The following is a 47,389-nucleotide window of genomic DNA, read 5'->3' on the forward strand; positions in this document are numbered from 1 at the left end:
AGACAACTATATAAAATATTATAACAATAAACGCATCCAAACAAAACTAAAAACAAGTCCTGTTAAATATCGCTTGAAATTCTTACAAGCTGCATAATATTTGTGCGGTTCAGTACTGTCTACTTGACAGGGACATGTTCACCCGGCCAAATCGCGCGGTCCCGAGCCAAAATCGCGCGATCCCAGACCTAAATCACTCCATCCTGGGCCAAGATCAACCCGCAAGCGCAGTATAAGAACCTCGGTATTTAGGATGACATAACGACGCTGTTATGCAGTATAATATATAAAAAGAAGGCATAGAAATGTTCCTATACCTTCTTATCTTAATTAATCTATTAATCTACTAAGAGGGGAAATTAAAAGCCCATTTCTTGTGCATTATCAATGACATCCTGTGGTACTTTAATCGGATCTACACCATTGATGTTTTTGTATTCAGCATTTACTTTTTGAGAAATGTTCATTTCTTCACCATCAGCTTTAATTTTCATGTCCATATCCACATTGAGTTTATTTAGGTGATATGTTTTTTTGTCGATGAAAATTTCGTAATTGAGCTTACTAATATCCATATCTTTAAATGTTTCTTCGCCCAATGCCTGCATGATTTCTTGTGGCATATACTGCTTAATTAATTCATCCATATTGTCTTTAAGTTTTTCGCCATCAGCTTCTAATTTTAAAACAAATGCGTTATCGTCTTTTTCAAATGTAAAGTCCTTAGCGAATTCCTCTAATAGTTTCAGTTGTTCAGCAGGATCTTGCTGTTGGTTCAGCATTTCTTCTGATAAGACAGAATCCATTTTCATCCAAGTATCAGACATTGACTCATACATGTACATCGCATCTTCAGTAACGTAAGATTCCATTTCCATCGCTATTGGTAACAAATCACCCATATCAATTGTACCTTTTTGATACATTGTTAGAGGGTCTGTTGTCATTTTGACATCCATTTTAGATGATATGTCCATTGTCATATCTTCACTAGGGATGCCGATTGTTTGTTTTATATCCAAATCAACTTCGGCACTTTTTAACTCTTTTGAAGCTTCAAGCGCTTTGTTGTACACTTCTTCAGCGTTTTCTTGACAAGCAGAAAGTGTAAAAGCTAAAGCGATTGCAACAAATAATGTCATCCATTTTTTCATAAGATTAAACACTCCTTAAAATTTTGTATACAATTAATCTTACGTATAATACCATAAATGGTTTCAATTTAAATCACTTTTTTAGGAGTTTTTCAAAAATAGTAAATTCGAACTAATTAAACTGTCACTTATTGACTAAAACACCATATTTTCTTTTTAGCCGTTTAAAAATCATCAAGAAACTAGAAGAAAAGATAAATAGTAATACAACATTAGACAACGCGTGGGAAAAATCATGGACAAAACTGGCCGCATAAATGCCAATGATAAGTTCTAATGTTAGATTATCAATCTGAGTTGTTAAGACCCATAAATTCATCGTCCAACCAAATAGAAATCCCCATATAAAACCGAATAAAAGGCGCTGCCATCTTTGTTGTAAATAGTGCGACATTATGCCCGCTGTCATTCCCATCAAGCCCCAGGCGAACATTTGCCACGGTGTCCAAGGACCTTGACCAAGTACTAAGTTCGATACGAGTGCACTCACTGCACCAACGATAAAACCCGTCTCCGCACCAAAACCAATTCCAACCATGATGATAATAAATGATGTCGGTTGGATGCTCGGTAAGGCTGCAAAAGGTATGCGACTAACAGCTGCCACAGCAATAAACATCGCAAGCAGGACGACTTCACGAGCAGAAATTGAGCGCTTCTCAAAGCGAATAAAAAACGGTAACATGATGAGACCAATGATGAGAAAACTTATAAAAAAATACGCCCTCTCTGAGAAAACAAATAGCAAAAGGAACAGGATAATGCTAACCACAGCAATCATTATTTTTCTGGCCATGCTTGAAGTGCCTCCTCAAGTGTTAAGACGGAGGATAAAGACGTGCCTCTCGCCGCTCGACTCAAATCCGTCGTGTAAAAATAATTATCTTGTAGGACGGTGTGGGTCGGTCCTTCAGTAGTGACCTCGCCAGCAAATAATAAGCCAGAGCGCTTAGAATAATTAGCGATGAAATCAATATCATGAGAAACCATTACAATCGTTACTCCTTCCTTGTGTAATGCTGTTAGATAGCGACCGAGCTCTTTCTTAGCGAAAGGATCTAGCCCCTTTGTAGGCTCGTCAAGGAATAAAATATCAGGTTGGCGCAGTAAGAGACAAGCAAGTACAACTTTTTGCATTTCTCCATATGAACAGTCATACGGATGCTGTTGTAAAAGATGTTCGACATTGAATCGTTTAGCCATCTTTATCATGTGCTGCTCGCCATCATCGCCTTGGTTTAACATCGCTTGCATTTCTTTTTCTACGGTGTCATACATGAAGAAAGCTTGTGGTTGTTGTGGCATAAATCCAACCCGGCTCAACGCGGTTTTATGAGGCTTTTCTTGAAAAAGTTCTACACGTCCGCGTTTAGCCTTTTTAATACCAAGGCAAATCTCTAGTAACGTTGTTTTCCCTGATGCATTCCCACCAATAATGGTGTAAAAATCCCCTTTATAAATGGTTAATGATAAGCGATTTAAAATGGATGGGGCATTTTTCGAAAAATAGAAGGTCACGTCTTTTAACGTAACAATTGGTTGTTCTTGTTCTACATTCCGACTTTGCCGCTTACTGTCTCTCATAGGTAAGGTCTGCTTTAACCATACGCGACCATCATTAACGGTTAGGGGAATGTTGTCTTTTATCGGTTGTTGTGCTTTCTCTAAATATAAATGAGCTAGATCTGGTAGATAAGCGTGATATTTTATTTCTCGTGATTGAAAAAGCTGATATAACATATCCCGACTGTTTCCGGTGAAACGCACTGTTCCTTCATCAAGCATAATCACACGGTCACATATCTGAAATAAGTGGTCAACCCTGTGTTCAGCAATAATAATCGTCATCCCTAAATCGTGATGCAGTTGTTCGAGGATTTGTAAAACATGTTTCGCATGTACGGGATCTAATTGTGAAGTCGGTTCATCAAGAATGAGTACTTTTGGACGTAATAATAAAACAGATAACAGATGAACAAGTTGTTGTTCTCCACCAGATAAGGCATCAGTTTTTTTATAAAGCAGGTTTTCAATCTTGAAGAAATGCCCTAGTTCGGCAACACGCTTTCGCATTTCCACTGTTGATAAACCGTGATTTTCCAGACCGAATACGAGCTCCTGTATGACGGTGGGCATAACCATCTGTTCTTCAGGATGTTGTGAAATAAAGCCAATCTGCTTTGTTAATTGCTCGTCAGACCATAAATGAATCGGTTTATTTTGGTAAAGCATCTCACCAGATAATTCGCCAATAGGGCGTAGAACAGAAGTTAATAAACGTAAAAGCGTTGTTTTTCCACAACCACTCGGCCCTGTTAACAGAATAAACTCGCCGGCATTAATGGATAAGTGGAGTTGATTTAAAACATCTTTATTCGCATCAGGATAACGAAAAGACACATCATATAGCTGAAACATTTAAGCAGTGCTCCTTTCAATAAGCAAAGGCATTAAATAAAGGAAAATCATTATGATATACATGCCCCAATCAAACGGATAGAAATGTAACGTTCCTAGTCGTGGATAAATATAGATGTTACCATAACCTAGAATACTTCCCGTAAAGCAGAGTATAAATAACAAAAGCAAAATGATCATCACAAACCAGTCACGTTTCTCCATATAAAAAGGCGTATACATCGTTCGTTTTTGATTGCCATAACCACGTGCTTTCATGGAATCAGCAGTTTCTATCGATTCTTCTAAAGACCAAGTGATTAAGGCTTGTAGTTGCAACATAGCTGTTTTAATTGGTGATTTATTTGATCCGCGAACATGTTGAATGGCTCGAATTGTTTCTAGCCGATTCATTAATAACGGCACAAAACGTAGTGCAATCATGACTAAAAGCGCTGTTCGTGGAAGAAGATTAGCAAATAAATATAAAAAACGCTGACCATGTAGGACGTGTTGAAAAGAGATAAATAATAACATCATGCCACCGATCATTAGTGCAAGACTGATACCATAAATTAACGCTTCAAGCGTTATTTGTCGGTTCCCAAGATAAAACAAGATATGGCTACCTCGTGAGACAAAAAGCGGATTTAATAAAATCATAACCCCCATCAATAAAAGGATACTAGATAGCCGCTTTTTAATGGATTTTCCCTCATCTTGTTGCCAGACAATCCAAATTAATAATAGGAAGGTGGTTAATAGGAATACGGGATGATTTATTTGAAACAGCATCACGCCAATTAAGATATAGTACATTAATTGAACAATAGGATGGATGCTTAAAAAGCCTTGTTCACTCACGTTCAATACTCCTTTCAACCTTATTAACTCGTTTTGCCAAAAGTCTTGGTCTTCAAGCATAGTCAAGTGGTAAGTCTCACCGGGCGCCAATATCTTTGCCTAAGTCTTTCGTGTAGAGCCACTCAATATGATCCCCAGGCGACACTTTAATCGCCCCGGCACTTTGGTGGGCAAATACACCATTAACTCGGAACATCCAACCACTTCCAGGTCCGTGGTCCATTTCATAGACGTTAGCAATGCCCCTAATATAAGCGGTCGATCCCTTTCCAGATATATCACGTTGAATATTTCTGTCCTTTGTGATATGTAATAAAGCATCTAAGGCAGTATCATTTTTATAAATAGTGACATTTGTATGAGCTAACGGGATATTGTCATTTGAAATTTTGATGACCATTGTCACAGTTCCAATGCTATCATCTGATTTGGTATCATTTTTTTGTTCGTTTCGTGGCGTCTGCTTCGGTTTTTTTGTTTTCTTTTGTGCTGTTTGATTTTGTTGTACTTGTTTAGTTGGCAAATTGCCTTGTTTTGTTTCTGTTTTTTTAGTCGTTTGTTTTGATTCCTGCACTGGCAGAGCGTCTGCATCGTTTTTCTCTTTTACGACGGTTTGTTGTGACGTTTCTTCCCGCTTTGGTTTAGTTTCAATTTTATCTTCATGGTGTTTTTTAGGTTGATCGTCCGCTTTAGTAATTGTAAAACTCGGTTTTATTTGTAAAGCTGTATGATGTTCTGAATGATTGGTAGCTGAAAAATCGAGCCCACTCGGCTTTTGTAATGAATCAGCACAGCCATTCAAAATGATCATTAGTATAAAAATTAATATTAATCTTATACGCATAAGAATCCCTCATTTTCTTGATCATACCTCTAGAATAGAGTGTATGCACTTGTTCTTCAACTCCTTAAGAAAATAAAAAAATGAGTTTGCCTTGGAAATCATTCTTGGACAAACCCGTTCATATTTAAATAAGTTTAGGAAATTAATTATTGATAGGGTAAAAAAAATCGAATGAAGTTGTTTGATGTTATGATGCTAGATTTCGCGAGAGGCTTTCTTTAAATTTACTTCCTTGTTGATGAAGTAGTGTTAAATTGATAGAAATGGGACGCTGATTTGGACGGTATACTTTTAAAATATTTGTTGTTACCTTAACAGAGCCGGCGATATTCATATGTCGATTTGTATAAAATTTCATTGACGGTTGACTCATTTTTCACCCTCAAGCTTTTTCTAGTGATCACTATAAATCTTTTGGATAATTCAAAAATATCATTACCAATAGTATCCTGATTAAATGCGATTGTCAATATACTTCAATGAAAAATAATTATCAATCTGTCTTATTAATTGCAAAAAAAAGGTGGGAGATTTTTCCCACCTTAATGAAATATTATGCGGCTTGTTGTCTTCTCTGAGATGCTACTGTAACTAGTTGTGGTGCTTTTTTAATCAGTAAGACTAATATAATGGCACAAAGAACCGAAGCGCCAAGGAACGTAATCCCGTTCATCGTTAACGAGAAGATGACAGGTGTTTTTCCTGCTTCAATGGCGTACTTTTTAAAGAAGATGACACCGGCAACAAAATGCCAGAAATAACGAGCTGCACCACCGACAAATGTTGCAACGACAATCCATACAATTGCTGTCCCCATTTTTTTATCTTTTAAACTACTTTTAATTATACCTGAAAACAGCCCGGCAAATCCGATACATGTAAAGGCAATAAAGTATTCAATAAATGCTTGTGTAGGGGTTAAAATCCAGGCATCACCTGTTGCAATTTGCAAAACCCCCCATAAAAACCCGGATATCGTCGCGGCAAGAAAGCCTCTGCGAAAAGCAATAATAAAAATCGGGACCATAGCAAATGAGATGGAAATCGATGGATTTGGTTTAAATGATGGGAATAAATCGAGTACCATCGCAAATCCAGCGAAAATCGCTATCTCTAATAATGTTTCTAAATCAAATCGTTTCATAAAAAAATGCCTCCTCTAATGGTGTACCACTGAGGGAGACATCGTGAAATAGGAAAGATGGCATACTCATACATACCTTCATTCCGCATTATTTCACCACATCCCTACGTTAGTACTAACTAGACAGGTTCGAAGGGTTAGAACGCATGAACGTTCAATCTCAGCGAAAAGCTCCCCTTGTGGTCACTTCATTATTCATTTCCATCCCATCATAACAAATATATGTCCGTTTTAAAAGCAAAAAAACCATGCCACCTATAGTTTTGGCATGGTTTAAATATGATTAAAGAATATCAATTCGTCTTGATTCTGGCGTTTTCGGATCTAATTTAGGTAGTTTTATTTTTAAGACGCCTCGTTTTAATTTAGCTTTAATTTTATCTTCATCAATATTATCGACATAAAAGCGTCGAATAAACTCTCCGTAGTGACGCTCTTGACGAATAATTTTATCTTGCTTATCTTTCGTTTCTTCTTCTTCCTCACGTTTCGCATGAATTGTTAAATAATTATCGTCTACTTGAATGGTAATATCATTTTTGTCAAATCCTGGAAGTTCCGCTTCCACATAATAAGCATCTTCCGTTTCTCTGACATCAGTACGAAAAGAATTGAAATTCCCATTTAATGGTGCAATTCCTTCTCGATCAAATACTTCATTGAAGGACTTTAACATGCGTTCGAATAAATCCAGCTCGTCATCTTTTCTTTTAAATGGCTTTAAGTCAAACATATGAATTTCCTCCTTCTTTTTGTGTATCTCTCACTTATTATTATACCTTGTTTTTTCATGTTATTTGGTTCGTTATATCATTTTTCAATTAAATGTCATAGTTCACTTCATTGTAAAATTCAACATTCTTCGACAAAAAATTCAATATGGATGACAGATAACATTTTATTTTGTAAAGTATATACAGATGCTGTTTTTGCTGTTGTATAGCATGAATTGTCGCTAAGATTATTAACATTTTAACACTTCAGCAATGAATAGTTCAGAATGATCTAAGAGGTTAGGGTAACTTAATTCAAAAAGGGGGATAAGCAATATGGACTTGCAAAAATTATACAATGAAAAACTTTGCTCTATCGAGGAAGCGGTTTCATTCATTCAGCCTGGAGACGACATTATTACACCGATATTAGCCGGAGAGCCTTACAAATTAATGAAACAATTAGAATCACATGAAGGCCTCTCAGGAAACCGTTTAATTCAAATGTTTTCAACTCGTGATGTAATCGATGTTGAACCAGAAAAACTTCAAATTATTAGTACTTTTTTAGGGGCATCAGAAAGAAAAGCATTCAAAGAAGGAAAAATTGATATTTTACCAAACCACTTTTCCGATATGCCTAAATTACTAAATCAGTTTACAAATAATCAAGTCGCGATGGCAGTCGTTTCACCGATGGATGACGAAGGTTATTTTTCAATGGGAACTAACTGTGACTATGTAGCAACTGTCTTTCCTTACGCTAAAAACATTATTTTAGAAGTGAATGAACATATGCCACGTACATATGGAGAGAATCGTGTTCATATCTCTGATGTAAGCGCATTAATCGAAAATCATGAGCCAATCCCTGCATCACCTGATTTAAGAGTATCAGAAAAAGACCGAATCATTGGTGAATATGTAGCAGAGCTCATTGAAGATGGCGATACCATTCAAATCGGATTCGGTTCTATTCCAAATGCGATCATCGAACAGTTGACATCACACCGAAATTTATCTGTGCATACGGAAATGATACCGGAGAAAATTATTGATCTATATGAAGCAGGCGCCATTACTAATGAGAATAATCTATTTAAGAAAGGGAAGTTAACAGCTACATTTGCATTCGGCTCGCAGCGTTTATATGATTTTATCCATGAGAATGAAGATATTTATATGTTACCAGTCAATAAAACGAATAATGTTGTCGATTTGTCTAAAATGAAAAACTTAGTCACAGTGAATGCGGCTGTTGAAGTTGATTTCCTTGGCCAAGTGAACTCAGAGATGATTGGCGGCACATATTGGTCTTCTTCAGGTGGGCAAGCTGACTTCCAAATTGCTTCACATCTCGCTGAAAATTCAAAGGGTATTTTAACATTACATTCAAGTGTAAAAAAAGATACCATTTCAAAAATTGTTCCGACTTTACTGCCAGGAACACCTGTGACAACTTCGAAAAATGATGTCGACTATATTGTAACTGAATACGGTGTGGCTCGCTTACGTGGAAAAACAATTCGCGAACGTACGAAAGAATTAATTCGCATTGCACATCCTAAGTTTAGGGAGGAACTAGAGTTTGAAGCGAAGAAAATGGGCTACTTAGTATAAAATATTTACCCTGGACGAAAGCTGTCCGGGGTTTTTTAAAAATAATGTGAAGAGCACTTCGTTATATAGACGCTAAGCATTGTTCATGTTAAAATGATATTATCATAACAGAACAGGCACCATGACACATAGTCCAATGTAAAGAGGGTAATTCTATGAAACTATGGTTGCGTAAGATAGTCGTTGCTTTCGTAGCAGTCATGACTTTGGGGCTTTACATTCCCCCAATTGCATTAACATTAGATGCTGATGAAAGTAAAGACGCCATTTCGGAAAAATCAAATATCGATGAACAACAATCAGCGGTAGCCGTTGTTGAGCATGAGATACGAGATGAGCGGCGGAGTCAACCGACTCTGGAAGATAGACCGACGGCAAGAGAAACTTATCTTGAACACCTGACAGAAGGTGCGAAAGAACAAGCCTTCATGAAATTTGGTCCGCGCATGATTGATCGTGTAGAAGATGAGTTTACAACGGACATATTACCAGTTATTGAAGATGTCATAGAAGCGGTTATTGATAGAGCTGATGAGGATGAACTAGCTTACTATGCGATTACTGAAGAACCAGCTCATGGGTTTGGAGAGCGTATTTTTAATGTGTATGATGTGAGGAATCAATCAGATCTTGTACGCTTTCATGTTCGCCGTGAAAATCGTCCATTAGAAGGTTATTGGTTTAATTTCCATTATCATTTAAGTGACGATCAATTTGAAACACATCATGATATTGGTGAAATCTACTGGGATAAAAACATTCCACCTAAGTGGATGTCTTAAATTCAAAAATAAAACCACGATGACTCCCGGGTAAGAGCCATCTGGTTTTATTCCTTTCATATAACTGGCATGACATTCTTTTACGGGTAAATAAGAAGGATTGTCATGCGAGTTTTTTATTTTTCTTTGGGAAAAACAAGCCAAAGATAAAGAGCAATTCCACCGTATGTGATGAGAAGACTAATGATGAGTTGCATTTCTAGCTGTAACGATGTAAAACTTAATAAATAATCTGGTAAGAAGAGTAATAGTAAAACAACAACGAGCACACTTGTCTTCGCCCATAGAGTCATACCGATTATTAGAATGGCAGAAAGTGCGACTGCAAGCCACGTGCCTGTTTCGCCGAAATGAATCATCGGAGAATCAATTCGATTATTAAAGTAAATAATGCCTACGAAAATCCCCATCTCAATAAGAATAATTGGAGTGACAATGAGAATCGCTTTAGTATCACTTAACTGTCTCTTTGATATGAACTTCACAGCTGCAAATAATAGAATAATAAATAGAATACTATCAGCGATATGACCAACAATTTCAAAGACCGAATAGGCCAGTTCACCTTTTGATACATCGCTGAAAATTTTAAATGTAAAAGAGCCGATGATGATCAGTAAAATATATTTAAACCACCCAGAAACATCGATGTCCATTTCCTTTGAAATCATTTCCATATATTCGGCAGGTGAGTTTCCGACAATTTTTTCAATCGGTTTTCCATTTTTCTCAGCCTCTAGTAAGTGCATTTCTAGTTCATTCGTAATCTCTTTAATTTCCTCGAACTTCTTTCCCTTTGCAAATAAATAAGCACGTAAGTCTTCTAAAAACTTATTACTCTTCTTGGATAGTTGCGGATTTGTCATTTGTTTCAACTCCTTATTTGTTATTGTTAGTTAATCATCTGATTCGAAACGAAGCACTTGATTGACACTTTGCTGTAATTGTTTCCACCGATAGATAAACTGCTGAAGTTCTTCTTCTCCCTTTTGTGTGAGCGAATAATACTTTCGGCGAGGTCCGGCGGTTGATTTTTTAAATGTTGCTGTTACAAGTTCCTCGCGCTGCATCCGCATAAGCATTGGGTAAATCGTTCCCTCACTAAACGATTCAAACCCATAGGCTTCAAGTTTCTCAGCAAGCTCATATCCATAAACTTCTTTGTCTTTAATGATTGCCAAGACACACCCATCAATAATCCCTTTCAGCATTTGCGTCGACGACAAGTACATCACCTCCTTTTTGCTATATTGCATTGCAAGGTATATATTTAAAAAATGACCTTGTAATACAAGAAAAGGAAAATTAACGATATTCATTGCCTTGCATTACAAGTTATTATTTTAAGTATAAAATACATACTCTTGTAATGCAAGGGTTAATAAAATATTTATTGATTTAATGGAATTCCCTTACTAGTAATGCATGTCAAGAAAGCGGTTAGTCCTTTCGTATTCTAATCATTTATATATGACAAAAATGACAGATGTGTTAAATTTAACTTTTTTGTGAAATCATTCACATATGGGTTCCTTTTATATAACAGGCTTGTTATAATAATATTGCATCACAAAAACTAAGGATGGTGATCACATTGATGAAAGGTACAGCTATCTTATTAAATGATGACCAAACTGTTACATGCTTAGAAGGTGTCGAACGTTCTGTATACAAAGAAATGAAGGACCAAGCAGGTTGTGCGGATTACCATTGCACAATTGGTAACAGAGAGATTTGTTTTCAAGATGTTCAGTTTGTTTTTTGGTGTGATAGTGATGTTGATTGGGATTATGGATATTAACGATTAGAATCTTATAAATAAATTCCCCCTAATATACAAGTATCATCAGATATTCGTATCGAATGGATTTTTTCATTCGGTACTTTTTTTATTTTTTTAGGAGATTGAATAAAGGATAGTTTATACCTAAAGTATGAAGAAGATGTTAACATGATATAATATGGAATATGGTTATTATGGAACTTTTTTGAAGGGGGAAATAAAGTGTCAAAAAATGTCATTGGCTATGTTGGAACATATACAAGAAAAACGAGTAGAGGGATCTACCGTTTTGAACTTGATATAGAACAGGGGCAATTTACCAAGTTAGAATTAGCGTCGAAAATGAGTAATCCGACGTACTTAGCAATAAGTGAGGACAAAAAATATTTATACTCCGTTGCCCAAGATGAGGATATGGGTGGGGTGGCATCATTTGAGATTAATCAAGCTGATGGTGAGCTCCGCTATATGAATCGAAAATTAGAAAATGGCGCACCACCATGTCATGTCGATGTTCGGGGGGATGCACTTCTAGCTGGGAATTATCATAAAGGGACGGTTAAATGGTTTGAAGTGAGTGACCACCGAAGCATTAATAAAGAAATTGTAACAGTAACCCATGAAGGACAAGGGCCACACGAACGCCAGGAAAAACCACATGTCCACTTTACTGGACATACGCCTGATGGAAAGTATGTCGTCGTTGCAGATCTTGGTATAGATGAACTAGTGACTTATAAGAAAGTAAAAAATTCACTCGAAAAAATTGAAACATACAAGGCGAGGCCAGGGAGTGGGCCACGTCATATCGCTTTCCATCCGAATGGTAAGTTAGCTTATTTATTAACGGAGCTAAGCTCTGAAGTGATTGTGCTTGATTATGATTCGGAAACAGGTGCTTTCCAAGAAAAGCAAATCATTCGTGCGATTCCTGAAGATTTTACAGAAACAAATGATGCCAGCGCTATTCACGTCTCATCAGATGGAAAATTTGTTTACACTGGAAATCGTGGTCATAATAGTATTACGACATTTAAAGTAGATGAAGCAACTGGTCAATTGACACTTGTAGGGCATACACCAACAGGTGGAGAGTTTCCACGTGACTTTTCCTTAGACCCGAGCGAGAAATATGTCGTCGTAGCGAACCAGCATACAAACAATCTGGTCCTATTTTCACGTGACGAAACAACAGGACAATTAACAGCACTCGATTCTATCATTCATGTACCAGAAGCAGTCTGTGTTAAGTTTCTTTCATTATAGTTTGAAATAAAAATGAACGCATTGTTAAACAAGAGATGCCTTTTGATTGAGGCATCTCTTGTTTGTTGTGATTAATTATCTGCTGCAGAATATCTAAAAAACAGAATTAGAAACAAAATATACATAAAAATTCAGAAATATTAGTTCAAACGGTTGACAACAATACGCTATATATTATATATTTAATTCAACAATGTTGAATAACAGTAAACTTAATTGAAAAACATAGAACAATTACAACATCATTTTTTAAGGTAAATACATGAGAGCGCATACATTGATATAAATAGCAACTTTTTCAATATTAAAGGAGGGGTTAGCGGTGAGTCGTTGGCCAGAATATGTTCAAGTTAAAGAAGTTGGGCCAAGAGATGGTTTGCAGAATGAGAAAAAACGTGTTTTGACAAAGGATAAAATCACTTGGATTAATAAATTGTCTGAATCAGGGATTAGTGAGATTGAATACTCATCATTTGTTCATCCAAAGTGGGTACCACAACTATCGGATGCACATGAGGTTGGGAAGAAAATCAATCGTAACCCGGATGTTCGTTATTCAGCACTCGTCCCGAATATGAAAGGGTTAGAACTTGCACTTGATGCGGGAATTGACGGTGCATCAGTCTTTATGTCAGCAAGTGAATCTCATAATAAAAGCAACATCAATAAAACCATTGCAGAAACATATCCCGTTTTGAAAGAGGTCATTGAAGAAGCAAAAGCAGCGGGAAAACATGTGACAGCATATGTTTCAACGGTGTTTGACTGCCCATTTGAAGGTAAGATTTCCCCTGATCAAGTCATTGCTGTCTGTGATCGACTCCTAGAATTTGGGGCGGACGATATTTCCTTAGGTGATACGATTGGTACCGCTGTTCCATCACAAGTGGAAACATTACTAGATGAAGCGCTTCGTCGTTATCCTAAAGAGAAAATCATCATGCATTATCATGATACAAGGGGGATGGCGATAGCCAACATTATGACATCACTTGGATATGGCATTAATCGCTTTGATAGCTCAATTGGTGGCCTTGGCGGATGTCCATATGCTCCAGGAGCAGCAGGGAATGTCGCGACGAATGATATTTTATATTTACTCCATGGTATGGGAATTAAAACAGGAATTGATGAAAAGAAAATCGAAGAAGCAGCACTCTTTATTCAAAATAAATTGGGAAAGACACTGCCTAGCAAATCACTTGCCTATGCGATTGCACAGCAATAGCAAGAGAATTGCTAGGAGCGGATGAAGCCATCTTCCTTATAATAAGGGAAGATGGCTTTTAGCATTATCTTAACCTGCTTAAAAATCAACACGGTTTGTGTCTCCACCTGAATAATGATTTTACTACAATTGAGGCACGGTCCCGAGTAATTCCACATCTTCCCGCCAAACTTCCGAACTCCATATCACATTACAACAAGAGTCACGAACAAATCTTGACTGAATAGCTCCTCTCACTTATGATAAGAACATCATACACTGTACGTTAGAAAGGGGGAAATGACAATCGACCTTCAAGACATCGGTAAAAAAATTCGACAAGCTCGACATCGAAGCAAGAAGACACAACAAGAGATAGCCGACCAATGTGGCATTTCTAAAAGCATGCTATCAAAGATTGAGAACGGCCAATCAGCAGCGGCAGTAGCTACACTTTCGAAAATTAGTGAGGCACTAAATATCCCACTTTCCTGGATTCTTGACAATCGTCCAGAAACAGATTTAGTATTACAGCCTAAATCGATGCGCCAGTCCAAAGTAGGACATGAAGATATGGGTTATTCATATGAACTACTAGCGAAATCACGTTTTTCAAATATTGAACCAGCAATCGTTCATGTTACCCCAAAGGATGCGAATTTACGTCATGAACCATATACACATTCGGAAGATGAGTTTATTTACGTGCTAGAAGGTGAAATATACCTCCTTTATGATCAGGACAAACATCATCTTAAGCAAGGAGATACAGCATATTTCAAAGGTATGAAGCCACATTTATTTATACCTGTTGATAATCAAGGTGCCAAAGTATTAACGGTTTTTATTGAAGGAATAGAATAGAAAATGGGGCCGGGAGAAATGAACTGAACTGTTCCCTATCAAGTAGATAGAGGAGATAATATAAATTGATTTAAGCAGTTTTAGCTCTGTATTTAAAAGGGCAAAAGCCGTTTTTTCTTTCTTGATACCTTTCATATTGATCAATTTATTAATTGTCTTTGAGAAATCTCCGGCAATGTGCCGAGGATTTGTACGTTTTTATCGTGTCTTTTTTTATGCAATATCGCATATGGAGCGTTTAATGGTATGTAACTCAGCGTTGTTAGTTGAATTTATCTCGCATTGGGGTGTTCAATGGTATGTAAGTCATTGCTGTTAGCTAAAGTTAGCTCGCATTGGGGCGTTCAATGGTATGTAATTCATTGCTGCTAGCTAAATTTAGCTCACATTGAAGCGTTTAATGGCATACAAGTCAGCGATGCTAGTTAAAGTTATATCGTATTGGAAGTCTGCGCTTCAAGTCGTCATGATAACACCTATATTGTTAAAAAAGAGATCCACCCCTAAGGAAAAGGAGTGGATTATTATTTTTCTTTATAACAAACTATACAAATTTTCCACCAAATTATGGCCTTCGTTCCAGTGAACAAAATATGATGTACCAATCTAATATCATTATTTAATGCTAGTTATGTCCCAGTCTCATACTAATATTTAGTTGTTAAAATTTTTATATAACGCATGTATAGATTTAGCTGGAACAGGCTTACTCCAATAGAACCCCTGACCCAGATCACAACCTTGTGCAGCTAAGTAATCAAGTTGCTCTTTTTGTTCAATTCCTTCTGCTAAGACTGTGTAATGTAAGTTCTTCCCCATATTAATCATCGTATTGACAATAATTTCACCGTCAGAATCCATATCGAAAATAAATGAGCGATCCATCTTCAGTGTGTTGATGGGCAATTTTTTTAAATAACCAAGGGATGAATACCCTGTTCCGAAATCATCTATTGAAATATGAATGCCAATAGCACGTAAACTTTCAAATACATCATGTGTTTCGTCAATATTTAAAAGCGTTCCCTCGGTAATTTCAAGCTCTAGATAACGAGGATCTAACTCTGTTTCTTCTAAAATTTCTTGTAAGCAAACAGTAAAGTCATCATGATGAAACTGAATAGGTGATACATTAACACAAATTTTATCTAGGTGAACACCGTCTTCTTGCCATTGTTTCATTTGTTTGGTAGCGGTTTTTAAAATCCATTTTCCAGTTGGGATAATCAGACCTAATTCTTCTAAAATGGGGATAAATTCAGCAGGTGACACATGACCTAATTTAGGGTTATACCAACGTAATAAAGCTTCCGCACCAATCATTTTATTATCTTGTAATCGAATGATTGGTTGATAATATATGGTAAACTCATCTTTTTCTAATGCTGTTTTAATTTCCTGTTCAATTTGATAATAGCGATCAATTTCTGTGTTCTGATCAGGTGTATTAAAGCAATAGGAATTGCCACCCTTTGCTTTGGCATACCCCATTGCTGTATCTGCTTTGTTAATGAGTGATTCTATAAAAGTAATGCCGTCTGTACATGACTCTTCCATCATACCTGTACTAATTCCGACACTAATTGATAAGCTGATTTTTAAACCTCTAACATCATAAGACATACTGAGTTGTTGGATAAGCTTTTTTACAATCGCTTTAATGTCATTTTGACTCATTTCCCCGCGTAAGACGACGATAAATTCATCCCAGCCAAGTCGTGAAATAAAGTCTGTTTTGCTTAGACAATATTTCAAACGCCGTGACACTTCTTTAAGTACATAGTCACCCATATGATGACCAAATTTATCATTAACCGATTTAAAACGGTCAAAATCCAAAAACAGAACGGTAAATTGCGGGTGGTTTGTTGCTGAAACAACATCAAGCCACTGATTAAGTGCATTTCGATTCGGCAACGCGGTTAACGGGTCATAGAAAGCCAACTTTTTAATCGCTTCCTCATATTCCATTCGTGCTGTAATGTCATGGTGTAGCGCTATATACTGATATAACTCACCATCTTCATTGAAGAAAGGTACAATCGTCGTGTCTACCCAATAATAAGAACCATCTTTTGCACGATTTCTAATTTCTCCACGCCACACTTGACCGGTTTCAATCGTTTTCCAAAGATCTTTAAAAACTTCAGGACTATGATATCCAGAATTGACTATTTGATGTGTATTACCAACTAACTCATCACGACTGTATTTTGAAATACTACAAAATTTATCATTAACTGATTGAATCACACCGTGTTGATCTGTAACTGCGACAATCGTGGATTCATTTAATGCTTTTTCGAGATTATTCATCCGTCTTAATGCTTTATCCAACTGAGCCTTCTGATCCATCGTCAGCTTCCCCTTTAATTAACATTTCAACAAAATAATACCATATATGTGACTAAATTCACAAAAATGAAGCATGAATAATGTCAAAAATTAGCCCTTTTTGTCTAAAAAATTACACTCATGTAAAATGTCATTTACAATATTCATGGAAAATCCGCCCTATATATAAATAGAAGCGGAATCATAGGAACTATTTTTTTAAGATAACTTGAATGACATGCCCAGTACCAGTGTGTCCTGAACCCTCAATTCGTTCAGCTTCCCCATAATAGAAATGTAAGCATTTGTATGGCTTAATCCAATTTAAAATATCTATCGGATCATATAAATTGTCAATAACGGGTGGGCCGCCTGTTTTATAATCGAATTGCTCTTTAGAATAAACTTCAAATAAAACATGACCACCAGGTTTCACTGAACCAATGATATTTTGGATAAACTTTGCTTGTGACTCCCCGGGAACATGCCCGAATACCATCACTGCTGCATCAAATGTTTCGGTCGTCACTTTTTCGGTTATTAAGTCCTGCTGTACGGTCTCGACATGTACACGATTCTCAGCAGCTAATTCCTTTGTTTTTTTCAGTCCCGCAACAGCTTGATCATAAGATGTCACATCATGTCCAAGCGTCGCAAGATATACGGCGTTACGACCTTCACCTTCTGCAAAACATCCAACTTTTGATTTTTCAGGTATTATTGAACTTTTTTCACGGATAAATTCATTTGGTTCTTTACCGTAGAAATAGCCTTCCTTTGAAAAACGCTCATCCCATTTATTTTTAGACATCAATCTGTCCCCTTTATCGATTATTAAGTATTACAGTTATTATCTTATCATGAACGAAAAATATGTTTAACAATGTGCTTGCATAAAAAACCCCACCTGTATGAGGTGAGGTTTTTGAAGTTAGTGTACATTTTTGTTTTTTGTACTAAATGGTGCGAGCAAAATTGTTAATCCAAAGTAAAGCATCATCAGCCCCATAAAAGTATAAAATGCAAAGAAAATATCATTTTTAAACAGATAGACAGATGCTGCAACGATTAAGATAATGAGAATGACAAATAAATGCTTAAATCGTTTCACGAGAAGTCCCCCAAATCTTATAAAGTAACTCTAGTTTAAGTATACCAAATGGCCTGTAAAAGTGATGGGTGACTCGTGACAAGTTTGTGAGAGAATTAACAGAAGAAGCATTGCTAGATGATAACCAGTGGCATGTTTTAAAATTTAATGAAAACATTGAGGAACCGGAAGAGTTATTTACTACCCCGGAAATGGAACAACGGTTTGAAAGTGAACATGTCGAACTAGATATTGACGAAAATATGATTTATATTAAATTAGAATACGGTCTTCTAGCCTATGATAAGCAAGAATTAAGTCAAAAATGGGCAACAGCTATCAATGGAGAATTTGATACACCACCAATTGATGAGCCAAGTTATGATTTTGAAACGGATTATTATAATGGTGATGTATATACTCGTGTTCAAATGACAGAAGCAGGCGAGAAAAACGAAACAATATTAGCGATTATTGATGGTAAGACGGGAGAAATGAAGGAAAATTATACAATAAAAGATGGAAATACTTTTGGACCTTTATTTGATGGAGAAAGTGTTGTTGTCTTCTACAACAGTAGAGAAAGTCCACCAAAAGTGTATATCTTAAAATAATAAAAGAATACAATCCCACCCCTTAATCGTTATTAAGGTGGGATTCGTTTTTTTGATAGAATACAGGATAAATGTACTATAATGAATTAAAACAAGTTCATAAGGAGTATTGCGATGAAATGTTTAGAATCGTCTTTGAATAAACAACAATCCCCGCACCAAAGTTTACGTTCTTTATTTTTAAATGATATTCATGTCGACCATATCGCTGAGGAATTAGTCGTGTGTCATGCACATGGGCGGACGGCCGATGCCTTACATATTATGGATACCCACGATTTTGATTGCTTGGGTGTTGAAGAAAATGGGAAGGTCATCGGATATATTGAAAAGCATGATCTTGGTGATGGTATTTGTCGAGATGATATGAAATCGTTTATTACGACAGAAGTTGTATCCGACTCCACTTCATTACTTAAAACACTTTACTTATTCAAAGAGACAAAGCGTATCTTCGTTTTAGAAGAAAATCGAATAAGTAAACTCGTCACACATGCCGACCTACAAAAAGCACCCGTCCAGCTCTTTCTTTTTGGACTGGTATCGTTAACAGAAATGTACTTGTTACAGTGGATTAAGAAGTATTTACCTTATGAAGAGTGGAAGCCTTATTTAAATAAAAGTCGATTAAGAGAAGCCTATCGCATCTTCTATGAAAGGAAAAAAGTGAACGAAGAAATCCAGCTGATAGACTGCTTACAACTTTGTGATAAGCGTGATATTGTGTTGTCTGTGAAAGATATGTATACGATTCTTCCTTTCCCATCGAAAAATAAAATGAGAGATTACTTTAGGCAAATAGAAAGTTTAAGAAACGATCTCGCACACGCCCAGGACTTTATCGGGAAATTTACAAAAAAAGAGATTATCGAACTCGTGCTACAAACGGAGAAGGTGTTGAGAATTCTTGAGGAAGAGTTGTTGGTGGAAGAGTGATGTAATTGGATATGTTCAAAAAATGGAGGTAAAATTAATTGAAAAAAATTGATGTTGTCGCAGCAATTATTATAGATAATGGACAAGTACTTTGAGAGTATATGGTCTGGTTTAGAATAATAGTGGTTGAGAAGAAGATTATATATCCTCTTCTCAATTATTTATTATGCCTAGAAATGACACTAAGCTTCGCAAAACGCCAATTCTTTCCTTTCAGGGATATAGCGGTATTTTATAAGTCTAAGATTCGACCATTCCTTAGATATGGGTGGTCTAAAGCCTTTTAAATAGTTTCGCAAGGCAAGGGTATTTCTTATTTGAATTACTTTTGGAGGAAAATCATATGCAACAAGGAATGCTTTTATCATATTATAGTCCTCATAGCTATATTCCTTATTGACCCAATCAACATATTTCATTACTTGTATAATATCATCTTTAGTTGCAGGACCTTTTTTAATTTCCAACACTAAATACTTTGAAACCGTGTCATATCCAGGAATGAATCTATATCCAAATATATCCATTTTATCCATATAGATTACAGGCTTAAAAGGTGAAGCAATGACTTGGTGTGAAACATAGTCCCATCGACCAAATGTGCCTTTGTTTTGAATTATGTGTTCTAAAACACCGGTTTCTATTGCCATTTCATGCTTTAATTGTCCGTCTTTTCCTTTACAAAGATCTAAGATGTTTTCCGATGTAACTTTATATTTTTTATTAACTAAGTTATTTATACGCTTATGTAGTTTATTATTGGTAATAAAAAGGTTGCTTTTATTAAATAAATTTTCTTCATTGTTTTTTAGAATAATATCGATAAGCGCTTTATTTTCCTCTTCATCAATTTTAATAAAAGACAGTTTTTCAAAAGCTCGAAGCATTTTAAATTTCGTAGGATTTGATCTCAAAACTTCGTCCATATCAACGCCATTTTTAAAAAAATATGGTTTTCCTTTAAAGGTGCACAGCATTCTATTTCGTAAGTTTTCCGGAGAATGGTTTAAAATCATATCGTTTTTAATTTTAGAAAAATCAGGTGAAGAGGGAAAATCAGCATCTGGAAAATTGAGTAATTTACAATCTCCTTTTACGGTTATTAATTCACCAATTCCATATATTTTTCTTTGATGAAAGAAGAAAACATTGTCCCCGTCTTTCATTGTAATATAGTCAGCGAATGTCCCTTCATGATGAACACTCCAATAATTGTTTTTTGGTAACTTTAAATTGGTGCTGTATATACCATCATATATTGACCCTGTAAGTGCTCCAATGCTATTCAAGCTAAAAATATATCCCGCCATTAATATACCTCACTTAATTCTGAAGTGATTTTTGCCACGTATTTATTATCCAACCAAAAACCTTGTTTAGTAATTTTTCTCCCATCAGGTAATTTTACGTGATCTTTACCATCTCTTCCTTTTGGCCTAATGTGGCAAGTATCATTGAACCCTGGTTTTGGAAGGTTGTTTTTTACAATGACTCGGTTTTTTTGTTGGGTAGGTGTTAAATCAATTCCTGTATTAATTAGATTTTTAACATGAAACCAAAAATCTTTTAAGGGACCATCTATTGTTTTTTTCGGCATATTCCAAAGTTTAATGCCTTTAAAGTAAAGCTTCCGATTAGGATTGTCTCTTTCCCTTTCTTTATATTGGAAAACAACAAATAATAACTTAGTTTCCTCAAAATATCGTCTAATCCAGCTATCTCCCCAATTCTTGTTTGCCCATTCAATGAAATCAACATTTTTGAATGACATATGTTCTTTAGGGACTCCATTTGGCTCTAATCTTACTGTTTTAAATTGAATGTTTGCTTTAGCAAATTCGTCTATTTGATTCAATTTTGTTCCCTGGATTCCCAATAAACTACTGATAAATTGTTGTAAAAAGTTTTTTCGTCCATAGTTAATTTTGTAGTCTATTTTCTTTGATATATCATCAATAGACATACCGATGTATGGTTTGAATTTTTCTTCTAATATTTGAGAAAATGACTTTTCTTTCAATTCTTTTGACGTTGTAATGCGTTTTAAGTCTTCTTTACGAATAATATTCCGAACTAGTGCGGTCATATAGCTTTGTTTTAATGAAAAGGCTCTTTGCATGGCTGGTTCATCGCTGAAGGGTTGTGTGCGCAGCGATTTTTTGCTAGCACCTTTTGTACTTGCAGCTAGATAGTTAGTGTCCGCTTCCGAAAGCTCGTGGGCACGTCCCTCACGTATTTTTTCAACGATTACTTTCCAATCTTGTTCTATAATTGCTAAATCTTCCTCTGAGTATGTATGTAAATATGATTTTATTAATTTATAATCTGCCCGTTTTAATTTGGCTGTCCATAAGTAAAACATTAATAGTAATTTTGCATTCTTTTTCCAAAAGCTAGATGTCTCAAACTGACGTTGAACTTCCTCGTGATAATTAATAATATTTAAGACGAGTCTTTCTTTAGCAGATAATGTACCGTTTTTATTCTTCTTAATGGGCGTTACTTTTAATTCTATTCCTAGATTGGCAAAGTCAGCCTCTTTTTCAGAGTTAACTTCATAACCAAAAAAACTTTCTTCAATAATTTGGCCAAGATGTCCCTTAGATCGTTCATTTTTAATTCGCCCTGTTTGATCAATATTTCTAAAAGTCATTCCTTCTGCTTGTTTAGCCTTTGCAAGTAGTTCTTCTTCAGTTTTATAGAGCATAAAATACATCCTTTGCAGAAATTGTTGGATTCAGAATTATTGTAACATATAAAAATAAAAGCTGATACTAAACGTATCAGCTCGTAATCAATTCAAGTTGTACTTCTTCTACTTTATTTTGCTTTTCTATTTCTTCGATGCGTTTACCCATGATTTCAATGAGACCGACAACGAGTGCATTTCCCATGCAAAAATATCGCATTCGATTGGTCATACCTGCTGTCCAATTATCAGGAAAATCATTTAGCCGTTCACATTCAATAGGTGTAAGCCTTCTTTTACGTCCGTTAACTTCTACGATATGTGTACTACGATTATTACTTCCTTCACTCGTTAACATGGTTCTCCCTGGCTTGTCCAATGAATCTGTTGGAGACATTCCCCCTTCAGAAAAGTAATATTTATGTCCATCTGGGGATTGTCTTTCAATCTTCTTAGGTCCACGCATATATACAAATTTTTCTTCCTCTTCTTTTGATAAATAAAATTCTCCATTTACATTTTCTTCATCAATAAGTATATCTTTTAGAGGAGTAGGTTCTTGTAGTATAGGATCAACATGAGCTGTGTATACCTTCCCATATCTCATAACACCTGCTGGGTGAAAATTAAATGAAAACTCATCAGATATTTCGACAATATCCTTTGGCAGGTCAACTGAATCAGTTCTCTTTTTATAAGGTTCCTCTTTAACAGGGAAAGGTTTTGCAAAAAAGCCCTTCTCAAAAACAATATCTTTTAATTTATATTGTTCTTGCTCGGAGTCAAATGATAGTCCGTTCTTATAGGCAAAGATAAACACTCTCCGTCTACGTTGGGCAAAACCGTATTCGGCAGCATTAATCATACGCCATTCAACACTATAGTCGAGGTCTCTAAGAGCTGCAAGCATGACGGCAAAATCACGTCCACGTTGTCTAGAAGGGGATTTTAGTAATCTATCGACATTTTCAAGTAAAACATACTTTGGATGTGTATGCTCTATTGCTCTACGAATTTCCCAAAACAATACCCCTTTTTTTCCTTGAATCCCTTTCTCTCCCGATAGAGAACGAGCAACGGAATAGTCTTGGCATGGAAACCCTCCGACTATTAAGTCCGGTGCAGCAGCTTGAAACTCCTCATTCGATATTGTAGCAATATCTTTATTAACATGAGTTCCCTTATTGAAGTTTCTTACATAGCAGTCAAAGGCATCCTGGGACTTACGGGACGGTTCCCATTGGTTTGCCCAATTTACGACAAATAAATCAGGATTTGCTCTTTCAAGTCCTAAGCGGAAACCACCAACACCTGCAAACAATTCCATAACATTTAATTTTAAATTTTCGCCCATATAAGAACACCCTTTCGCTTGTTTACACTATAATACATTATTTGTAAACAAAGATCAAGTTTAACGCTTGTTTTTGATATATTCACGATTCACGGCAAGTTCAAGATTATTACAAATAAGCTTGACACCTAATCGCATCATAAATGCTGTCAAGATATAGATTGTTGTTTTTTCGTGAATATCTCGTTAAAGTTGTTTAGATTATTGCAGAGTATGTAACGTAATCGGCGTCATTCATCTTCAACCTCAACAAGAAACATCTTATCGTTAAATCCTCCTCGTATTTGTGCTTTATCGACTCTGATTTTTTCCACTTGTTCAATTGATGCGCCGTGTATGTGGCTAAGTGCATGGATGATTTCAAGTACGTCAGCAAGCTCTTCTAATGCTTCGCTCTTATTTTGTGCGCTTAGGTATTCAGTCATTTCTTCCTTTAGCTTCTTTTTTAATTCCTTTTCATATTCTCCATCGTTTAACACTTTCGTTGTGCATGCTTTGCCATTGCTATGTATAATTTCAGGAATTTTGTCGCGTACAAGTTTGTTATAAACAGGCATTCTTTCATCTTCCTTTACGTTTGTGTTATTTAAATTGTAGGAAAAATAGATTCACAGTGCAAACAGATTCCTTTAAAAATATTCCCTCCCCTGTAACAAAACGGTGTATGATGGTACTAACATATTGAGAAGGTTGTGAAAGAGGCGGGTGGCATGAAGGAATTAGAAAATTTATATCGGGAGATTCATCCGAAAGTATATGCTTTTTTCTATGTGAAGACGGGGAGTCAAAGTGTGGCGGAGGATCTAACGCAAGATACGTTTTATGAAGCAATGAAGAGTTATCACTCATTTCGTAAGCAAGCAAGTATTAAAACATGGGTATTTTCGATTGCGCGTAACCTTCTTTACAAATATTATCGTTCGAATAAATATAAAAAGCACCTAGAGAAACGTCTTGTCCTTGCACATGACCACCCGCTATTACTAGAAGATGCTTATCTATTAAAAGAGGAAAGTACCTTACTTCTAAAATGTATTGAATCATTAGATGAATTAAGGCGAGAGATTGTGACATTAAGGGTTTTTGGAGAATTATCATTTAAAGAGATTGGTGAATTAGTCGGTAAAAGTGAGAATTATGCTCGGGTGCATTTCCATCGGGCGAAACTACAGTTACAAAAAAGAATGGAGGGAGACGATGAAAAATCAATGCCCAATCGTTGAGGATTTATTGCCATTATACAATGAAGATTTACTTCATCCAGAAACGAAGGTATGGGTTGAAGCACATTTGCAGGAATGTAAAGAATGTCAGGAGTTATTAACATTGTCACAAGAGCCGCTTCCTACAGATTCGATCCAACCATCGCTTGAAGAGAATAAGATGTTTAAGAAGATTAACCGTAAATTAGCGATTTATCAAATGATTTTTGTCGGATTGTCTCTTATATTAGCAATGACGACATCACTTGTAAATGAGGGCTTCCATTTTATATTAACGTATCCGATTCTCGGGTTAGTGACATTTTTATTTTATAAAGATATTAAACTCGTTTTCTATTTAGCGACGATACCGCTTTTTATCTGGAGTATCGCTGTCGATATATCGGATTATACGAATGGATATTTTATCGAAGAAACGACTGTTACAGAAATGATTAGTGATGTAACTTTGAATAGTATTTTTGCTACGTTTGTGCATTTGCCATTCGCTTTAATAGGTGCATTAATTGGATTTCTCATTCTTAAATTAACGGGGGGTGGTGATCAGCATGATGATGAAGAAAAAATTAATTTATAGTTTCTTTTTAGTCGTCTTAATAGGTGGTATTTTATTTTTATATAATGCGTTTAATGGGAATCCTATCAGTAAATTTTTGGCCAAAAAGGAATTAAAAACCTACTTAGCAGAAACGTATCCAGATGAAGAGTTTTATATAGAAGATGGTTTTTATAACTTCAAGTTTGGTAGTTATGATTTTAATGTTGTTCTAATTGGTGAAGAGGATGCTGAATACGAGGTCACATTGACCGGTTTTATCAAGCCAGAAATATGGTATGACGATATATATTATAGTCGGTTAGACGAACCACTGATTGAAAAACTTTCTCGCGAAGCAAGTGAAGAAGTCCTAGGATTATTAGAAAAAGAAGTCGATCATATCGTTACGCTAGATGTCGAAATTGAAGTATCTCAAGGCACATATCCGAAAGATACAGCGTGGGATAAATCGTTAACACTTGAAAAACCACTTAATTTTCATATTGTGCTTGATTCGACAACAAAGACGAAAGAAGATACATTACAAAGTGCACAAGTGATTCAAACGTTATTAAATGATGCTCGTTATAATTATGAGCGTGTGACGATTAACGGGAATATACTTGATGAGGAAGGGAAGGAGATTGCCGATACAGGTTATGTTAAATACGCCTTATCTTTCAATCCAGATACGACATTGAAATTGAAAGATATTGATGAGCATGAATAACAGATGTGGAGAGTTGATTGACGTGAATCAGCTCTCCTTTTATAATGGAGTAGAAAAATTCATTCATTTTAGAAAAAGGCGGGTGTATTTGATGATTAACGAGGATACGTCACAGGCTTATGCTGAAGCACTAGACCAGTCCGATGTATTAGCATCCTTTCGTGATGAATTTTATGTGTCAGATGACGTCATATATTTTGATGGTAATTCATTAGGGTTGTTATCCAAACGTGCGGAGCAAACACTATTAGCGATGCTTGAATCTTGGAAACAAGATGGGATTGATGGTTGGACAAAGGGGGACAATCCTTGGTTCTATTACTCAGAAGAATTAGCTAAAAAGAGTGCTTCTTTAATCGGAGCAAAAGCAGAGGAAGTGATGATTACTGGTTCCACTACGCAAAACTTACACCAGTTACTAGCGACATTTTATAAGCCAGATGGTAAGCGAACGAAGATGATCGCTGATGAGTTGAATTTCCCTTCTGATTTATATGCGATTAAGAGCCAGTTACGCTTACGTGGACTTCATCCCGACGAACATCTTATTCGAGTGAAGAGTCGTGATGGCCATACGATTTCAGAGGAAGATGTGATTCAAGCAATGACAGAAGAAGTTGCTTTTATTGTTCTTCCAAGTGTGTATTATCGAAGTGGGCAAGTGTTGGATATAAAGCGTGTGACTGAAGCTGCTCATGAGCACGGCATTATAGTAGCTTTTGATTTATGTCATTCAATTGGTGCTCTGCCACATGAGTTGAGTGATTGGGGTGTCGACTTTGCTTTTTGGTGTACGTATAAGCATTTGAATGCTGGCCCTGGGGCGGTTGGTGGCTTGTATGTGAATGAAAAGCATTTCGGAACTGAACCGGGTCTTGCGGGTTGGTTTGGCTCAGATAAGGAGAAACAATTCGACATGGAACATACGATGATACCTGCAGGACATGCTGGAGCATATCAAGTTGGGACACCACATTTATTAAGTGCGGCTCCGTTACTTGGGTCATTAGAAATGTTCGAAGCGGCTGGAATTCACCGTATTCGTGAAAAATCCCTCCATTTAACTGCTTATATGATGATGCTCATTGAAAATGAGTTAGCTGATTATGGATTTGTTATTGTTAATCCGACAGATGATGAATCGCGTGGAGCGCATATTTATTTGGAACATCCCGAAGCTGCGCGTATATGTAAAGCGTTAAAGGAAAACAATGTTATCCCGGATTTTCGTGCCCCTTCTGGCATTCGCCTAGCACCTGTTGCATTATACAATACGTTTGTAGAAGTCTTTAATTGTATTCAAATTTTGAAAACGATTATGGATGAAGAACAGTATAAGAAGTTTACAAATGAACGTGATGTTGTCGCTTAGAGTATGATGACTAAAAGAGGAGGGATGAGATGACGAAGAATATATCAGATTTGCATCAGAAGTTGACAAAAGAACGGGATTTTCATACCGATTTTAAAGAGGAAATGACATATACGGATTATCTCCAATTGGATCGTATTTTGTCGAGTCAGAAAGGCAAATCGAATCATCATGATGAGACATTATTCATAATTATTCATCAAGTAAGTGAACTATGGCTGAAATTGATGATCCATGAATTAGAGGCAGCTATTAAAGCGATTCAAACGCATCAGATGCAAACTGCATTTAAAATGTTAGCCCGTGTGACAAAAGTACAGACGCAAATTATTCAAGCATGGGATGTTTTATCGACACTTACGCCTGCGGAATACTTGGAATTTCGTGATACACTTGGGAAAGCATCTGGATTCCAGTCGTATCAATACCGTTTATTTGAATATGCCCTGGGCTATAAAACGAAACATATTTTAAAAATATATAAGCAAGATGAGATGATTTATGAGCGACTAAGAAAAGCTTTTCATGCGCCAAGTATTTATGATGTATCGATTCAAGCATTGGCACATGCAGGACTACCTATCAATACTGAGCTATTAAGTCGGGATTTTTCAATCACATATGGTGGAGATTCAACGGTAAAAGCCGCGTGGAAGTGTGTTTACGAAGATGTTGAGACATATTGGGAATTATATCAACTTGCTGAAAAGCTCGTTGACATCGAAGACTGGTTACAGCAATGGCGTTTTCGTCATATGAAAACAGTAGAAAGAATCATCGGTTTTAAAAAGGGGACAGGTGGTTCTTCGGGCGTTAGTTATTTGCGCGCGGTATTAGATCATCGTTTTTTCCCTGAATTATGGGAGCTAAGGACAGAATTATAAATAAATATTTGTAAGCGCTTACCTATGCAATTTATAAAGAAAAGGATGATGTTCCAAGTGGAAAAGGGAAGATGGATGGATATATCACAACCTTTAACAAATGACATAGCCGTTTGGCCAGGCGACACACCGTTCTCATTTCACCTATCTTTAACGAAAGCGGAAACAAATTCAGTTAACATTGGTAAATTAAGTACGAGTACACATACAGGCACACATGTTGATGCACCGTTTCATTTTGCTGAAGATGGCAAGAAGATTCATGAACTTGATTTGCAGACATTTATTGGCGGTGCACGGTTAATTGATGTTACGGGAGTCCCAAAGGTTGGTGTCGAGGAATTGAGAAGCCACGACTTATCAGGTGTTAAGCGATTGATTTTACGAACGAGATCAATATATGATTTCAAGCATTTTCCAGATCAATATACAGTTTTAGATGAAAATATTGGTCCTTACTTGAAAGAGCGCGGTATTATTCTCATAGGTACAGATGCCCCTTCAGTTGATGCAGTTGATAGTAAGACATTGGATGCTCATCATTCATTGCATCGGAACGGTATAACAATATTAGAAAATCTTGTACTGAGAGATCTTACACCAGGTGATTATGACTTAATCGCACTTCCACTTAAGATTCAAGATGGTGATGCAAGTCCGGTTCGCGCGGTGATGCGGAAAAGTTGAGTCTTGTAAAAGTTAGTTTAAATGCCTAAAGAGGTTTCAATATGTATCAAGATATGAAGGGAAAATTTCAAAATAATCATTTCATCACGGTGACAAATAAAAAAATCACCTTAATATTAATCTAAGGTGATTTTTACTTACTTAAGAATCAATTGTTTTAGTCTTTATTATTTTTTTAAAAAAGTGTGTCAAAAAAATTAAGGTTATAAATAAAGCAATCTTTAGTAATGGTGTAAAGTCTGTTAAAAATAAAATAACTACTCCGATTACAATATATAGTATAAATAAAAGGCTTAAATATAAAGCTTTTTGTTTATCCAATGCTGTCCCCTCCTATTTATAGAAAACATATCTCATTATGGAATAACCATTATAGCCATTAAAGTTCTGATTAATGCAATGATCTTGTCTTGCTTTCTTATTCGTTGCTGCTGCTTTACTCCATGTATTTGCATTCACTCCGAGACCAATCGCAAATACACCCATAGCTGTTCCAATAACCTTGATAAACCATGCTACCATAAGTGTAAGAATATCAGTCTTTCCAGATAAGGATGAAACTTTCTTTGCCGCTTTTTTAACATCGGAGGCACTAAGCCTTTTTTTGTGTCGTGCATTTATAAGTCTTATTGCCACTTTTTACGTATATGCATTTGCACTTTGCATAGGAACAACACTTAGAAGGAAGACACAAGCCATGACGACGGAAAACACTTTGTTAAATAACTTACCTTTTTTCATAGCAATCTCTCCTGTTTAAACACTATAATTCTAATAATAGTCATGGTAGAAATAAAAGCAATAGGTTCGACAAACCATATCACAATTCGGCAATTTATCTTTGACGAAAGCGGAAACGGACCAGGTGATTATTAGTAAATTAAAATTAATAACGAGTACACATTCAAGCATCCACGTTGATGCATCATGTTCTTGTAGATCTTACACCAGGTAATTATGACTTAATCACACTTCCACTTAAGATCCAAGATGGTGATGCAAGTCCGGTTCGCGCGGTGAAGCGGAAAATTGAGTAAAAGAGTAGAAGAGTTGAAAAAGGGGCAGGGACAAAATGAATTGAACCTACTTAGAGCGTCGGGTTTAGCGATAATAGGTAGTTAGAAACAAAGAGATTTTGACAAAATAAACTGAACTGCCCACTGTTAAGTAGACAGCAAACGGTTTTGGCTCGTATTAAAGAGAGAGCTAAAGCCGTTTTATCATTCTTTATATCTTTTATATTGGTAGATGAAAATATATGGACCCATTGTTTAAGAAATGATCGGCAATGGTGTTTTTGATTTGTACGTTTATCCCTTGTTCTTTCTAAAATATCGCGTTGGAGTGGATAATGATAGGTAAGTCGGCGTTCGTTGCTTGAGTTACCCCGCATTGAGTCCGTCAATGTTATGTAAGTCAGTGCTGGTTGCTCAAGGTACCTTGCATTTAAGCCGTCAATGTTATGTAATTCAGTGCGGGTTGCTCGAGATACCTCACATTGAAGCCGTCAATGTTATGTAATTCGGTGCGGGTTGCTCGAGATACCTCTCATTGAGCCCGTCAATGAAATGTAAGTCGGTGCGGGTTGCTCGAGATACCTCACATTGAAGCCGTCAATGTTATGTAAATCAGTGCGAGTTGCTCAAGATACCTCGCATTGAGCCCGTCAATGATATGTAAATCAACTGAATCCCTTCTACTTTGCTCGCTTTATGGCGTCGCTTTAACACCGGTAAAAAAGAGAGGCTAGGACATAAGTAGAAAAACTATAAAGCATGTTTATTTCTAAAAAGTAAAAGCGCATGAAATCAAATGTACAAATCTTGACTTCATGCGCTTATTAAATTTTTTCTGGGTTTTGTCCTAGTCTCTTATCATTAACTATTCACGAGTTCACGCTTTTCCTCGTGCTTAACAATATATTCAACGTTCGTATCCTGCTCTAGCTGTGGCGAATCTTCTTCAACTAAGTCAGTAAATTTCTTTACATCATTTGTTGCCGTTCTTAAAACAACATGTTTTTTATTGAATTTTGAAGGTGAAGCAATCCCACAGGAAGCTCCGAGCATAAACAGTCCTTCACGCATCGTCGTTAAGTAATTCGCAGTGCGGAATTTCTTCTCTTCGACGACAACTCCTGCTTCTAAATGTGGTAAGTGTGATGTAATTCCAACTGGACAGAGGTTCGTATGACATTTTCCAGCATTAATACAACCAACTGTATTCATCGCTGCCCGAGCAATATAGATTAAATCAGCCCCAAGTGATAAGGCGACCGCCATTTTATTTGCTGTAGCAAGCATACCAGAAGCGATGATTTTAACCTCATCACGTAGACCGTACTTTCTAAGCGTTTGATCGAGAATCAAAATACCAGAGAAAATCGGTAGCCCGAGGCTATCAGCCATCTCTTGGTATGTTGCTCCTGTTCCACCTTCTGCACCATCAATTGAGATGAAGTCAGGTTTCTGACCCGTTTCTTTCATGTAGCCCGCTAATTCATCAAAAGAATGGTCGTCTCCGGCAACAACTTTAATACCAACAGGTTTTCCGGTAATCTCTTGCCAGTGCGTAATCATCTCGAATAATCCCTTCATGTCAGAAAAGAGTGGGAAACGGTTTGGACTTTCGACATCTTTCCCCATTTCAACACCACGAATTTCTGCAATTTCGGGTGTGATTTTTTCTTTTGGCAGTTTACCACCACGGACCTTTGCACCTTGAGCTAGTTTAATCTCAATCGCTTTCACTTCTGGTCTTAAGGCATTTTCTAAAAAGGTTTCTTCATGATATTTTCCGTCTTTTCGTGCACCGAAAAGGCCAGAACCTACTTGGAAAATAAGGTCTGCTCCTCTTTGTCCGATGACCCCTTTTTCAAGTAAGTCTTTAACAATATGAGGTGCATTTTCTCCAAAGCGCTTCTCCAATTCAAAATTCGACGCATGTGGATTATTTTCAATATATTTAAGAATTCGTTTTGTTGGCCGGTCGCTAGGTTCATAAGTTGAATCGACAAGATGGTATACTTTCGACAAATGATATGGTGAAATACCACCTTCTCCTGTATTCATAAAACTTCCGCCACTAATGGCTACCCCTTGAGCGAGTGCTTTAACAGCACTTTTCGATAAAGCACCATAGCTCATCGCTGAAATGCCGACTAAGCCTTTAACACGAAAAGGGTGTTCTCTATCTTTTCCGATGACAATACTGTTCTTATCAGTCAGATGCCATGGTTTGATTTGAACTTGATTACGCTTTTCTTTCCGGCTAGTCAGAGATTCATTAATAATTCGATACGTATATGTTTTAATTGGTGTGGCATTGTCTACTTCTAATTCATTGACGTTTAATGGGAACATAGAGTTTGATAAGTAAAAATCCGTTTTATCAAAGTTTTTCTTTGACCCAAATCCAATGACCGTATTAGCATATTTCCCGGCTTTAGCAATAGTCTCCTGTGTATCACGGTCGACCGGACGTCCTTCCTTATCATTTAAAAACCAATACTGCCGAAATTCAGGTCCGATCATTTCGAAAATATAACGCAGCCTTCCTAAAACGGGATGCGTTTTCAAAATAGAGTGCTGGTTTTGATACTTATCCTTCAAAAACAAATAGATTAAAAGAATAATAAGGCCGTAAAAGATAATTAATGGAAGCTTCTCTAAAAACGAAACGATGATAGACAGATGAAACACCCCTTTGTAATGTATCATAGCTGAATATTTCCACAGTTAATAACTGTTAAAACGTGTGAATGTATTTAAAAATATCTCCGGTGATAATTATATGGAATAATACCCTAAAATTCAACTAAGTTTGATGAAATCCTTAAAAAAGGGGAAAATGTTGTGAAATAAAGTGTAGAGCTGTTAGAAAAGGATATAAATTATGTAAAAAGAAGGAAAAGTTATGATTTCTAAAAAGTCCCTTTCAAAAAAGGAGTGCCGAAATCTTGATATTCATATTCTTAAATTTCACCCGAGATAAGGCCGCGATAAAAGCTAATCTGCCCGATTAATCTACTGTATTTCAAAAAAACTGAAAAGCAGAGCGCTATACTTATCATTTAAAAGCACAAAAAAGGCTGCCCAATAGCTTAAAATAAACTTTTTGGGCAACCTCTTGTTATTTAAATTGGATGGGTTGCATGCTTTCATTAAGCGCACGCATATCATAGCCGTTATCTTTGTAATATTTAAGAAGTCGTTCTAGATGGGCTGCGGTTGTGTCTTTCTCATGCATGAGTACAACAAGTGGTTCTTTACCGTCTAGTTGCATAGTTTGACGGATTGCAGCATCAACGAATCCACCGCCAGTCTGTTTCCAGTCAACCGTATCGATATTCCAATCCCAGAGGATAAACTCTTCTTTGTCAGCTGCTTGTTTAAATGCGGATGTAACGTACGGACGTGACCCATAGGGTGCACGAACTAAATGTGTCCGAATACCGGTCACATCCTCTATATATGAAATAGCTTGATTCATCTCTCCAACAAAGCTTTTAGGAGATTGATAGATTTTTGACACTTCATGTGTGACACCGTGAACACCGAGGGTATGTCCTTTTTCTGCCATTTCTATAACGATGTCTTTGTTCTTCCTCATATTAGGTTCAAGCATAAAGAAGGTCGCTTTTGCATCATACTTGTCTAATAGATTTAAGATTTTCCTTGAAGCAGTCGTGCTTGGACCGTCATCAAATGTAAGATAAACGACTTTTCCCTTTGCTGGGGGTGTTTTTGCTTTTTGGCTTTTATTTGTTTCTTCGGCTTCTTTTTTCTTAGTTACTTCTTCTGTTTTACCTGTATCTACTTTAGTTTCTTCTTTTTTAGGATCAACGCTCTTGGGTTGAATTGCTGCCTCTACGTTGTCTTTCTCTGTCTTTTTAGCCGATTTGCTTGTTTGTTTCACTGTCTGTTGGACTTGCGCTTCCTTCTTTTCAGCATCGACATTTTTACTAGCGAAGTGTTCAGTTAAAAATAATGTCGAAATCATGGTTAAGGCGATCAGCAATCCAATCGTTAATTTCCCCATTTTGTTTAATTTTTTGCGTCGTTTTCTTGATGTCTGCAACTTCTCCACTCCTAAACCGTTTCACAATAATTAACTCTATAACTATCGTAAACTTTATTTCTAATAAATGTGTTACAAAGAAATGACAATCAGCATTGATTGTCGAATTCTACGAAACGTGTCGGTTTAAAGAGAAGTACATGAGAAAACAATGATAACAGATTGTAACCTAATTGCTATTATTTATATCGTAAGAACGAGTATAATATAGGTAAATATGTATGAGGAATGACTACAATGAAGTTATATCGAAGAGGGCTTTTTCTACTATTCATGTTAATCAGTTTAACAGGGTGCACGATGTTTGAAACGAATATGTCATTAATGTCACCGCCGAGTTTACCTGATTCAGAAGAAGAGATTCTTCTCGCCATAGATAAACATGTTCCAAATTCTCAGGAATTGTTGACACCATTAAATGACAAGAGATCGAATCCGATTATAATGGAAGATTTGGATGGAGACGGTCAAGATGAAGCGGTTGTATTTTACAAAAAGAAATCTGGAATCGTAAAAGGTGTCGTTTTAAAAGAGAATGATGGGTGGAATCAAGTTGCTACATTTGATAGTGGAGGAAAAGTGCTCCATGATTTGGCGTTTTTTGATTTAACCGGTGATGGTAAAAAGGAAGTATTTATCGGAACTGGATATGCAAAAGACCATGACAGTAGTCGGATTCTATACGTTTATCAAATATTTTCTAATGAACCTGAACGATTGCTAGAGGAAGCTTATAATCATTTCTTAACGGACGATTTTGGTCCTAATGGTCCAGCACTAATGCTCATTACCTTTTATAAAGGCAAAGAAAACACGGTAACGATGTATCAAATAAAAGATAATGGATTAATGATAATCGATCAGTTAGCTTTAGATGAGTATATAAATGGGTATGTTAGTTTAAAGAGTGGACGCATCTCACCGTCAAAATGGGGACTGATGCTTGATGTAGGAATGGGAGCACATTCTGGGAAAACATTTGTTATCTCTGTTCAAGATGGGAAAATGAGAAATATTTTTCCGAATTTAGATGAGGATCCCACTATCAAAGCGTCCACGACTCAAAGTGATGATACGAATGGAGATGGCGTATTGGAGTTTTCTGTTCTAGAAGATCCCGTTACAGAGGAAGAGCTGCCTCATGCTGAAATGCCATATATTACGGTATATTATCAATTAAATGATGCATATGAACAAGATATTGTCTCAAAGTCGTTTGATAATCACACATATAACTATAAGATTCTTCTCCCGTTAGAATGGGACAATATTAAAGTGAATAAGACAGATGACTGGAGATACGTTGAGATAATCGATGCAGAAAACAATCAGGTTCTATTTGATGTCTATGTTTCTGAAATAAAACGTATAAATGATGATTGGACATTATTAAAAGAAACCGATCAATATGTTTATTTATCTAAGACGGTGAATAAGAAGAATAAACATTTATTTCAAGTTATACATGATTAGATTGAGTGAGGGATGAGGTCGATGGAGAAGATATTAGTAATAGAAGATGAAGATAATATTCGAGGCTTTGTAATTGTCCATTTGAAGCGGGAAGGATTTATCGTTTTAGAAGCAGCTTCAGGCGAGGAAGGTTTGCGAGTTTTAGATGAAAATCCAGATACGAGCCTTGTGTTATTAGATATTATGTTACCAGGAATAGATGGCTTTCAAGTTGCTGAAGAAATTCGTAAACATAACCAGACAATCGGTATTATTATGTTAACGGCTAAGACGATGGAATCAGATCAAGTCCATGGCCTCAATCAAGGTGCAGATGACTATATCGGCAAACCATTTAATCTAAATGAATTGACAGCTAGAGTTCATTCGCTCGTACGACGGATTCGGACCCATCAGTTTCCTAAACAAACTGGAATCCGCTTAAATAGGGCTGAACGTTGTTTGATAAAGGGTGGGAATGCCATTGAACTGTCACCGACAGAATATCAGATTCTTTCCATTCTTGATATGGCAAAAGGTAAGGCGGTTAATCGAAACGATATTTTAGACGAAGTGTGGGGGTTAGATTTTCCAGGCGACCCAAAAATTGTTGATGTTAACATCAGACGAATCCGCCAGAAAGTTGAGGACAACCCATCAGATCCAAAGTATATTGAAACAGTTTGGGGTTACGGTTATAAATGGAGAAAGTAACACGAAATAAAAAAGGCATACGACACTATTTAATGTTACAGCATGTCATCGTCATTTCGGTAGCCGTTCTCCTGTTTGAAATTGTCGTTTTTATCGGTCTTTACCAATACTATTATCGTAATACAGAGGAGATTTTATCATCTCATGCAAAAAACGCCGTCCATTTTGCGATGCGTTCAACTGAGTTATCGCCATTTAATTTGCAATATATGATTCCAGAGATGATTAATGATTATCGGTTAAAGGGAACTGAGATGCAAATTGTTTCCCCATCCGGGAATATTCTCGCTTCTTCATCAGGATTTTCACCAGAATACACGGTCGATCAACGTCTTCTAAAAGAGTCATCAATTGATCATCCAATCGTTTGGAAAGGTAATAATGAAGGGACCGATGAACGGGTTATGGCTGTTATTGTTCCGTTGGAGAACGAAGAGGAACGGCTCGTTTACTTTCGCTATCTGACGTCATTAGAACGGATTGATTCATTTTTTAATAAGCAGATGTTTTTATCATTAGGGATTGGGCTGGGAATCATTTTAGTCGCTTCTTTACTAAGTCTTGCTTTCGCCAAACAAATCACGAATCCCCTCATACAATTGACGAAGGCTTCTAAGCAGTTGAGTAAAGGTGAATATGATGCCATGATTTCTCATGGGAAATATCTCGGAGAATTAGACACGTTGGCTAAATCATTTAATGAAATGTCACATGCCTTATTACAACATGAGAAGATGAAAAATCAATTCATTTCATCGGTTTCACATGAATTAAGAACACCATTAACAAGTATTAAAGGTTGGAGTGACACCTTGTTAACAGGGGACTTAAAAGACCAAAAAGAAGTAAGTCAAGGTTTGCATGTTATATCTGAAGAAGCTTCTCGCTTAGCAGATATGGTAGAAAATTTACTTGATTTTTCAAGCATGAATAATCAATCCTTTACTTTAAATCCAACGACATTTCAAGTGTCAACGTTTTTAGAAGATGTTATGATGCAATTTGATAAATTAGGTAAAAAGAAAGGAATTGAAATCCTCATCCACTCAAGCCAAGATGTATCCATATATGCGGATCGCAATCGTATGAAACAAGTCTTTATTAATGTGATTGATAATGCGATTAAACATAGTCAATCCGGCGATGTCATTGAATTAAATGCTTGGGTGGATGGCGGAAGGTTTATATTCTCTATTAAAGATGAAGGAGAGGGAATGACGGAAGAAGTTCTACAACAAGTGACAACCCCCTTCTATAAGGGGAATCCAAATACATCAGGAACAGGTCTAGGGTTGTCAATATGTAAGGATATTATTGAACTTCACCATGGAGAATTTCAAATTGACAGTCAACAAGATGAAGGAACAACTGTTACGATTTCGCTTCCTTATGACAGAACACAAGGCGATTTGCACTCCGTCTAGTCATCATATACAATAGATGGAAACATTTGGGCTTGGAGGTAATCTAATGGCAAGTTTCGAAGATTTTAAAGCATTGGATATACGCGTAGGCACGGTTTTATCTGCAGAACCTTTCCCAGAAGCGAGAGTACCAGCGATTAAAATGGTTATTGATTTTGGAGAACTAGGTGAGAAACAGTCATCTGCACAAATTACGAAGCGTTACACATCTGAGGATATGGTTGGGAAACAAGTCATTGCTGTCGTTAATTTTCCACCGATGCGTATTGCAGGGTATCGTTCGGATGTCTTAGTATTAGGGGCAGTTCCTAATGAAGGTGATGTCATCTTATTATCACCAGATGAACATGTAGAAAACGGGACACGTATTTCATAATAGAAAACGGAAAGAGGCAGTGTGTAGCACTGCCTCTATTATATTTAATTATTTTTCCGTTGTCAGTGCAGTCATAAAGTAATCCCGTACATGAAGCCAATCATCTAATTTTACATCAAAGTCTTCATAACGATTATGTGGTGCAGAAAACATAATGCCTTGTCCTTTAAATATTTCAAGTTGATCTAAACTATCATCAATTAAATAATCAGTATGGACAATGCTTTTCACACCGCAGAAAATAAAGTTGTGTGGTGGGATAAAAGGAAAATGTTCTCTTAACCATTCAAATTTTGCTTGAAATGATTCAGGTGCGAACATTGCTGCTGTCGCAATAAAGATTTCATAGTGTTCACTAAGTTCTTTAACGACGTCTTGACTGTGCTCAATAACAGGCAAATGTCTAAAGAAGTCATACGTATCAACCATTTGATAGATTTCATCTTTTAACTCGGGGAATTTTTCTACTAAAGTATATCCAACCATATCTTTTTTTGTTAGTTGCTTATCATATTTTTTATTAAAACGATCAAGCTTTTCCTGAACTAAATCGGCTAACACTTGGTCCATATCAAGGGCAATTGTTTTTTTCAATCATATGCATCCTCTCGTCTATATTAAAAAAAACTATGAAAATATAACTGCTTCTTACTCATTATAAACATCTTCTAACATAGATTCATCTATTATGCAGTTAGGAACTATTATTATAGGGAAAAACAATATATCTAAAACAAGAATTTTTTAAATGATGAATAAGTGTACTATAATACATATATATACATATGAAAGAGGGGATATGAATGAGTGAAAAAGTAACGATTAAAGTCAATGACAATGGCTCACTACTTGTAACAGGTGATGTTGAACTTGTTGATAAAGAAGGGAATGTATTTGAAACAAAGAAAGCATTCTCACTTTGTCGTTGTGGTCATTCACAAAACAAGCCATTTTGTGATGGGAGCCACAAAAAAGAAGGATTTGAAAGTGCACCACGTGCTAAATAGGAAGCGAAAGGCACGGATAAAGAAGATTGATCTCCTTTATCCGTGCCTTTTCTATTTTTCAATCGTTAGCCAGATTTCCCACTTATCATCAATAAATTTATAGTCAATTTGTGTAATCGTAATATGTTTGAGTTCTTGAATGGATGTTATTTGTTCAGTGTTTTTAATATACATGGGCGGTGGTTGGTTTCGATTTTCTTCAGCAAGCGGTATCACCTGTTCTTTCGCTAGCCACTGAACAACCTCACCTTTCATCTCCATCTGACCTTCGATTGTTACTTGCCCACGCATCGTAATAATAAGTTCGTTTTCATGCTTATTTACATGTGTTACGGTGAAGTGATCGAATGACATACCGATATCAATTGTTTCACGGTTAAAAACTTCTAAGAGTTCATCATGCCTTTCTGCACTTTCTAACGTATAACTTAACTGTAAATCGTTTTCTTCCGTTTGTTTTATCATATTTAGAGTAACGAGACAAGCGAGGAAGATAACCACCATACTTGCGACAATGGCTAACTTAAATCTGAAACGATGCTTTGTCTTTGGCGTTTGAATACGATTTAACACTTTATGTTTATCTTTTTCAGTAAGGGCAATCGGTAAATTGTAAAATTGTTCTTTCGCTTGTTTAATTTTATCATCCATTAAGAACACCTCTTTCGATAAAGAGTTGTTTTAGTCGTTTACGCCCACGGCTCAATCGCGATCTAACGGTTGATGGATTTAATTTTAACATATTGCTTATTTCATCAGTCGTAAATTCTTGAAAATAATATAAAATGAGTATTTCCCGATATTTAACAGGAAGCATCATGATGATTGTGACGAGATGATCTATTTCATTCTGCTTTAAAAGTTGTTGTTCGGGAGACAGTGTTTCTGTCGATAATGTTAATTGTTTTAAACGTTCTTTGAGCCGTTGATTTCGGACTTGCCAACTTCTGAGATGGTCTTTACACTTGTTGATGGCAATCGAATAGATCCAACTGCGAAGTGAGGCCTCACCTTTAAATGTTGATAATTTTTCATATACGGTCAAAAACACGTCCTGGGTCACTTCATCGGTATCGGCCTCATTTTTCATATAAGTATAGACAAGTCGCTTTATGTCATGACCATACATATTCATGATTTGTTCAATTTGTTGAACCCTGTCTTCTATTTGCAATATATCTGTTTCATGAAGTGATTGACCCATAATCTCGCCCCCATCCGAAAACGCTCCCTTGTATATGACGAAAGATTCGAATTCTTTGTTGCAAAAATAAAATGGTGTTCTTAATCGGAGACGGTTTATGCCAGATTCCTTAAAAAGACACCATTTATTATTTCAAATATTAAATTTAATGTCGTTTACTAAGCCATAAAATACCAGATTTAACCCAACGAGGGAATAATCCTGTAAGTGGCTGTTGAAACATACTTCCGAATCCATCGCTTCTTCCTAGGGATCCAAGTGTGCCACGAAGTTTAATATCTTTCGGCTTTTTCGGTTCTCTTCCATTTAGAATATCAGCCAAGATATCAGCAATTCGTTCACCTTGTAAACCAGCTAGTTGTGCACTTGGTGAAAAGTCTGAAGAAGCATTATCACCGACAACATAGACATTCGGTTGTTCAGGCACTTGGAAAAACTCATTAACAACAACTTTATCGTAGCGGTCCTTTCCAAAAGGAAGTTCACGGACTAGGTGATGTGGTTGTACACCCGCTGTCCAAATGGTGACATCATTGACAAAACAAACACCATTATTACAAACACCGTCTTTTTCGACATATTCGACATTTGAATGATGAATCACTTCGACGCCATTTTTTATAAACCAGTCATGGACGTGAGCTTGGACTTTCGGATCAAATGCTTTTAAGACAGATGCACCTCGGTCTAGAAGGCGAATGTTTAAATCAGCCCGGCTTTCTCTTATTTCTGAAGCGACTTCGATTCCACTTAACCCAGCTCCGACGACAGTTACTTTTCTGTATGCTGGTAAGTTACCAACAGCAGTACCTGTCTTTCGTGCTTTGGAGAAAGATTGAACACTATTCGTATATTCAGCTGCTCCAGGTACATCGTGATAAATATCTTCACAACCAAGTCCGATGACAAGTTTATCATATTCAACAACACGACTAGAATCACTGAAAAAAATCTGTTCGTTCTCAATATCGATTTTGCTAACCGTCCCAAACACATACTGAATGCGATCACTTTGTGGAAAGTCTAAACGAACATCGCGGTCAGCTGCTGTTCCTCCGGCGATGGTATAAAATTCCGTTTTTAAAGAATGATACGGATTTTTATCGACTAAAATAATTTGCACATCATCTGGAAGGTTAGCGTTATTTAAGCCTAGGGCAACTTTTAAACCACCGTAACCCCCGCCTAGAATAACTATGTTTTGCATGATTTTAACCCCCTACCCCTGTTATGAGAAAAGTTTGTTAAAAATTTCACATCATCCCTTCTTATAGATTATCAAAAAAATGTATCGCTGACTAGGAAAAGATAGTTGGCATGGTGGATACTCAAATTAAGGTAAAAAAGAAGACCCCTAATTCTTTTTAGAGATCTTCTTTCGTTTATTAATAAGAACTTAGTCGCTCAATACGCTCATCTAAATTCGGATGTGTAGAAAATAGTGCTGATTTTCTTTTACCGCTAATTTTTAATGTCGCAACAGCTGATTGGTCTTCCGTTTGTACGCGTTCAACATAGTTCTTTAGCATTTGTAAAGCATGTTTCATTTTCTCAGTTCCTGCTAAATCGGCGCCACCTTTATCTGCATGGAATTCGCGATGTCTAGAGTAAGCAAATACAACTAGGCTACCTAGGGCTGAGAATAGGAGTTGGAAGACGATGATGGCGATAAAATGAACAATTGGTGCTAAATCGTCTCTTACAACTTGTGATACAAGAAACGCTACAATTCGCGCTAAGAAAACGACAAATGTGTTCACAACACCTTGTAATAAGGTCATCGTTACCATGTCACCATTAGCTATATGGGCCACCTCGTGAGCGATGACTCCTTCAATGGCATCATCATCCATTTCAATTAATAATCCACGTGAAACAGCAACTAATGAACGTTTTTTAGAAGGCCCCGTTGCAAAAGCATTGACTTCATCAGATTCATAGATGCCAACCTCAGGCATATGCATCATGCCTGCAGCACGTGCTAAAAGATGTACCTTCTCAACGACCATTTCCTCCTCGGCTGAGAGTGGGCCATTCGGGTCTAGAACACGAACACCCATAACACGCTTGGCCATCCAACGTGACATCCATAATGAAATAAAAGAACCAGAAAACCCAATCGTTGCACTAATAATAAGTAGTGATCCATAATCAATTTGTCCATCACGAATATACCCGCCGACAAATGAAAACACGATACTAATGGTGAGCAATACTAAGATGTTAGTTAATAAAAAATAAAAAATACGCTTTCCCATGCTACTCCCCCTGTTACATTAATCAGTTGTTTATATTATATGGGTAACCAATCAATAATACAACTGTTAATTTTATTCAAAAGTTAGCGCTTTCATGCTATTCTAAAATCAGAATAACAAAGGGGGAGAAGTTATGATTAAACATGCGATACAAGATGATTATGCGGAAGACTATGCGTGGTGTTATGGATGTGGTCGGTTAAATGAAGCTGGCTTACATTTAAGAACTGGATGGAGTGGGGATAAAACCGTAACATGGTACACTCCAAGAGCAGAACATAAAGCAATTCCAGGTTTTATTTATGGTGGATTAATTGCGTCATTGGTAGACTGTCATGGGACGGGCTCAGCTGCTTTATACGTTCATCGTAAAAATGGTCACGAGCCTGGTGATGGTGTAGATGCTCCACGTCTTGTCACAGGATCACTCACAGTGAACTTTCTCGCTCCAACTCCTGAGGGCGTTCCATTAAAAGCAGTCGGCATGGTAGAGGAAATTCATCCGAAGAAGTTTAAAGTCATGACACACGTTTATGCTGAAGATGTTTGCTGTGTAGAAGGTGAAGTTATTGCTGTTATGATGCCCGATACATTTAACAAATAGGGAAATCACACGCCGTATTTTTAATATGGCGTGATTTTTTTGTGATATATTCCATTTTTTTATTATCTAATCCAAAAATTTAAGTAGAAAAATGTCGAAAAAATGGTGAACTTTAATGTGAAAGGTAGCACTTGAAGAGACAATATATTATCATGAAAGTAGGTAAATGTTTCGTATGAAGCCGTGCAATTGTCTTTGGGAGGAGTAATGAAATGGATATCAGTTTTGATTCTTTATTAGATGTTATCGGTGAATTGTTTTCAGATGAAATTTCGATTGCTATTACAAATAAGAAGGAATATATCTATTTTCGACCGAGCAAACGAATTGATTTAAAAATTCGCCCAGGAGACCCGATCGTGGAAGGTACCATCGCCTATAAAGCACTAGAGAAAAAACAGAAGGTATCCGAGTTCATGGATCGAGAGTTATTTGGTGTCCCTTATCACGGAATGGCTGTCCCTTATTATGAAAAAGAGAGCTTAAAAGGAACGGTCCTCGCGATCTATCCAGCCATGACAGAGGGAAAATCTGTTGTTACAGTTAGAACGGCTGACGGATGGAAGCCGATACCGTTTGAAGATGTGATTTATATCGAAGTAAAGAATCGAAAAACACATGTTTATACACAAGAAGTGACCGGAACACATAAAAACACGTTGCAGGAATTCGAATATGCTCTTCCGCGAGAATTGTTTGTCCGATGTCACCGATCTTTCATTGTAAATGTTCATCAAATTAAAGATATTTTTCCAGATTCCCACTCAACATTTGTTCTTGAATTGACGAATGGCGCTCGTATTCCGGTTAGTCAGAATTACTCTAGTTATTTTAGAAAATTATTAGGATTTTAACTTATATTGTTAAAATCCTACCTTTTACAACTTATTTAAACGAGTATTTTCTGCTTCAACCAACAAATAATATGTCTAAGGCGCTAAATTTGTCGCTTCGACACGTTTCTCCAAAACGTACTTTTAGTAAGCTACAATGAAGATGGAGTATATTACAGTAAGAAGAGGGATGATTAAAATGGGGGAAAGGATTAATCGCATAAGAGTCAAGGCTTTACATGATCGCATCGTCTCTAAAGAAGAAGCAGCGAGCTGGATTAAAGATGGTATGACATTAGGCTTAAGTGGTTTTACACGTGCAGGTGAAGTTAAAGCGGTTCCATATGCCTTAGTAGAACGAGCTAGAAATGAATCATTTAAAGTCAATGTATACACTGGGGCGTCTTTAGGTTCAGATATAGATAAGCTGTTTACTGAAGCGGGTATCGTTAACAGGCGTTTGCCATTCCAAGTCGATCGCACGATGCGTAAAGCTATTAATGAAGGGGAAATAAATTTTGTCGATCAACATTTATCTCATACAGCAGAACTTGTACGCGCTGATGTGATGCCTATCGACTATGCTATTTTGGAAGCGATTTCCATAACTGAAGACGGTGAAATCATTCTTTCGTCCTCTGTTGGTAACTCTCTTTTATTTGCGGAACATGCTGAAAACATTATTATTGAGTTAAACACAGCATGGCCAGAAAACCTTGAAGGGGTTCATGATTTATACAGTCCAGGGCCACAAGGAGATCGTACCCCGATTCCACTAACGAAACCAAATGATCGAATCGGTCAAGTTGGCATTAAAGTTGATTTAAATAAAATAAAAGGCATCGTTTTTACGGACAAGCTTGATGATCCGTCAGATATTGTACCACCTGATGAAGAAACACAGACAATGGCAAATCATTTACTTGAGTTTTTACGGAAAGAAATTGCGGCTGGTCGATTGACAGAAAAGCTAGCTCCGATTCAGGCAGGGATTGGTTCTGTCGCTAATGCTGTCTTACACGGGATGCTCCAGTCCGAATTTGAAGGTTTAGATGTATATTCAGAAGTATTACAAGATGCCATTTTTGATTTGATTGACGCTGGAAAGGTAAAAAGTGCGTCCTGTTGTTCATTTGCGATTTCAGAGGAAAAAATGAAGCAAGTTTATGGCAACTTTGATAAATATAGAAATAAATTAATTATGCGTCCACAAGAAATATCTAACCATCCGGAGATTATTCGCCGACTCGGTACGATTTCAATTAACACGGCATTAGAATTTGATATTTATGGCAATGTGAACTCAACACATGTAACGGGAACGAAAATGATGAATGGTATTGGTGGTTCAGGTGATTTTGCACGAAATGCACGCCTAGCCATTTTCGTAACGAAATCAACCGCAAAAAATGGTGAAATATCCAGTGTCGTACCTTTCGTATCGCATGTTGATCACACTGAACATGATGTTGATGTTGTCATAACTGAACAAGGTTATGCAGATTTACGTGGACTTGCACCAAGAGAGCGCGCACCATTAATTATTGAAAACTGTGTGCATCCGATGTATCGCGAGAAAATGCGCGAATACTATGAAGAAGCATTAAAACGAGGTGGCCACACACCGCACGTTTTAGAAAAAGCTTTTTCATGGCATGATAATTTGATAAAAAATGGTACGATGCGTGAATTAGTCCACGTTTAATGACAATTATTTACAGAAAAAAGATAAGACTGTATCGGGGACGAAGACACAAGCTCATTGTAGGTTTATATAGACGCACGAAAAAAACAAGCTGACTTTCCTTGGGGGAGGAGAGTCAGTTTGTTTTGTATTTTAGAGGGAAAGATTTTTATCACGCTTCATTATAATTTTCCAAAGTAATAAAGCCGAACCATAGGGGAGGGCATCGGCTTTAAGTAGTGGGGGTGGGCACTTTTTTATAGATAAAATAATATCACCGAGAGACATGTGATGACTTTCAAGGGGAACTTCATCTGATTACCTCCAAATCATGTGACATTATTTATCTTACTTATACTGTACAATATAACTGTTAAATCAGTGTGTAACCTAGGTTAACTTTATGTAAATTTAACGATATGGTTCGTTTACAGCATAAAAGGAGTATGACATAATAGACATATACTATTTTGCTGAAAGAGGAATCGACAATGGAATTAGTATACACGGGTAAAACGAAAGATGTATATCGTTTAAATGGCGGAAACTATTTGCTTAAATTTAAAGATGATGTGACTGGTGAAGATGGAAAATTCGATCCGGGTGCCAACACGGTCGGGTTGACAATGGAAGGTGCAGGAAGGGCAGCACTAAGGCTGACGACTTTCTTTTTTAAGTTATTAAAACAGGAAAACATTCCGACACATTACATTTCATCGGACATTGAGGAGCAAACGATGACAGTTATTCCTGCTAAACCATTCGGAGAGGGCTTGGAAGTGATTTGTCGTTACCGGGCCGTGGGTAGTTTCTTACGTCGTTATGGCAAGTATGCTGAAGAAGGACAGGCTCTAGATGCTTTTGTCGAAGTGACGCTAAAAGATGATGAACGCGGAGACCCACCGATTAGTAAAGATGCCCTTCATATGCTCGGTATTTTATCAAGCGATGAATATGAAACGCTAAAAGACATGACCCGAAAAATCTCCCAATTGGTTAAAGCAGAGCTTGCTAAAAAGGGAGTCGACCTATACGATATTAAGTTTGAATTCGGTCGAAACAGCACTGGTGAAATCATTTTAATCGATGAAATTTCTGGTGGTAATTTACGTGCTTATAAAGATGACGAATATATTGAACCAATCGCATTAACAAAGTTGATGTTAGATTAAGTATGGTTGTCTGAAAAAAACAAGTGGAGAATAGACTTCTCCGCTTGTTTTTATGTTCAATGCGCAGTCTCGTTGTTTTTTTCATCCCCGAGAGGCTGCATTGACGCTTCAATGCGTCGTCTCGTCGTGCGTATTCTCCTCGAGAGGCCGCATTGCCGCTTCAATGCGTTGTCTCATTGTGTATATTTATCGCGAGAGGCTGTATTGGAGCTTCAATGCGTTGTCTCGTTGTGTTTTTCATCCGTGAGAGGCTGTATTGGAGCTTCAATGCGTTGTCTCGTTGTGTTTTTTATCCCCGAGAGGCTGTATTGGAGCTTCAATGCGTCGTCTCGTTGTGTTTTTCATCCGTGAGAAGTCAAGTCCATATTTATGTGTAAATTCGATTTTTCCCAGACAATGTTTTAACCACTATTTTTATTGTGAGTTTCAATCAGCCACAGCTTTGCTGCTTGCCATTGATGTCGTGTTCGAATCTTGGCATTCGATGGAAGGG

General features: G+C 36.7%; 50 protein-coding genes and 1 riboswitch. Of the genes, 24 read left to right on the forward strand and 26 right to left on the reverse strand.

Annotated elements, in window-relative coordinates:
• The first annotated feature begins 10 nt into the window (after positions 1-10).
• Positions 11-97, forward strand: a complete 87-nt coding sequence (locus tag VIG73_RS10505; protein WP_414648402.1) for an IS3 family transposase — start codon at positions 11-13, stop codon at positions 95-97.
• Between the two features lie 262 nt (positions 98-359).
• Here the strand turns inward: VIG73_RS10505 and VIG73_RS10510 are convergent, their stop codons facing one another.
• The 8 genes from VIG73_RS10510 to VIG73_RS10545 form a co-directional block, all read right to left on the reverse strand.
• Positions 360-1,154, reverse strand: coding sequence for a DUF6612 family protein (locus tag VIG73_RS10510; protein WP_331641702.1), 795 nt, complete (start codon positions 1,152-1,154; stop codon positions 360-362).
• A 124-nt stretch (positions 1,155-1,278) separates the two neighbouring features.
• Entirely contained in the window at positions 1,279-1,950 is a 672-nt protein-coding gene (locus tag VIG73_RS10515) for an ECF transporter S component (protein ID WP_331641704.1), read from the reverse strand.
• On the reverse strand, positions 1,935-3,572 hold the full coding sequence (locus VIG73_RS10520; protein WP_331641706.1) for an ABC transporter ATP-binding protein: 1,638 nt from the start codon (positions 3,570-3,572) through the stop codon (positions 1,935-1,937). Before VIG73_RS10520 ends, VIG73_RS10515 begins: the two co-directional genes overlap by 16 nt.
• Positions 3,573-4,415, reverse strand: coding sequence for an energy-coupling factor transporter transmembrane component T (locus tag VIG73_RS10525; protein WP_331641708.1), 843 nt, complete (start codon positions 4,413-4,415; stop codon positions 3,573-3,575). It lies immediately after the preceding gene.
• A 76-nt stretch (positions 4,416-4,491) separates the two neighbouring features.
• The gene (locus VIG73_RS10530; RefSeq protein ID WP_331641710.1) at positions 4,492-5,259 is read right to left on the reverse strand and encodes a DUF4430 domain-containing protein; all 768 of its coding nucleotides are present in this window, start codon (positions 5,257-5,259) and stop codon (positions 4,492-4,494) included.
• A gap of 187 nt (positions 5,260-5,446) precedes the next feature.
• Positions 5,447-5,632 (reverse strand): hypothetical protein, encoded by a 186-nt coding sequence (locus tag VIG73_RS10535; RefSeq protein ID WP_331641711.1) that lies wholly within the window; start codon positions 5,630-5,632, stop codon positions 5,447-5,449.
• A gap of 180 nt (positions 5,633-5,812) precedes the next feature.
• Positions 5,813-6,403, reverse strand: a complete 591-nt coding sequence (thiT, locus tag VIG73_RS10540; RefSeq protein WP_331641714.1) for an energy-coupled thiamine transporter ThiT — start codon at positions 6,401-6,403, stop codon at positions 5,813-5,815.
• Positions 6,404-6,487: 84 nt separating this feature from the next.
• Positions 6,488-6,591, reverse strand: a riboswitch (TPP riboswitch).
• A 95-nt stretch (positions 6,592-6,686) separates the two neighbouring features.
• The gene (locus tag VIG73_RS10545; protein WP_331641716.1) at positions 6,687-7,136 is read right to left on the reverse strand and encodes an Hsp20/alpha crystallin family protein; all 450 of its coding nucleotides are present in this window, start codon (positions 7,134-7,136) and stop codon (positions 6,687-6,689) included.
• A gap of 316 nt (positions 7,137-7,452) precedes the next feature.
• On the opposite strand from VIG73_RS10545, the gene VIG73_RS10550 reads away from it, so the two are divergent.
• The gene (locus tag VIG73_RS10550; RefSeq protein ID WP_331641718.1) at positions 7,453-8,736 is read left to right on the forward strand and encodes an acetyl-CoA hydrolase/transferase family protein; all 1,284 of its coding nucleotides are present in this window, start codon (positions 7,453-7,455) and stop codon (positions 8,734-8,736) included.
• A 155-nt stretch (positions 8,737-8,891) separates the two neighbouring features.
• A complete protein-coding gene (locus VIG73_RS10555; protein WP_331641720.1) occupies positions 8,892-9,518 on the forward strand; it encodes a YpjP family protein in 627 nt (208 codons plus the stop codon).
• A gap of 116 nt (positions 9,519-9,634) precedes the next feature.
• Here the strand turns inward: VIG73_RS10555 and VIG73_RS10560 are convergent, their stop codons facing one another.
• Both VIG73_RS10560 and VIG73_RS10565 read right to left on the reverse strand, forming a co-directional pair.
• Positions 9,635-10,384, reverse strand: coding sequence for an HAAS domain-containing protein (locus VIG73_RS10560; protein WP_331641722.1), 750 nt, complete (start codon positions 10,382-10,384; stop codon positions 9,635-9,637).
• Between the two features lie 30 nt (positions 10,385-10,414).
• Positions 10,415-10,750, reverse strand: a complete 336-nt coding sequence (locus VIG73_RS10565) for a PadR family transcriptional regulator (protein ID WP_331641725.1) — start codon at positions 10,748-10,750, stop codon at positions 10,415-10,417.
• A gap of 362 nt (positions 10,751-11,112) precedes the next feature.
• Between VIG73_RS10565 and VIG73_RS10570 the strand changes: the two genes are divergently transcribed.
• From VIG73_RS10570 to VIG73_RS10585, 4 genes are all read left to right on the forward strand, one after another.
• A complete protein-coding gene (locus tag VIG73_RS10570; protein ID WP_414648400.1) occupies positions 11,113-11,319 on the forward strand; it encodes a hypothetical protein in 207 nt (68 codons plus the stop codon).
• Positions 11,320-11,523: 204 nt separating this feature from the next.
• The gene (locus VIG73_RS10575) at positions 11,524-12,567 is read left to right on the forward strand and encodes a lactonase family protein (RefSeq protein ID WP_331641727.1); all 1,044 of its coding nucleotides are present in this window, start codon (positions 11,524-11,526) and stop codon (positions 12,565-12,567) included.
• Positions 12,568-12,889: 322 nt separating this feature from the next.
• The gene (locus VIG73_RS10580) at positions 12,890-13,795 is read left to right on the forward strand and encodes a hydroxymethylglutaryl-CoA lyase (RefSeq protein ID WP_331641728.1); all 906 of its coding nucleotides are present in this window, start codon (positions 12,890-12,892) and stop codon (positions 13,793-13,795) included.
• Positions 13,796-14,074: 279 nt separating this feature from the next.
• Positions 14,075-14,638: an XRE family transcriptional regulator gene (locus VIG73_RS10585; protein WP_331641729.1), complete on the forward strand. Its 564-nt coding sequence runs from the start codon at positions 14,075-14,077 to the stop codon at positions 14,636-14,638.
• Between the two features lie 654 nt (positions 14,639-15,292).
• Here VIG73_RS10585 and VIG73_RS10590 read toward each other — a convergent pair.
• From VIG73_RS10590 to VIG73_RS10600, 3 genes are all read right to left on the reverse strand, one after another.
• Entirely contained in the window at positions 15,293-16,993 is a 1,701-nt protein-coding gene (locus VIG73_RS10590) for a putative bifunctional diguanylate cyclase/phosphodiesterase (RefSeq protein ID WP_331641730.1), read from the reverse strand.
• A gap of 190 nt (positions 16,994-17,183) precedes the next feature.
• Positions 17,184-17,783, reverse strand: coding sequence for a class I SAM-dependent methyltransferase (locus VIG73_RS10595; RefSeq protein ID WP_331641733.1), 600 nt, complete (start codon positions 17,781-17,783; stop codon positions 17,184-17,186).
• A 120-nt stretch (positions 17,784-17,903) separates the two neighbouring features.
• Positions 17,904-18,083 carry a hypothetical protein gene (locus VIG73_RS10600; protein WP_331641735.1) on the reverse strand — a complete coding sequence of 60 codons (180 nt, stop codon included), beginning with the start codon at positions 18,081-18,083 and terminating at the stop codon, positions 17,904-17,906.
• A gap of 86 nt (positions 18,084-18,169) precedes the next feature.
• On the opposite strand from VIG73_RS10600, the gene VIG73_RS10605 reads away from it, so the two are divergent.
• Both VIG73_RS10605 and VIG73_RS10610 read left to right on the forward strand, forming a co-directional pair.
• On the forward strand, positions 18,170-18,676 hold the full coding sequence (locus VIG73_RS10605) for a hypothetical protein (RefSeq protein WP_331641737.1): 507 nt from the start codon (positions 18,170-18,172) through the stop codon (positions 18,674-18,676).
• Between the two features lie 114 nt (positions 18,677-18,790).
• Positions 18,791-19,612, forward strand: a complete 822-nt coding sequence (locus VIG73_RS10610; RefSeq protein ID WP_331641740.1) for a CBS domain-containing protein — start codon at positions 18,791-18,793, stop codon at positions 19,610-19,612.
• Between the two features lie 182 nt (positions 19,613-19,794).
• Here VIG73_RS10610 and VIG73_RS10615 read toward each other — a convergent pair whose 3' ends face one another.
• From VIG73_RS10615 to VIG73_RS10630, 4 genes are all read right to left on the reverse strand, one after another.
• Positions 19,795-20,922: a hypothetical protein gene (locus VIG73_RS10615; protein ID WP_331641743.1), complete on the reverse strand. Its 1,128-nt coding sequence runs from the start codon at positions 20,920-20,922 to the stop codon at positions 19,795-19,797.
• Entirely contained in the window at positions 20,922-22,319 is a 1,398-nt protein-coding gene (locus tag VIG73_RS10620; RefSeq protein WP_331641745.1) for a Sau3AI family type II restriction endonuclease, read from the reverse strand. The genes VIG73_RS10615 and VIG73_RS10620 overlap by 1 nt, the downstream gene beginning before the upstream one ends.
• Positions 22,320-22,395: 76 nt before the next feature.
• Positions 22,396-23,655 (reverse strand): DNA (cytosine-5-)-methyltransferase, encoded by a 1,260-nt coding sequence (dcm, locus tag VIG73_RS10625; protein ID WP_331641747.1) that lies wholly within the window; start codon positions 23,653-23,655, stop codon positions 22,396-22,398.
• A 230-nt stretch (positions 23,656-23,885) separates the two neighbouring features.
• Complete coding sequence (locus tag VIG73_RS10630; protein WP_331641749.1) at positions 23,886-24,212, reverse strand: nucleoside triphosphate pyrophosphohydrolase; 327 nt, start codon at positions 24,210-24,212, stop codon at positions 23,886-23,888.
• A 153-nt stretch (positions 24,213-24,365) separates the two neighbouring features.
• Between VIG73_RS10630 and VIG73_RS10635 the strand changes: the two genes are divergently transcribed.
• The 6 genes from VIG73_RS10635 to kynB all read left to right on the forward strand — a co-directional run bounded on the left by VIG73_RS10635 (position 24,366) and on the right by kynB (position 29,089).
• Positions 24,366-24,878, forward strand: a complete 513-nt coding sequence (locus VIG73_RS10635) for an RNA polymerase sigma factor (RefSeq protein WP_331641751.1) — start codon at positions 24,366-24,368, stop codon at positions 24,876-24,878.
• Positions 24,853-25,455, forward strand: a complete 603-nt coding sequence (locus VIG73_RS10640; protein WP_331641754.1) for a zf-HC2 domain-containing protein — start codon at positions 24,853-24,855, stop codon at positions 25,453-25,455. Before VIG73_RS10635 ends, VIG73_RS10640 begins: the two co-directional genes overlap by 26 nt.
• Positions 25,427-26,146: a DUF3139 domain-containing protein gene (locus VIG73_RS10645; protein ID WP_331641756.1), complete on the forward strand. Its 720-nt coding sequence runs from the start codon at positions 25,427-25,429 to the stop codon at positions 26,144-26,146. The genes VIG73_RS10640 and VIG73_RS10645 overlap by 29 nt, the downstream gene beginning before the upstream one ends.
• 91 nt (positions 26,147-26,237) lie before the next feature.
• Positions 26,238-27,518, forward strand: coding sequence for a kynureninase (gene kynU / locus VIG73_RS10650; RefSeq protein WP_331641758.1), 1,281 nt, complete (start codon positions 26,238-26,240; stop codon positions 27,516-27,518).
• A gap of 29 nt (positions 27,519-27,547) precedes the next feature.
• Positions 27,548-28,402: a tryptophan 2,3-dioxygenase gene (gene kynA, locus VIG73_RS10655; protein WP_331641760.1), complete on the forward strand. Its 855-nt coding sequence runs from the start codon at positions 27,548-27,550 to the stop codon at positions 28,400-28,402.
• A 57-nt stretch (positions 28,403-28,459) separates the two neighbouring features.
• Positions 28,460-29,089, forward strand: coding sequence for an arylformamidase (gene kynB / locus VIG73_RS10660; protein WP_331641762.1), 630 nt, complete (start codon positions 28,460-28,462; stop codon positions 29,087-29,089).
• A gap of 141 nt (positions 29,090-29,230) precedes the next feature.
• Here kynB and VIG73_RS10665 read toward each other — a convergent pair whose 3' ends face one another.
• From VIG73_RS10665 to VIG73_RS10680, 4 genes are all read right to left on the reverse strand, one after another.
• On the reverse strand, positions 29,231-29,410 hold the full coding sequence (locus VIG73_RS10665) for a hypothetical protein (RefSeq protein ID WP_331641764.1): 180 nt from the start codon (positions 29,408-29,410) through the stop codon (positions 29,231-29,233).
• A gap of 12 nt (positions 29,411-29,422) precedes the next feature.
• Positions 29,423-29,611: a hypothetical protein gene (locus tag VIG73_RS10670; RefSeq protein ID WP_331641766.1), complete on the reverse strand. Its 189-nt coding sequence runs from the start codon at positions 29,609-29,611 to the stop codon at positions 29,423-29,425.
• Positions 29,612-30,966: 1,355 nt separating this feature from the next.
• Entirely contained in the window at positions 30,967-32,808 is a 1,842-nt protein-coding gene (locus VIG73_RS10675; protein WP_331641768.1) for an FMN-binding glutamate synthase family protein, read from the reverse strand.
• 412 nt (positions 32,809-33,220) lie between these two features.
• Positions 33,221-34,177: a polysaccharide deacetylase family protein gene (locus VIG73_RS10680; protein WP_414648401.1), complete on the reverse strand. Its 957-nt coding sequence runs from the start codon at positions 34,175-34,177 to the stop codon at positions 33,221-33,223.
• A 228-nt stretch (positions 34,178-34,405) separates the two neighbouring features.
• On the opposite strand from VIG73_RS10680, the gene VIG73_RS10685 reads away from it, so the two are divergent.
• The 4 genes from VIG73_RS10685 to csaA are packed head-to-tail and all read left to right on the forward strand — an operon-like array spanning position 34,406 to position 38,134.
• A complete protein-coding gene (locus VIG73_RS10685; RefSeq protein WP_331641772.1) occupies positions 34,406-35,641 on the forward strand; it encodes a hypothetical protein in 1,236 nt (411 codons plus the stop codon).
• Positions 35,642-35,662: 21 nt separating this feature from the next.
• Complete coding sequence (locus tag VIG73_RS10690) at positions 35,663-36,334, forward strand: response regulator transcription factor (RefSeq protein ID WP_331641774.1); 672 nt, start codon at positions 35,663-35,665, stop codon at positions 36,332-36,334.
• Positions 36,322-37,758, forward strand: coding sequence for a HAMP domain-containing sensor histidine kinase (locus VIG73_RS10695; RefSeq protein ID WP_331641776.1), 1,437 nt, complete (start codon positions 36,322-36,324; stop codon positions 37,756-37,758). Before VIG73_RS10690 ends, VIG73_RS10695 begins: the two co-directional genes overlap by 13 nt.
• A 46-nt stretch (positions 37,759-37,804) precedes the next feature.
• Complete coding sequence (gene csaA, locus VIG73_RS10700) at positions 37,805-38,134, forward strand: chaperone CsaA (RefSeq protein WP_331641778.1); 330 nt, start codon at positions 37,805-37,807, stop codon at positions 38,132-38,134.
• Between the two features lie 48 nt (positions 38,135-38,182).
• Here the strand turns inward: csaA and VIG73_RS10705 are convergent, their stop codons facing one another.
• The gene (locus VIG73_RS10705) at positions 38,183-38,728 is read right to left on the reverse strand and encodes a 5' nucleotidase, NT5C type (protein ID WP_331641780.1); all 546 of its coding nucleotides are present in this window, start codon (positions 38,726-38,728) and stop codon (positions 38,183-38,185) included.
• 209 nt (positions 38,729-38,937) lie between these two features.
• Here VIG73_RS10705 and VIG73_RS10710 point away from each other — a divergent pair, with 209 nt between their 5' ends.
• A complete protein-coding gene (locus VIG73_RS10710) occupies positions 38,938-39,141 on the forward strand; it encodes a CDGSH iron-sulfur domain-containing protein (RefSeq protein WP_331641782.1) in 204 nt (67 codons plus the stop codon).
• A 51-nt stretch (positions 39,142-39,192) separates the two neighbouring features.
• Here the strand turns inward: VIG73_RS10710 and VIG73_RS10715 are convergent, their stop codons facing one another.
• The 4 genes from VIG73_RS10715 to htpX all read right to left on the reverse strand — a co-directional run bounded on the left by VIG73_RS10715 (position 39,193) and on the right by htpX (position 42,603).
• Complete coding sequence (locus VIG73_RS10715) at positions 39,193-39,792, reverse strand: hypothetical protein (RefSeq protein WP_331641784.1); 600 nt, start codon at positions 39,790-39,792, stop codon at positions 39,193-39,195.
• Positions 39,785-40,345 carry a sigma-70 family RNA polymerase sigma factor gene (locus tag VIG73_RS10720; protein WP_331641786.1) on the reverse strand — a complete coding sequence of 187 codons (561 nt, stop codon included), beginning with the start codon at positions 40,343-40,345 and terminating at the stop codon, positions 39,785-39,787. The genes VIG73_RS10715 and VIG73_RS10720 overlap by 8 nt, the downstream gene beginning before the upstream one ends.
• Positions 40,346-40,490: 145 nt before the next feature.
• Positions 40,491-41,552: an NAD(P)/FAD-dependent oxidoreductase gene (locus VIG73_RS10725; protein WP_331641788.1), complete on the reverse strand. Its 1,062-nt coding sequence runs from the start codon at positions 41,550-41,552 to the stop codon at positions 40,491-40,493.
• A gap of 178 nt (positions 41,553-41,730) precedes the next feature.
• A complete protein-coding gene (htpX, locus tag VIG73_RS10730) occupies positions 41,731-42,603 on the reverse strand; it encodes a protease HtpX (RefSeq protein ID WP_331641790.1) in 873 nt (290 codons plus the stop codon).
• A 133-nt stretch (positions 42,604-42,736) separates the two neighbouring features.
• On the opposite strand from htpX, the gene VIG73_RS10735 reads away from it, so the two are divergent.
• The 4 genes from VIG73_RS10735 (at position 42,737) to VIG73_RS10750 (ending at position 46,896) form a co-directional block, all read left to right on the forward strand.
• A complete protein-coding gene (locus tag VIG73_RS10735; RefSeq protein ID WP_331641792.1) occupies positions 42,737-43,207 on the forward strand; it encodes a PaaI family thioesterase in 471 nt (156 codons plus the stop codon).
• A 212-nt stretch (positions 43,208-43,419) separates the two neighbouring features.
• Entirely contained in the window at positions 43,420-44,061 is a 642-nt protein-coding gene (locus tag VIG73_RS10740) for a LytTR family DNA-binding domain-containing protein (RefSeq protein WP_331641794.1), read from the forward strand.
• A 178-nt stretch (positions 44,062-44,239) separates the two neighbouring features.
• Entirely contained in the window at positions 44,240-45,745 is a 1,506-nt protein-coding gene (locus VIG73_RS10745; RefSeq protein WP_331641796.1) for an acetyl-CoA hydrolase/transferase family protein, read from the forward strand.
• Positions 45,746-46,215: 470 nt separating this feature from the next.
• A complete protein-coding gene (locus VIG73_RS10750) occupies positions 46,216-46,896 on the forward strand; it encodes a phosphoribosylaminoimidazolesuccinocarboxamide synthase (RefSeq protein ID WP_331641798.1) in 681 nt (226 codons plus the stop codon).
• Positions 46,897-47,389 lie beyond the last annotated feature (493 nt).

The sequence above is a fragment of the Cerasibacillus sp. genome (assembly GCF_036516575.1).
Lineage (GTDB): Bacteria > Bacillota > Bacilli > Bacillales > Amphibacillaceae > Cerasibacillus.

What these genes read in the sequence shown, in the direction of transcription:
- VIG73_RS10735 (WP_331641792.1), top strand. Translation starts at nt 42,737, where the DNA reads ATGATTAAACATGCGATACAAGATGATTATGCGGAAGACTATGCGTGG.
- VIG73_RS10545 (WP_331641716.1), bottom strand. Translation starts at nt 7,136, where the DNA reads ATGTTTGACTTAAAGCCATTTAAAAGAAAAGATGACGAGCTGGATTTA.
- VIG73_RS10690 (WP_331641774.1), top strand. Translation starts at nt 35,663, where the DNA reads ATGGAGAAGATATTAGTAATAGAAGATGAAGATAATATTCGAGGCTTT.
- kynA (WP_331641760.1), top strand. Translation starts at nt 27,548, where the DNA reads ATGACGAAGAATATATCAGATTTGCATCAGAAGTTGACAAAAGAACGG.
- VIG73_RS10745 (WP_331641796.1), top strand. Translation starts at nt 44,240, where the DNA reads ATGGGGGAAAGGATTAATCGCATAAGAGTCAAGGCTTTACATGATCGC.
- VIG73_RS10615 (WP_331641743.1), bottom strand. Translation starts at nt 20,922, where the DNA reads ATGGCGGGATATATTTTTAGCTTGAATAGCATTGGAGCACTTACAGGG.
- VIG73_RS10510 (WP_331641702.1), bottom strand. Translation starts at nt 1,154, where the DNA reads ATGAAAAAATGGATGACATTATTTGTTGCAATCGCTTTAGCTTTTACA.
- VIG73_RS10740 (WP_331641794.1), top strand. Translation starts at nt 43,420, where the DNA reads ATGGATATCAGTTTTGATTCTTTATTAGATGTTATCGGTGAATTGTTT.
- VIG73_RS10640 (WP_331641754.1), top strand. Translation starts at nt 24,853, where the DNA reads ATGAAAAATCAATGCCCAATCGTTGAGGATTTATTGCCATTATACAAT.
- VIG73_RS10750 (WP_331641798.1), top strand. Translation starts at nt 46,216, where the DNA reads ATGGAATTAGTATACACGGGTAAAACGAAAGATGTATATCGTTTAAAT.
- VIG73_RS10620 (WP_331641745.1), bottom strand. Translation starts at nt 22,319, where the DNA reads ATGCTCTATAAAACTGAAGAAGAACTACTTGCAAAGGCTAAACAAGCA.
- VIG73_RS10555 (WP_331641720.1), top strand. Translation starts at nt 8,892, where the DNA reads ATGAAACTATGGTTGCGTAAGATAGTCGTTGCTTTCGTAGCAGTCATG.
- VIG73_RS10710 (WP_331641782.1), top strand. Translation starts at nt 38,938, where the DNA reads ATGAGTGAAAAAGTAACGATTAAAGTCAATGACAATGGCTCACTACTT.
- VIG73_RS10675 (WP_331641768.1), bottom strand. Translation starts at nt 32,808, where the DNA reads ATGATACATTACAAAGGGGTGTTTCATCTGTCTATCATCGTTTCGTTT.
- VIG73_RS10670 (WP_331641766.1), bottom strand. Translation starts at nt 29,611, where the DNA reads ATGGTAGCATGGTTTATCAAGGTTATTGGAACAGCTATGGGTGTATTT.
- VIG73_RS10645 (WP_331641756.1), top strand. Translation starts at nt 25,427, where the DNA reads ATGATGATGAAGAAAAAATTAATTTATAGTTTCTTTTTAGTCGTCTTA.
- VIG73_RS10565 (WP_331641725.1), bottom strand. Translation starts at nt 10,750, where the DNA reads ATGTACTTGTCGTCGACGCAAATGCTGAAAGGGATTATTGATGGGTGT.
- VIG73_RS10550 (WP_331641718.1), top strand. Translation starts at nt 7,453, where the DNA reads ATGGACTTGCAAAAATTATACAATGAAAAACTTTGCTCTATCGAGGAA.
- csaA (WP_331641778.1), top strand. Translation starts at nt 37,805, where the DNA reads ATGGCAAGTTTCGAAGATTTTAAAGCATTGGATATACGCGTAGGCACG.
- VIG73_RS10685 (WP_331641772.1), top strand. Translation starts at nt 34,406, where the DNA reads ATGAAGTTATATCGAAGAGGGCTTTTTCTACTATTCATGTTAATCAGT.
- VIG73_RS10560 (WP_331641722.1), bottom strand. Translation starts at nt 10,384, where the DNA reads ATGACAAATCCGCAACTATCCAAGAAGAGTAATAAGTTTTTAGAAGAC.
- VIG73_RS10515 (WP_331641704.1), bottom strand. Translation starts at nt 1,950, where the DNA reads ATGGCCAGAAAAATAATGATTGCTGTGGTTAGCATTATCCTGTTCCTT.
- htpX (WP_331641790.1), bottom strand. Translation starts at nt 42,603, where the DNA reads ATGGGAAAGCGTATTTTTTATTTTTTATTAACTAACATCTTAGTATTG.
- VIG73_RS10635 (WP_331641751.1), top strand. Translation starts at nt 24,366, where the DNA reads ATGAAGGAATTAGAAAATTTATATCGGGAGATTCATCCGAAAGTATAT.
- VIG73_RS10585 (WP_331641729.1), top strand. Translation starts at nt 14,075, where the DNA reads ATGACAATCGACCTTCAAGACATCGGTAAAAAAATTCGACAAGCTCGA.
- thiT (WP_331641714.1), bottom strand. Translation starts at nt 6,403, where the DNA reads ATGAAACGATTTGATTTAGAAACATTATTAGAGATAGCGATTTTCGCT.
- VIG73_RS10715 (WP_331641784.1), bottom strand. Translation starts at nt 39,792, where the DNA reads ATGGATGATAAAATTAAACAAGCGAAAGAACAATTTTACAATTTACCG.
- VIG73_RS10590 (WP_331641730.1), bottom strand. Translation starts at nt 16,993, where the DNA reads ATGGATCAGAAGGCTCAGTTGGATAAAGCATTAAGACGGATGAATAAT.
- VIG73_RS10610 (WP_331641740.1), top strand. Translation starts at nt 18,791, where the DNA reads ATGAAATGTTTAGAATCGTCTTTGAATAAACAACAATCCCCGCACCAA.
- kynU (WP_331641758.1), top strand. Translation starts at nt 26,238, where the DNA reads ATGATTAACGAGGATACGTCACAGGCTTATGCTGAAGCACTAGACCAG.
- VIG73_RS10595 (WP_331641733.1), bottom strand. Translation starts at nt 17,783, where the DNA reads ATGTCTAAAAATAAATGGGATGAGCGTTTTTCAAAGGAAGGCTATTTC.
- VIG73_RS10725 (WP_331641788.1), bottom strand. Translation starts at nt 41,552, where the DNA reads ATGCAAAACATAGTTATTCTAGGCGGGGGTTACGGTGGTTTAAAAGTT.
- VIG73_RS10630 (WP_331641749.1), bottom strand. Translation starts at nt 24,212, where the DNA reads ATGCCTGTTTATAACAAACTTGTACGCGACAAAATTCCTGAAATTATA.
- VIG73_RS10520 (WP_331641706.1), bottom strand. Translation starts at nt 3,572, where the DNA reads ATGTTTCAGCTATATGATGTGTCTTTTCGTTATCCTGATGCGAATAAA.
- dcm (WP_331641747.1), bottom strand. Translation starts at nt 23,655, where the DNA reads ATGGGCGAAAATTTAAAATTAAATGTTATGGAATTGTTTGCAGGTGTT.
- VIG73_RS10720 (WP_331641786.1), bottom strand. Translation starts at nt 40,345, where the DNA reads ATGGGTCAATCACTTCATGAAACAGATATATTGCAAATAGAAGACAGG.
- VIG73_RS10530 (WP_331641710.1), bottom strand. Translation starts at nt 5,259, where the DNA reads ATGCGTATAAGATTAATATTAATTTTTATACTAATGATCATTTTGAAT.
- VIG73_RS10535 (WP_331641711.1), bottom strand. Translation starts at nt 5,632, where the DNA reads ATGAGTCAACCGTCAATGAAATTTTATACAAATCGACATATGAATATC.
- VIG73_RS10695 (WP_331641776.1), top strand. Translation starts at nt 36,322, where the DNA reads ATGGAGAAAGTAACACGAAATAAAAAAGGCATACGACACTATTTAATG.